The sequence below is a fragment of the Paenibacillus sp. FSL R7-0652 genome, assembly GCF_038595045.1.
Lineage (GTDB): Bacteria > Bacillota > Bacilli > Paenibacillales > Paenibacillaceae > Paenibacillus.
In genome coordinates this window covers 4,796,315-4,853,985 of record NZ_CP152001.1, presented here as the reverse complement: position 1 = coordinate 4,853,985, position 57,671 = coordinate 4,796,315, and the positions used below count along the sequence as shown (strand labels likewise).

Sequence of the window (57,671 nt, the reverse complement as noted above, 5' to 3'; positions counted from 1 at the left end):
GTTCCGTGATGGTACGGTGATTCCAAAAGAAGGTTTTGATGCGATCAGCAGCGGCAATTATGCTAAAGTCCCTGTGCTGCTCGGCAGCCTGGAAACGGAGTTCTCCGCTTTTGCTTTTGGCGATCCCAACTTTGTTCCATCCATCAATGACGGAACATTGTTCACAGATCAGACGAAAGCGGCTCAATATGCGGCTGCAATTAAATATGGCAGCGAGGCGTACGCAGGCTTTAATGCGGAGCGTGTAGCAGAGAAATTAACCAGTGCGGCAGGTCAGCCGCCAGTATATGCGTATCGTTTTGCATGGGGAACCCAGCCTGGCGTCATCTCGGAACGACTGTACACCCTGTTGGGTGCTCCGCATGGTGCCGATATGGACTTCTACACAGGAAAAGCAGCAGGTATTGCAGCGTACTTCCCTGAAGGTTACTTTAGCGATGCTAACAAGCCGGGGCGTGAACAGCTGTCTGCTGCGATGGCAGCCTACCTAAAGCAGTTCCTGTACACGGGGAGTCCTGGTACGGGGGGAACGGCCGCTCTTGCTGCATGGACACCATGGACGAAGAATGCCAAGGCTCCGATTATGCGTCTGGATGCCAATAACACAACCGCCGAGATCGGCATGTCATCCCAATATAATCAGGGCAAAGATGCTGTGATGGCCAAGATGAAGAAAGAGCTGCCTGAAGAGACATACCAGCTGTTGAACGAAAAAGTGCTTGCAGGCCGTTTCTTCTGGGATTGATGAAAAAGTATAGAAATTAACTTAAAATGAGAATGAAGGACAGGGGATCGCTGCTCTGTCCTTTTTGGTTATCCTAAACAAATACATAGTAAAGATGATAAATAATCGGATGAAAAGGGATTGACTTTCCCCTGCACGGGAGACTGTATACTCACGTTAAGTTAATGGATTGGAGATGATACATTGTTCAAAATCAGTACATTTGCCAAGCTCAGCAAGCTTTCTTTAAAAACACTGCGCTATTACGACCAGATCGGTATCCTCAAGCCGCGAAGGGTAGACCACGACACGGGTTACCGATATTATTCCGCAGATCAGCTGCTTGAACTGAACCGAATTCTGCTCTATAAGGAATTAGGTTTTACACTGCCTCAGATCGCGCAGCTGCTTCAGGAAGACATCTCTCATGAGCAGATTCAGGGTATGTTCAGACTGAAGAGAAGTGAAATCCAGCATATGATTGATACGGAGCAGGCCAAGCTTACCCGTATTGAAGAGCGGATCCAGCTTATGGAGAAAGACGGGCAGTGGGAGAATGGCCAGGAGATCCGAATTAAGGCGGAGGCTGGCCAGACCTTCATGTTCTACAGCGCAGGCGGGAGAGAAGAGCATATTCCCGCGCTTCTTCTTCATCTGGATTCACTGCTGACCAAAGAGCTGCGTCAACGGATTCAAGGACCACAGGTTGTTTTGTGGCGAGAGATGGACGGAAAAGAGGACGAGTTCGAATTCGAAGTCGGTTATTACGTAACCGATGAACCGGCTGCTGTCCCTGAGCCGTTCCAGCTGCGAAATCTGCCACCAGAGCCCAGCATCGCTTCCATGGCGTTCCATTCACATTCGAATTTCGATGTGGCAGCCTGTGTGTATTTAGCCAGATGGATAGAGAAAAATAATTATCAGATTAAAGAGAACGAACCGGGTAGAGAGTTATATTTGCCCTTATCCCCCGAACAGGATGCACAATATATTGAAATCCAGATTCCTATCACCTGCTGGTAACGGGGATCGATTAAAAACGTATAGAAGATGGAGTGAACACGATTGAAAAATAAAGGAACCATATATATTCTGGCACTGGCCGTATTTTTGATTGGTACAATTGAATACATTATTACCGGAATTATCGAGATGATTGCTGGGGACCTTGGTGTGTCCACTGCCGAAGCCGGATTGCTTGTGACGGTATTTGCCCTTGCGGCAGCCATTCTTGCTCCGATTCTGATTGCCGTGACAATCAATGTAGATCGCAGGAAGCTGATGCTGCTGACCTTCGGTGTATTTATTGCCAGCAATGGCATCATGATGTTTGATCTTTCGTATGAAGCGATGCTCGGCATACGCATTATTCAGGGAGCAAGCGGAGGTATGACAACTGTTGTTGCCATGGCCGCAGCGACAAGGCTGGTGGAGAATGAGAAGAGAGGCAATGCGATCGGAATCATTCTGATGGGACTCAGCAGCTCGCTGGTGCTTGGCGTCCCGATCGGTACATTTTTCAGTGAGATGTTTGGCTGGAAGGTTCTATTTATTGTCATTGGTATCCTGAGTATTATTCCATTTCTGATCATCCATCGTAAGGTTCCGGCAATCAAAGAGGAAGAGCAGGTGACGATGGGCATGCAGCTCTCGATGCTGAAAAATAAAGCAGTTCTGGTCGCGCTGATGATGACACTGCTGTACGTGGGCGGTTACGCAGCGTTGTTCACGTACATTACGCCATTTTTGCAAACGACCTCGTCTCTGTCCATGACCGAAATCAGTCTGATTTTGTTCCTGGCGGGTGTCTGCAGCTTTATCGGTTCCAAACTGGGTGGACAATTGGCTGATGCCAAAGGGCCCAAATTCACCATTTTCCTCGGGCTGGTCCTGCAGGGGCTAACGCTTCTTTTATTTGCTGTGACCGGATCACATCTGATTCTGCTGATTCTGGTACTGATGGTGTTTATGCTAGCTACGTGGAGTATTTCCCCTGCTCAGCAGCTGTATCTGGTTACACTGGCACCTCGCAGCCCGGACATCGCGCTGAGTATAAACACATCATTTATTCAATTTGGCTTTGCCATGGGCTCCGGATTGGGCGGGCTTGTCATCAGCCGGGCTTCGGTCCTCGCTTTGAACTGGGCAGGTTTTGCCGCGATCTGTATCGCTCTCTTATTCGCCATATTACAGTTTAGGGGAACAGGCAGCAGGAGAGCCGCAGCCTCTGGCGAGAAGGTCAATGCGCAGTAAGATGCGTCGAAGCAGCGAATATTGGTCAGATAAAGTCAGAAGGTCAAAAATAGTCAAAACAAAAGAAAAAACGATCTATTTTTATTTATTGAGCCAAGACAGGGGATTATCGCTTTATATCGATTTTCATCGGCTTTGAACCTTGGCGGTATCCTGACTACAATAATAGATGTAAGCAGTATTAAATCCAACCACATTTAAGGAGATGGTGTTTATGTTTGATCTGATTCCATTTCGCAGAAGAAATGAAGAGCCGTTCGGACAGATGCTGAAATCCTTCCATGACATGGTTGATACCTCATTTTTCTCGTCATTCGGAACCGGTATGCAGCCATTTCGCACGGATATTCGGGAGGAAAACGGCAAATATCTGGTCGAGGCGGAGCTTCCGGGCATTGCGAAAGAAGACATCGACATTCAGGTCGAAGGCAATGAGCTTGTGATTCGCGCGAAACGCAATGAACTGGTTGAGCAGAAGGATGACGATAATCGGATCATTCGGCAGGAGCGCCGCGCCGGAGAATTTGTCCGCCGTTTCTACGTGGATCATATCGATGAGGAAAATATTAAGGCACGGCTTGAAAATGGGGTGCTGAAGCTGGATATTCCGAAACGTCCAGGCGATGAGCATCCGCGGAAACGCATTCAGATCGACTAAGTGAACCGCTTAGATGAGAAGTACAGATGGCGCATATAGATTGAATATGTATACAAATGATACGTAAAAGAATGATAAGTAAAAGGCGTTAACATTCTGCAATGGATGTTAACGCCTTTTTTTGAACTGCATTTTTACATAGAGAACGAAACTCAGATACAAGCAGTGTTCTTAGAAAGAGGCGGGAGTGTGGCTCATTTTTCTGCAGCAGCCTGCATAAGTGCATAGATTTTACGTGTGGTATTGACGTTTCGGACGGTCATATACGAATAAACTTTGGATCCGACCAGCTTGTTCATGCCGCTTTTTGATGCTTCCTCCCTGCTGACCGAATACAGAAGGGCTCCAGGGACATAGATCAACGTTCCGATTCCCGGTTTGAGGGGAAGTTTCTCGATCACATCGGCATTGTTTATTTCATCCCACAAAAAAAGAACATCACTTTTGGCCTGATCATCATTGGACCAGTCTGGAGGCAGTGCCTGCATGACCCTATGCATCTCATTCATATCACGCACGAGCACTTTGATCTGCAAACCGAAATCGGCCGCAATGGCCTGTTCCAGAAGTTCGGATAACTCCATATGGGCATCCGTCCGCTTCTCGTGATCTGCAAAGATGATGTTACCGGAATTGATGTAAGTCACCACCTCCTGCATACCAGCCCGTTCAAACGTTTCCTTCAGCTGCTTCATCCCGATTTTGTTATTGCCGCCTACATTAATGCCCCGCAGCAGAGCTGCATAGATCATAGATCCACCCCCCGTTTTCGATTTCTTGATATGGTGTGCACAAGATGCCGTGCAGATTAGATGGACAGATATTCAAGAAGGTGCGCTGTCCATTTTTCGCCAAGCAGAGCCTGTAGTTTCGGCTGTACTTGAGAGAGATATTCAGGCTTTGTCTCGTAGGTTTCTTCGTCCTTCACTTCTCCGGCCATAGAACGTGCTTCTTCAATCAGAAGGGCAAGAGCGCTGAAAAAGTCGGCAAGAGAATCGGCGATACGTTTCGGTTCCCCACCCTCAAATGCAGCATAGACAGGAGAATGGGGAGCTTGTGTGTCAACGATAACAGGATCATCATTCACATTGGCGATCACAACATGATGCGGCGGCCAGGAATCAGATTCTTCGTAAGGTTCCTGAACCCCAATCCAGCGAAATCCCAGCTGCTGACGATGCAGATGCTCTGGAGAGGCGAAAAACAGCAGGGCGGCATCGCCGATTTCGACAGCTGCATTCTTCATTTTCAGTGTTCCTTCGGCTTGAGCGTCTACCATCTCATAGTGACTATAGAGGTATTGGAGTTCAGGCGAAAGAAAAATACGCTTGTCCACTTCCGGCTGAACGGGAAGCACCCGAGGCCGCAGATCGTGATTTTGAAAAAGTCCGTAGGCTTCATTATATAAGTCTTGTTGTTCCACAAAACGGGTTAAGGCTGCATTCAGTGATTGCATAGTTGTGCGTCCCTCCTAATCAGTTTTTGTTGTCACTGGTGTAAAGGTTACGAGGGGGCGGCTGACCTTAGCTTTGGATCCCTGACCAGAACACATTCCAAGTAATAGCCATAGCTTGTTCGTACGACTGTCTTGTCTCGTATACGAGCTGTATATCAAGGCCGTCCATCAGTGTGACAAAAGCTAGTGTTGCTTCTTCCGGGCTCAGCCGAATCCCTTCGTAACTTGCAAACAAAGCGGTTACTTCTTTTTTTAGGGTGCCAAGATATGTCCGGTATTGAGCCAATATAAAATCATGTACTTCCAGCGGTGTCATAAAGGACAAAATATACATAAAGGCGACATTTGGCTGTGTAAGGAATCGGTTTTTATGTTCCAGTAAAAAGGCGTATAATTTCTGCTCCAGCGTATCTCCCGCAGTGGAACAGCCTAAAAAATCTTGTACAAACTGCTGCTCCTCCTGCACAACTTCCTCGTATACCTCCAGCAGCAAAGCTTTCTTGGAAGAATAATGATAAGCCAGCGATTGTTTACGGATACCGGCTTCTTCGGCAATCTGTGCCATTTTTGTTCCCTCGTAACCGAAACGATTAAAATGCTGAATCGCAATCTCTTTAATTCGTTTTTTACTCAATGTGTACCCCCAGTGAACGATCTTCGTACTGCTTCTGCTTTAGAGCGTATATCAAATATAACAAGATGTATATCACCAAAACAGCGATAGAGATAGTATACACCACCGTATAGGAGAATGCAGATGCCAGCATGCCCAGAACCAGTGAGCCGCCGCCGATCCCGAGATCAAAAAAATTAAAGAATGAAGCCATCGCATTCTCATGCTCATGTTCTTCCACGAGATTGACACACCATGTTTGGATGGCAGGAAAAATGGCGCCGAATCCAAAACCGTACAGCGCGCCGGCAATCAGAAAATGGATCTGATTCTGTGCAATGATCAGAACGAGAAGCCCTGCCATAGCGAAAACTGCCGAGGGAAGCAGTACAGATCCCGGACCCAGACGATCAAACATGGTTCCTGAGAATAGTCTGACCACAAAACTAGCAATCGCCACAATAAAGAAAAACCAGGCGATATTATTGAAACCTTTCTCCGCAGCAAACAAAGCGACAAAAGACATAATTGAACCAGCTGCGATACCAACAAGCAGGATGAGCAATGAAGGAAAAAGTACCTTTTTCTCAATAAGTTTTACCGAGGTTGAAAGATTATCTGAAGAGGCTGCTTCCCATTTTGTCCGAGGCGTTCTGGATACGAAAACGGTCATCAGAAGTGCCAATAACAAGATGCACAATCCGCCTAAAAACAGGCTTTGATAATTATATTGAAGGAGCAGGCTGGTTCCGATTAATGGACCGATGGATATGGCGACGGTTTCCCCGACCCCGAAATACCCCATGCCTTCTCCGCGCCTGTTTTTCGGAATATTTTCCGCAGCTATCGTTGCGAAATAAGTCGTTGCCAAACCAAAACCAAATCCGTGGATTACACGTAAGACAAGAATAGTTCCTATACCTGACGAAAGGTAGTATGAACCCGTTGTTAATGCACAGATGGCGATGCCGATAATCAGGAGATACTTTTTGTTCAGTTTCGCTGCCAGAACGGAAGTGAAAGGTCGAACTAATATGGCTGAGAACATAAAAATGCCGGTTACAAGTCCGATCTGTGAGGCATCGCCTCCCAGACTGGACACGAATAACGGTAAGGTAGGAAGAAGCATTTCAAAGGCCATGAACAGGAGTGCATTGGCCAGCATGATAAAAATAAATGATTTTCCCCACAGTTTTTGTGGTAATGAGTCTGATGTCAGGGTATTCATGAGATTCCTCCAAATAAGTTCTGTAGTCGCGCGACATAATGGATTGATTCTATCTGACGGTGGTCAGGTTGTAAAGATCGTTTTTTTAATTCAGATAATTAATTCATTTTTGATAGAGTGCAATAAATTAATATTTTTAACCCTAATCCCAACATTTTCCGATATAATATTCTGATGAAAATAAATAACGAACTCTCGGAGAGGTGAGTGAGATGACCGTTGACGTCCTCGTACGCAACAATGTAAACATATTGGGAACCGGCAGTCAGACCATCGTGTTTGCACACGGCTTCGGATGCGATCAAGATATGTGGAGGTACATTGTTCCTGCTTTTCTTGAACAGTACCGTATTGTCCTCTTTGATTATGTAGGTTCCGGACAATCCCAAATTAACTATTACGATGCACTTAAATATAATGATCTTCACGGTTATGCCCAGGACGTGCTGGAGATTATGGAGGCGCTGGAACTTCGGGATGTGACCTTTGTCGGTCATTCCGTCAGCAGTATGATCGGCATGCTTGCCTCCATTCAGGCACCGCATTTTTTCAAAAATATCGTCATGCTGGGGCCTTCTCCGCGTTATCTGAATGACCTGCCCCATTATTATGGCGGATTCGAACGGCGAGATATTGATGAGCTGCTGGAGATGATGCAGTTGAACTTTATTGGCTGGGCAAGTTATATGGCACCCATTGCGATGCAGAACCCGGACCGTAAGGATTTGACTCAGGAACTGGAAAAAAGCTTTTGTTCACGGGATCCCCACATTGCTAGGCAGTTTGCCGAAGTGACGTTCCTGTCCGATTGCCGCATTGAACTGGGATTGGTGTCTGTGCCTACGTTGATTCTACAGTGTGCGGATGACAGCATTGCTCCTGTGGAAGTGGGGGATTACCTGCATTCACATCTCAAAAACAGCAGGCTGCAGCAGATGAATGCGAAAGGGCATTATCCCCATCTGAGTCAGCCGGACGAGACGATTCGGTTGATTAAAGATTATTTGGCTAGTGCATAAAATGCAGAAGAAAGAAAGGCTGTTTTTTCATGGATAATCAATTAGATACGGCACCTTGCGGATATTTCTCGATATCGGACTCGGGCTCGATTCTGTCGGTGAACCAAACTTTACTGAACATGATTGGACGGGAACGGGAAGAACTTATAGGCAAACATATTGAATCCACGATGTCGGTTACGAATAAAGTTTTTTTTCATACGTATTTCTATCCGTATATTCAGCTGTACGGTCATGTAGACGAGATGTATTTTTCTTTCCGCAATCGCGACCAGGAGGATGTTCCGGTCCTGCTGAACGGGGTGCGTCAAATGAGGGACGGGCAGCACGTGGTAGATTGTGTTGTCGTTATTATGCGCAAACGGATCGAACACGAAAAGGATATTTTGAACACAAAAACCAGGCTGCAGGAGTTATATCAAGCAACACATGATGCCAACAAGGAACTGGAACGTCTGCATGAGGAGTATAAAATCAAAGAGCAGGCGCTGATCAAAGTGAATGAACAGCTGGAAACGATGGCTTCCACGGATTTGCTGACGGGTTTGAAAAACCGGAGGTTTTTTGAGGAGAAAATGGCTCATCATCTGTCTCTCTACCATGAGAAACAGCGCGAATTCTCGCTTCTTGTATTAGATATTGACCACTTCAAGAGCATTAATGATACCTACGGACACCCCATCGGAGATATGGTGCTCGGTAATCTGGCAGGGATGCTGCAGGCCATATCGCGGGATACGGATGTAGTGGCACGTTACGGTGGTGAGGAGTTCGTGATTATTCTGGCGAATTGTGGGGAGGAACTGGCCATCAGCATCGCTGAACGATATCGTGCACAAGTGGCTTCGGCGGATTGGGGGGAATATCAGGTTACGGTGAGCATTGGCGCAGCAACAGTCTCGGCAGCAGATACAGAGCAATCCTTGTTTCAACAGGCAGATGATGCGCTCTATGCATCCAAGAAGGGCGGACGCAATCGGGTAACACACGCCTATACCAGATTTGAATGACAGCATTATGCCATGTTATGCTTTGAGGAGTCATGGATATGGATACGGAAGGAGCCGGTACCAAGATGAATAGATTAGCTGCTGAAGAATTAATCGACCGGGAGAATCATGCCTGGGGAGAGCTCAAGGAGCTTCTCGATCAGGGGAAAAATACATATACCTATGCTCCGGCACAGCCAGAGATTGGGGAGGATGCGCTGTACCAGCTTCAAGTGAGTACCCGCTCCTATCTGGGAGCGGTGGCTTATGAGACGCAGGGCATCGTGGTGGACCATGGATGGATCACGCTGCTGGGTGCGGGGGGTGACAGTGTGTATGGCAGTTTGACCCGGTGGAACGGCCTGAGTACGGATCCTTGTGTACAGGCACTGCAGGGCATGATGGTTGCTGCGTACGATGCAGCGGGTGGTTTTTTTGCGCTGGATACTGGCAAGTTCGGCGGGACAGGCCAGATTTATTATTTCGCACCCGATGCTTTGGAGTGGGAAGCAACAGAGCTTTCGTATTCAGAGTTTATGACCTGGTTGGCTGAGGGAGATATTGAGTTATTTTACGAAACATTTCGCTGGAAAGGCTGGCAGGAGGATATGGCACAGCTGGACAAAGGTCAGGTGTTTGCCTATTATCCTCCGCTGTGGACCAAAGAAGGCGGCGGAGAGAAAAGCCGCAAAGCGCCGGTTCCTATTGCCGAAGCTTGGAGGACAGTGCTCGAAGGGAAATGACGTGCAGGCGGAGTTCGTTTACAATGGACCAAGCTCAGAGGAAGGCGGATCGGTGTGAGAGAGCAGAATAGTGATGTGAATGTAATGCGTATTCAGTCTCATTATGGTATTGTTTTCCCACAAGATTATCTGGACTTTATACGGCAGCATACCGATGCTTCTTTTGATCTGATACAGGATACAGAGGCGGAGGATTGGGACATTCGTTTTCATGTACTGGATGATCGGTTTATCCCGAATAATGCTGCGCTGGTGGATGAAGTCAATCCTGATCCGCAGCGGATTATTCCGATCGCATGGAGTGTAAGCAGCGGTAACAACTACCTGCTCGATTATCGTGAGAACAAGAGTATACCCTCTGTGCTGGTCATGGAGCATGAGCTGGCGATGGTGCGTGAGGACGCCGAGAGTGAAGCGGAGACGAGTGAAGAAGCACAGCAGTTGATGGAGGAGAACGTGAAGTCGATCGCGGCCGATTTTCTTTCATTTGCCGCCCTTCTCCAGGCACGGCCAGTGCTGTAATAAAGCTGAATCATGTTTGGTAAAAAGGCTCGCATACCGATGCGAGCCTTTTTATGTACATTCCATGTCGTGATTAGCGTCCTGATGATACAGATTTTACATCCCGATTTGGAAGTGAGCCAGCTTTGCTGTGCCATAGAGTAAGGCAAAGTGAAACTGCGCATACAAACAGCAGGCATCCATATACCACGTGGTAGGCTTCTTCTACCGATACCCCGGGTATGGCATGCAGCAGGAGTCCACACACCGCTACAGAAACCGAACCGCCGAAAAACTGAATCAGCTGCAGCAGACCCATGCCTGAGCCGATCTGGTTTTTGGGCAGTACGCGTGACGCTTCGTTGTTCAGGGAGGCCATGGAAGCAGACAGCGCTGGTGAGAAAAACACATAACCTCCGGTGATGATCAGCGCCGACTGGTCCAGCCCAAGCATGAACAGCACAAGTACGGCGGCGAGCATGCTTTGTCCGATTAGCATAAATCGCATATTGCCGTAACGATCAATCCATCGCCCGACATAACGGGTACAGAAGGCTGATATGATCGCTCCGGGAGCGATGAACAAACCAATAGCAAGTGGAGAACGATGATACAGATCCGCAAGCACCAGCGGCATGAGAAACAGATTCCCGAGATTAACGACCAGCACGCAGAAGCCAATCATAATGAGCCTAGTGAATCCTGGTACCTTGAACACATGTGGATTTACAAAAGGAAGTGCGGCTTTACGGATATAGAGAATATGTGCAGCTAAAGAGAGTGCACCGATCACTAACCATATCCATGACCGCTGTGTTATGGCTACCAGTAGGGTTGTTGCATTAATGACGGTGAGTAATGCACCGGTAAAATCAAAAGGCTGCTCACTGTTCACCGTTTCTCGCGGTAAAAAATAGAGCAGTACAGGCAGAGCCAGCAGTACCAGCACCGTAATAGCAAACAGGCCGTTCCAGCCCATGTACTCACTGATCAATCCGCCGACAATGGGGCCGAGACCAAAAGCCATTGCGCTGCCTGATGAGATGAGCGCCAGAGCTGCGCCGCGTCGTTCCACCGGAATGTAACGGCTCGCAATGACCAGACCGAGTCCAGCCATAACTCCGGCCCCTGCCGATTGCAGAATACGTGTCGTGAGCAGCAGGGCAAAGTTATGTGCGAACAAACCGAGCAGGGACGAGCAGCCGAGAATCAGCAGCCCAACCGTGACCAGCTTACGTACCGGAATTCGGTCGGACAAGCGGCTGTAAATCACGGTAGACAGGGCATATCCGATGGAGTAGCTGGAGATAACCCAGGAGCCGAGGTCAGAAGTGATCTGAAGATCACGGATAATGACAGGCAGCGAAACATTAAACATGGTGGTGTTCATCACTACGATGAAGAGGCAGCACGTCCAGAGCGGCATCACAATTTTTTCTTTCACGTAACCATTCCTGTCTTATATAGAATTGGAGTATAATCTGGGCGGGACTTTGCAGCATCCATTTGGAGGCAAAACAATATTCTATTTTACGCCTCCTATTTTGATATGGCAATAGTGTCATATTTTTTGGCGTTTATACATAACAGGCCTGCTGGTGTGAACAAAGATACTACAGCAGCATGTGCAGCACCCTGTACAAAAGCAGTACCCCACCATTTGATCTAAGGAGACTTGTTCTATGAATTCAGTTTTATTGCAGTCCCACAGTGTGTTTCCAACCCTTGATATGCGGAGAACGGCTGCATTCTATGAAGAAAAATTAAAATTCCGGGTAGTTGAATATTTGGATGCCGCGGAGCCTCATGTCTGCCTGTACCGTGATTCTACCGAGATTATTTTAACCCAAAGTAATGGACAGAAGGTGATCCCGAATAGAGAACTGTATGGCTATGGATATGATGCCTATTTCATTACGAAACAGCAAGAAGAGCTTGAACAGGAGTTTATCGACGCGGGTGTAACGATTGTTCGTTCCTTCCATCATTCTGATTATAATAATAAAGAATTTGTGATTGAGGATATTGATGGACGATGGATTGCCTTTGGCATCAAGCAGTAAAATGAGGAGCAAGGTGCAGGAATAGAAACAAGAAACAAGAAACAAGAAACATGGGACAGCCCAGTCTTATGTATAGGTGAAAATAGACCCGGATAAACAAACAGGCTCCCTTCCAAAAGGGGCCTGTTTGTTTATCCAATCTATGATGCACATGGCGATGTCCGTCGGTACATCTTGTGTCAACTAAGCCGCCGCGGTTTGTTTGCCGCGATTACGAATCCATTTGATAACATCCATCAAAATAACGGCACCAAGTGCAAGGCCGCCAGCGATCAGAAACTCATCCCAGCCGAATGTGTCAGGGATGGCAAAGATGCCGCGAATACCCGGAATCAGTGTAATGCCGTAGAGGCAGAGACACACCACGATCGAACCAAGCACAAATTTGTTGGTCAGGAAGCCAACCTGGAAGATGGTCTGAGTGTTGGAGCGGGCCGCAAAGGTTTGCAAACTGCGTGCCAGTATTAGTGTAGTGAACGCCATCGCGACACTAATCTCTTCCGAGATGCCGAGTCCGATATACTGCGATATAATCACGGCAGCGCCGATCAGCACCCCGCGTGTAATCACGGCCTGCAGCGTCCCTCCAGCAAAAATGCCCTCATTGATGTCCCGCGGCTTGCGCCGCATCACATCGGGTTCAGCCTTCTCCGTGCCAAGCGCAATAGCTGGCAGCGAGTCGTTAACTAGATTGATAAACAGCAGCTGCAGCGCTGTGAATGGATTGACCCAGCCGACAACCAGTGCGAAGAGGATGGCGATAATGGCGCCGAGGTTCCCGGCGAACAGATAGGCAATGGCCTTTTTAATATTATCAAATACCATTCGTCCAACACTGACTGCATTCACGATGGATACAAAATTATCATCGGTCAGAATCATCGCTGCCGCATCTTTGGCGACATCTGTTCCACTGCCCATGGCTACGCCGATATCGGCCTGTTTCAGTGCAGGTGCGTCGTTGACACCATCTCCGGTCATGGCTGCAATTTTGCCTTTACGCTGCCATGCACGTACGATCCGGATTTTGTTTTCGGGGGACACCCGTGCATAAACAGAGATGTGCTCCAGCTGCCCATCCAGCTCTTCATCGGTCATCTTATCCAGCTCGGCGCCGGTGATTGCGAGGTCGCCTTTGTCAGCCAACCCAATGTCAATACCGATGGCCTGGGCCGTTGTTTTGTGGTCGCCTGTGATCATGATGGTGCGAATACCCGCTTTTTTCGATTCCTCAATCGAGCCGTATACCGCTTCACGCGGTGGATCAATCATGGCGGTCAAACCCACTAATGTCAGATCGGATTCATCTTCTGGAGTGATTTCTTTTTTATCATCAAAACGTTTGTATGCATAAGCAAGCACCCGAAAGGCACGTTTGGAGAAGGCTTCATTCTTCTCTTCAAACTGGGTGCGAATCTCCGGGGTCAGGGGCCGCACTTCGCCGTGGATAAATACATGGCTGCAGCGGCTGAACAGTACATCCGGTCCGCCTTTGGTCAGCAGTGCAGTCTGTCCCTCAAAGGTGTGTACGGTGCTCATCAGCTTGCGATCCGAGTCAAAAGGAAGCTCGGCTTCCCGCGGAAACTGATCACGGATTTCGTTGTAATCCTTGTTCACACGGTTGCTGAAAGCGATGAGTGCAACCTCGGTGGGGTCGCCAAGTGCCTTGCCTTCCTGGTTGATGTTCGAATCGTTGCAGAGCACGGCAATATGCAGGAGCCGACGTTCCTCTTCCGACCATTCGGCGGGATCATCAGGGAATTCGTCTTTGGTGCCGTGAGGGATGTAATAATCCACAACGGTCATTTTATTTTGAGTAAGTGTACCCGTTTTGTCCGTGCAGATAATACTTGCCGATCCCAGTGCTTCCACTGCAGGCAATCTGCGAATAATGGCATGCTGCTTGGCCATCCTGCTCGTACCGAGGGACAATACGATGGTTACAATGGAGGAGAGTGCTTCTGGGATGGCGGCTACAGCAACGGCTACAGCAAACATTAATGCATTAACAAGCGATGGGCCGATATTTTCGGTGCCCTCCGTCAGCCACACCCGTCCCGCTTCAATGGCAAAAATAAGAATCGACAGGCCGAGAATAAAGAAACCCAACTTTTTGCTGAACGATTCCAGCTTGCGCTGCAGCGGTGTTTCCTTGGCTTCTGCATTTTCGATCAATTCGGCAATTTTACCGATTTCGGTTTTCAGTGCCGTACCTGTAATAACGATTGTGCCGCGACCGTACACAACTAGCGACCCGCTGAATGCCATGTTGCACCGATCTCCAATTCCGGCTTCTTCATGAATGATATCGGCATGTTTCTCTGCTGCTTCGGATTCCCCGGTCAGCATGCCTTCATTAATTTTCAGACTGCCCGATTCCAGAATGCGTCCGTCCGCCGGTACATAATCTCCCGCATCTAACAATACGATATCGCCCGGAACGAGTTCACGTGCAGGAAGGGTTTGTTTCTGTCCATCTCGAATCACCTTGGCCTCCGGGGCAGACATCTGCCGAAGGGCATCCAGGGAGCTCTCCGCCTTCTTGGTCTGTACAACGCTGATGACAGCGTTAAGCAGAATAACGAGAAAGATGATCAGGGATTCGATCAGATGTCCAAGCACAATCTGTACAGCCGCTGCGATCAGAAGCACGATGACCATCGGGTCTTTAAAATTTTCCAGGAACAATTTCCAGATCGGCGCTGCGTCTTTTCCCTTTAGCTCGTTATATCCTGCCGATTCTAATCTTTTTGCTGCTTCGGACGTAGAAAGTCCTTGTTCGGAACTCTGAACGTCCTGCAGTACTTCCACTGAACTATGCCTGTAGTGTTGCAATCGACCAGCTCCTCGACATGTGATTTATATGTGTATTACCCGTACGAACAAAAGCTAGAACCGCCAAATGATGTTGTTTTTCAACATTTCATATGTAGTTTGACGATAGGCCTGGGCAGCATCAGCTGTCTATGTCATTATTCATAATTCCAGTGATACTTATGCGCAGCACCACTGGAATGAAAGGTTTGATTTTTGATACAGAAGAGACTCTTAGCTTGGCTTAAATCAAGCGAAAGCCGGGAGGCAGTTGACCTGTCCGCTGGATTCTTCGAATCTGTGCTGCAGTTAAGCGCCGGTTGGACGAAATCAAGGATGCAGCGTCGCTTCTTCTAAAGAAATCATCCAGATCGCGGATGCTGCGATTTCCCCGGAGGATCACAAAGTTACCCCGAAAACGAGATCGATCAAATAAAACAAGGGTAGCGTTTGGATTGGTAGAGAAGAAACGCAGACTTTCGATTCCGGTCAATACAGCATCCAAATCCGAAATCCCCAGATTGCCGCGATAGACTCTTCGTAAACCTCTGAAATTCTCCTGGCTGTAAACAGCGAGCCGAGGATACCTCTGCAGGATCGGTAATGGTCGAAGCATGACATATTCCCCCTTTGCTTGTAAAGCATCTGCCCGTAGGGTCAGAATACTCTGCTCTCAAAGTATGCTGCGGAACTGGTAATTGGTTGGATGATAGTCTTAGATAAATTAAAAAAGGGAGAATATGGTTGTTAGTTTACAAAACTGTGTGTAATATCACAATTGTCTTCCCTCAGCTCTGTTACGCTGTTTCATAACGAAGAGAGTTAATATGGTTTGGAGGGAATTTATATGTTTTGTTATCAATGTGAACAGACGCCAAGCGGTGGATGTAAAGTGATTGGGGTCTGTGGTAAAAATGAAACGATTGCCAGTTTGCAGGATACGATGATCTTTGCCCTGAAAGGGATCGCTGCTTACGCAACACACGCTCGTCAGCTGGGGTATACCGATCCGGAAGTGGATCGGCTTACACACGAAGCTTTATATATGACACTTACGAACTCGAACTTTAATCAGCAGGAACATCTGGACATGGCGATGAAAGTCGGAAATGCTGCAATTCGGATCATGGATGTGCTGGATCGTGCACATACCGATCGATTTGGTATTCCGCAGCCGATCACAGTGAGTCAGAACCAGATTGAAGGTCAATGTATCGTTGTAACAGGTCACAATTTATATGCGCTGGAGGAACTGCTGCGCCAGACAGAAGGCAAGGGCATCAACATTTACACGCACTCGGAAATGCTTCCCGCACACGGATATCCAGCGTTGAAGAAGTACGCACACCTCAAAGGGAATATCGGTAAAGCCTGGTACGATCAGCGCAGACTGTTTGAGGAATTCCCGGGTGCCATTTTGGCAACAACGAACTGTGTCATGCCCATCAAAGGTACATATGCGGATCGTTTCTTCTCGTACGAAGTGGCAGGACTTGAAGGTGTAACGAAGATTACGGGAGAGGATTTCTCGCCACTTATCGAACGTGCGCTGTCACTGCCGGCGGCGAATGTACAATCCGAACAGGTGTTAACGACAGGTTACCACCATGAGACGGTGATTGGACTTGCACCGGAGATTATCCAGGCAGTCAAAGACGGACATATCCGGCGCTTCTTCGTCATTGCAGGATGCGATGCACCGGGCAAGGGCGGCAGCTACTACCGCGAGCTTGCAACATCCCTGCCGAATGATACCGTCATTCTCACCACCTCTTGCGGCAAATTCCGGTTTAATGATGTGGATTACGGTACCGTTGGGGACACAGGTATTCCGCGGTATATCGACCTCGGACAATGCAACAACTCAGGTTCAACGGTTAAAATTGCGATGGCTTTGGCTGATGCTTTTGGCTGTACGGTGAATGAGCTTCCTGTGAGCATCGTATTGTCGTGGTTTGAGCAAAAAGCAGTAGCTATTCTTCTCGGTCTGTTCAGCCTTGGCATTCAGGATATCCGGATTGGACCGAAGCCGCCTGAATTTATTTCAGAAGGTGTACTGGATGTTCTTGTAGACCTGTTCGGCTTGAAACTGATCACGACAGCGGAAGAAGATATGAATGCGATGCTGGCTTTGTCCTAAGAGCTGAGTAAGCTGCGTAATCAGGATGAGCAGGCGGGATAAAAGCTGTGATAAAAATGCCAGAGGATACAAGAAGAACAGCAAAGCCGTGCATATTGCACGGTTTTTTTGCGCTGTTGCCATGTTTGTGCAGGATCAGCTTTACTTCAGGTAAACCACAAGACAGGCTTGCATTAGAACATTCGTTTTCCAGCAATAGGTCCATATACCTTGTACGAATAGACATGAAAATGTAAGGGGAATTAGTTTTTTTATCCTATTGAAGTTTTTTCATGGAAATGTATATATAGATAAAGGCACATCATAAAACACGGGTTTACCGTATCTTAAGGAGATTATACAGATGTATGACAATCTAATTGACGAATGGTTAAAGCTTGCGGGAGGTAGGGAAAATATCATACGGATCGAGCAGGATCTGGAAACAACCACACTCACTTTAAAAGATAGAATGCGAATGGATTTGTCATATACTACCTCAATTGGGGTAGAAGCAGATATCCAGTTCACTGGTGGACAATGCCGATTGAGATTAAGGGATGAATCGGGTGCTATTTATGATTCCCTGCAGGAAATGGGCATCGGAAGTCAAGACAAGACAAGCCTTCAAGAAGCAATGTCTAAGATAAAAGGCAAGTTTTCAGTGATGCAGTTTGTGTCCAGCGTGTTCAGACCTTTAATGCCTGTCATTCTCGGTGCAGCTGTGATCAAAATTATAACTGCTCTGATTCTGTTTATCGATTCTTTAGGCTCTGAAGGTTCTTCGTCCTTGATGGACAACCAGACATTCACGATCTTTAGGATAATTGGAGATAGTGCTTTGTATCTGCTGCCCGTGTTGGCTGCCGTCAGCACTGCTTACAGGTTAAAGAGTAATATCTATGCTGCCGCAGTCATTGGCGGATTTATGTTTTATCCAGAGGTGGCCCCGTTATTTTCAGGTGAAAAAGAAGTATATTTTCTCGGTCAGCAGCTGGCTTCGCAGCCTACATTTTATTCGTCGATCCTTTGGGTGATGCTGACGGTCTGCGCAGCCGCTTATCTGGAGAGAGGCATCGCACGACTAAACCTGAAAGGGTTAACTGTAGACCTCGCTCCTTTTTTGACTTTGCTGATTCTTGTTCCATTCATGCTTCTGGTCTTGGGATACGCTGCTCAATGGTTGGATGAGAAGCTGCCGCCCATTGTGGAGACGAACGTCGCTGATGCTCCGATCCTGACTTTGGTCTTGTTGGGTGCATTTTTCGTGTTGATATGGATGATTGGACTTCCATCTTTACTGCTTCCTGTGATCTTGAACGAACTGTTGATGAACAGTTCATCTTTACTGCTCTCAGGCATGTTGGCCGCCGTGGTTGCACAAGCTGGAGCCTCCCTTGCCGCTGGACTGCACTCAAAAGAAGCATCATTCCGCAGCATGGCATTCTGTGCATCGGGAACAGCTCTATTCGGCATTATTGAGCCCGCACTGTATGCAGTCAATATGAGAAGGAAATCTTCGTTCTTTGCGGCCATGCTGGGCGGGGCTGCAGGCGGGCTTTATTTTGGATGGTTATCTGTTGGTGCATTTGCATTAGGGGGAAGTTCCAGCTTGCTGGAGCTGCCGCTGTATATAAAGCCGGGCAGTCTTAATCTGCTTCATGCTTCTGTGGGGGTTGTGATCTCGTTTGCAGTTTCTTGTGTGCTGACCTATATTTTTTCTGGAAAAAGAGACAAAAGCACTGTTTCTCATTGATTTGAATCAAGGCACCTATCCGTCTTTTTAGTCAAAATAGAGACATAAGGACAAAGGAAGGGATGGCGCTGCAGATGTTAAATTATACGTTTGAAGATATGAAGCAGATGAATCGGAAACAATTAGGAGACACGGTTCCGCTGGAGCTGTTTCGCACCATTCGGTTGATCGGACTTCATCAGGGGCTTCCTATGGGTGGCAAAGGAACGACACTTACCGTCGGGCGTAAAATAGGTGAGAATCTGCCTGTACAGACCGTGGAAGAACTGCTTCAGCTGTTTGAAGATCTACGGATCGGTATTCCCCGGATCGTAGAAAAAAGCGAGCATAAGATGGTTGTGGCGGTGGATGACTGTTTCTGCAAAGGACTGCCGGCGCTTGAAGAAGAAAAAATGGTCTGTGATCTGGAAGGTGCAATTCTTGAAGGAGCACTGACCAAAATGCTGCAGCGCAGAGTTTCGGTGAAAGAAACCAAATGTAATGTGAGCGGCGATGAATACTGTGAATATGAAATCAAGATGTAATTGGAGTTGTCTTGCTTTAGAATTAACGTCAAGTAAGCAGGAACCTTCGATAGACAGGGTAGGTATGAGCTGACATGTAATCTCAGCGAAGAACCAAAAATGTGAATATATAGTGAAATAGATCTGGTTATGGACCGGTAAGTCTCCTTTTCTTGTATAATCAGAAGGGATAAGAAGGGAGCTTCCAGATGAAAAAACCGTTATGGATCATGGTCAGTGCTGTCATTGTAATCGTATTGGGAACGTATATCACTGCTAATAAGGCAGGCCAAGAGAATACCGAGCAGGCTGAGATGTCCGATATTCCAAAGCTGGTTGAGGAGATCAGTACAGGCCGAACGAAACCGCAGTCTGCTTCGATTAGTGCAGCAGCCTTGATGGTAACAGAGGCGGACGGACGGAAAGTAACCTATGATCTGCCAGAAGATCAATTTTTCCTGTCGATTGCTCCGTATGTGCAGCAGACACATCCCTGTGAAATTCACAGTTTAACCGGCTGCCAGGGAGAGATGGCAGATGAGGAATTCACGGTGACGATTCAGGACTCCGAAGGCAGTACCTTGATGAAGAATGAAGTGCTGCAGTCCGGAACGAACGGATTTATGGACTTTTGGGTGCCAAGAGATCGAACGTATCTGATTCGTATTGAACAAGGCGGGAAAGCAGCTGAAACGCAGTTGTCTACATACCAAACGGACCAGACCTGCATCACCACAATGCAGCTAATCTAACGGGAGTTCTACACGAGCGCGAGTTAAACTGACCTTAAGCTGAATATGATCTCATGAGAAACAAGGACAGAATAGATCAGGAAAGGACGGCCTCAGGGTCCGTTCTTTCCTTTTTTTAATGCGGTGAAAAATGTGAAAATTATGAGACAACGTTGACAAAAAAGAATTCCATAGGTGATAATGATAATTGTTATCATATAAATACATACAGACAGAGGAGACAAGAAAGATGAAAAAAGGGTTACATGCACTACTAGTCATGATGGCATTTGTTTTGGTGCTGGCAGGATGCGGTAAGAACGCTGCAGCTCCAGAACCAAGTAAAGATACAGTTTCGGGCGGTGCTCCTGCTGAAGAGTCTGCTGGCCCGGTTACCGTGCAGCATAAACGTGGGGAACTGAAACTGGACAAGCCTGCTAAACGTGTTGTCACACTGGAATGGACGTACACAGAGGATGTTGTTGCTTTAGGAGTTCAGCCTGTAGGGAACGCAGACAATGCCAACTATAAAGTGTATGTAACGAATGAAGCGGCTCTGGATGATAGCGTTACAGATATCGGAACACGCAGTGAGCCGAATATGGAGGCAATTGCAGCACTTAAGCCGGATCTGATCATTGCTAACGCAGACAACAATTCAAACGTGTATGAACAATTGAAAGCTATTGCTCCAACACTGGAGTTTGATCCATACGAAGGCGACGGTTACAACTATGAGAAGATGACGACCATTTTTAATACCATTGCAACCGCTCTGGGTAAAGAAGATAAGGCCAAAGAAGTGTTGAACAATCTGGATCAGCATTATGCCGAAGCAAAAGAAAAGCTGGCTGCAGCCGGAAAAGATAACTTCCATTTTGCACTGACACAGGCCTTCACTTATCAAAATGCAGCTTCCCTGCGTATGTTCACCGACAATTCGGTCGTGGTGGGCACCTTGAACAAGATTGGCATGGTGAATGATTGGCAGCCGGACAAACTTGAAAACTATGGTTTCACCACAGTGGGTATCGAAGCATTATCCAAAGTGCAGGACAGTAATTTTATCTATATTACGCAGCCAGATGATGACGTATTTGGCACAGCGATGAAAAATAACTCGGTATGGAACGGTCTGAACTTTGTGAAAGAAAAGCGCACATACCAACTGGGCAGTACAACGTGGACATTTGGCGGACCGATTTCTTCCAAGGTGCTGGTTGACGGTGTGGTCGAGGCGATTACCAAATGAGTTCGATTCAACGAACAAAGCCAGCTGTGAACTGGCGCATGATAAGCATTTATGGGGGCGGTCTAACCGCCCTTATCGTGCTTTTTTTTGTAAGCTTGTGTTATGGCGAGGCCGCTATTTCTTTGCATGACGTTTGGAGTGCACTTACAAACAGACAAGATACACTTGAACACAACATGGTATGGGATTTGCGTATGCCGCGTACCGTTATCGGCATCCTTGCGGGGGGTGCACTGGCTGCTGCCGGTGCGCTGCTGCAGACTATTACACGCAACCCGCTTGCAGCCTCGGATACACTCGGGATTAATGCGGGGGCGTATTTTATCGTAGTGCTGGGTGCGATTCTTTTTCCGGGGGTACTCAGCAAGTCACCGTTTCTTTTTGCCGCCATGGGCGGTTTGCTTGCTGCGTTCGCGGCTTATTTTATGGGTGGCGGGCGTACATCAACTCCGGTCCGGCTGGCGTTATCCGGTATGATTGTGTCCATGGTGCTTGGTTCATTTACGAGCGCCCTTCATATTTTCTTCTCCATGGAAACGCAGGGGTTATTTCTGTGGGGTTCAGGAACACTCGTCCAGAATGACTGGACAGGTGTGAGCTATGCTTGGCCTTGGGTTGCGGGAGTAACGCTGCTGGCTCTGATTTTGTCCAAACAGTGGGATATGCTGGAACTGGACGAATCCACCGCTTCCTCCCTGGGCCAGAGAGTCGGACTTGCCCGAACAGCTGGACTAATTATTGCCGTTATTTTGGCTGCGGTTATCGTTAGTGTTATTGGACCTATCGGCTTTGTGGGTCTGGTTGCGCCACATCTGGTTCGCCTGAGCGGTGTTCGTTCCAGTCGTCTCTTGATTCCGGGTGTATTCGTGTGGGGGGCAGCGCTGCTGGTGGGCGCGGATGTGCTTGCCAAAATGATCCACAACTCCAGCATGGAACTGCCTACAGGTGCTGTAATGGCGATTATTGGTGCACCTTGGCTGATCTGGCTGGTGCTTACCCGGATGAAAACCGGGAATGGCGCCGGGATGACGTCATCGATGAGTACAGGTGGACGTGTTCGTCGTTTTGCTTTTATGCCCGTCGCCATATTATTCTCAGCAATAACGCTAATATTGGTGCTGCTTAGTACAATGTTCGGTGGAATGCGTATTCCTCTGGCCGATCTGCTGCCAAGTTTGTTTCAGTCAGATGGGTTGTTTTCCGGATTAATTCAGCTTCGTATCCCGCGTACCTTGGTGGCTGCAGGAGCAGGGGCCGCTCTCGCCATCAGCGGGGTACTGATCCAGATGGCAGTGCGGAATCCACTGGCGGATGCCTCAATCGTAGGCGTTTCTTCTGGAGCAGGACTTGGTGCCATGATGGTGTTCATTTTATGGCCTGGACTCCCCATGTATATCCTGCCTATCGCTGCCATTGCAGGTGCGGCTGCGGCTGCCGCCGTTGTATTCTCGCTTTCCTGGAAAAAAGGCCTCAATCCATCAGCCGTTGTACTGCTTGGTATTGCGATGTCGGCCATTGCCGGAGCAGGCATTCAAATTCTGATCGTACGCGGAGCCGTGTACGGCAGCAGCGGTTATATCTGGCTGACGGGCAGCACATATGCTCGGACATGGGATCAAGTCAAAGTGATTGGCCTCTTCCTGCTCATTCTGGTTCCAGTGGCCTGGTGGCTTGCTCGCAGGTTTGAACTGCTCGTATTTGATGACAACAGCGCTTCAGGGCTTGGCATGAATGTACGCCGCACTCGTCTGCTGGCGATGACAGTAGGAGTGCTGCTTGCGGCTGGAGCCGTAGCCGTTGTAGGAACTGTCGGATTTATTGGTCTGATTGCTCCGCATATGGTCCGTTTGCTGACGGGACATAAACTGAGACAGTCGATGTTTCTGTCCGCATTGGCAGGAGCAGTCATGCTCGTGCTCGCTGATACGATTGGCAGAACCGTGATGGCTCCGACGGAGATTCCATCCGGTATTCTGATTGCGATCATTGGTACACCGTATTTCCTATACTTGATGTACCGTTCAAACTGGCGCAAAGCAGTGAAATGAAAATGAAAGTACAAAAGCACCAAACCCCGACGCATAGGGTTTGGTGCTTTTTATTTTGTCACAGCTGCTGCTCAACCGCAGATTGTTTGTCAGATTGTTTTGCAGGTGTGAGTATGCCGCTGGCTTCTACATATTGAAGGGCTTGGCGCAGCTGCTCCAGGTCCTGTACCAGAGCAAGTCTCACATAGCCTTCACCTGAAGGTCCAAAAGCGCTGCCTGGTGTGACAATGACACCCGTTCTGGTAACGAGATCGGCAGCAAACTGTTCGGATGTGTCGTAATGTGCGGGAATCCGTGTCCAGATGAACATCGTGGCTTCGGGTTTACTGATGTGCCAGCCCAGTTTGGCGAAGCCCTCACATAACATATCCCGCCGTTCTTCATAGATTGCCCTTACCCGCCCCACATCGCTTTGATCACCCGTAATCGCGGCAATGGCTGCCTGTTGAATCGGGATAAACATGCCGTAATCCATGTTGGATTTCAGCTTTTTCAGCATAGAGACCACCTCCCGGTTCCCCACACAAAAACCGATTCGTGCTCCAGCCAGTCCGTACGTTTTGGATAGAGAGTTGAATTCGATCCCCACATCGATTGCACCGGGATAGGCCAGGAAACTGCCGCATGTTTTATGATCAAAGACAAGCTCGCTATATGCGTTATCATGCAGCACGATAATATCGTATTTGTTGGCAAAAGCGATCAGTTCTTCGTAAAATGAGTCCGGAGCCATCGCTGTTGTCGGATTGTTCGGATACGATACAAGCATGAATTTGGCTCGTTCTGCCACAGATTCCGGGATGTCACACAGCTGAATAACATAGTTGTGTTCCTCTTTTTGCGGCATGTAATACAGCTCTGCTCCGGCCAGAAGCGGCCCATCAGCAAATACTGGATAACAGGGATCGGGGACCAGAACGAGATCACCTTCATCGACAATCGAGAGGGAGATATGCGCAAGTCCTTCCTGCGATCCGAGCAAAGAGCAGATTTCTGTTTTGGGGTCCAACTCTACTTGGTACCGCTGTCTGTACCAGTCACCTGCTGCCTGCAGCAGTTCGCTCTGATCGTTCACAGCATAGATGTAATTGGCTGGATCAGCAGAGGCTTCACAGAGTACCTTCATAATATGCGGAGCCGGCGGAATGTTTGGTGTCCCGACGCTTAGGTCGATAACGGGCTGCCCACTCTCCAGACGGCGGCGCTTGATCTCCAGAAGCTTGGTGAAGATACCTTCACTAAAGTGATCCATTCGTTTTGCAAATTTCATGATATGTCCATCAGCCTCCAATGCTCTTCGTACGCCTATAATTCAATAATAAATGGATAGCGAACAAAAGAGAAGAGCAGGGGAGGGCGCAGCTTACTCCACCTTGAAGTGACCCAGTTCTTCCTGCAGCTTGGCAGACAGCTGATTCAACTGATTCGATAGATCGGCCACCTGCTGAATACTTTCCAGTTGTTCCTGCGTACTCGCGCTGACTTCTTCCGTTGATGCAGAGTTCTCCTCCGTCGTCGAGGAGATCACTTCCAGTGCCTGGAATATTTCATCTTTGTGTTGATGTACGGCTGCAGTGCCGTTTGTAATCTGCAGCATGCGAAGCTGCAGCTCTTTCAAATCCTGGTTGATGCTGTAGAATACCTGTTTGGTATTGTCTACTGCCCTCGTGTTCTCTTCGGCAATCTTCATACCACGCATAGTGTGTTCTACGGATAATGATGTTTTCTCTTCAATGACATTGACCTTTTTATTGATTTCTTCTGTAGCCAGGGCGGTCTGCTCAGCCAGCTTGCGAACTTCTTCTGCAACGACGGCAAATCCTCTGCCATGTTCCCCGGCACGAGCAGCCTCGATGGAAGCATTAAGTGCGAGCAGATTCGTTTGGGAGGCAATTTGTTTCACCGTGTCCACAAAACTGGATATTTCATTCCGGCTCTGATCAATCTCTTGAATTATAGAAGACACAGCTTGAGTAGAAGTGTGGTTCTCCTCGGACCATTTCGACAATTGCTCGACTACAGTCAGTCCTTGGCTGCTTTGATCCGCAGAGATCTGTACCATAGCACCCATCTCCTGTGCATCTGCAGCCATTTCATCCACTTGACTGGATAACGAGCCTGTTTTGCGCAAAATATTTTCCGTTTCAATGGACTGATAATTGGTTGCATTCGCGATCTCATTGATCGCTGTCGATGTATCATTCATAGTCACAGCGGTTCTTGAAGAGATGGACTGCAGATCATGGGAGGATTGATTCAGCACTTGAGCCGAATTTCCTACGATTTGCATCATGCTTTGGATCTTCTGCACCATCGAATTCAGACCCGCGGCAATCTGTCCGATCTCATTATTCGATTGGATATCCAGTTTAACGGTCAAGTCACCCTGCTCAATCTGTTTAATTTTACGCAGCAGCTGCGGTATGGTGCGCAGCAGGCGGCGAAGGGTAACGTAACAGATCACGACAAGCAGCAGGGCAGCAGCCGTGAATCCGCCAAGTGTATACCACGTGAACGTACTGAGTTCTGCCAGCACTTCTTTCTCCGAAATCGTCAGACCTACGGACCAGCCAGTGTCCTTGCTGGTTGCATACCCGATGTATCGGCGTTCCCCATTATCATTTATCAGCTGTATACCAGATTCACCGGCCGTCATTTTTTTGCCGACTTCGCCCATGTCTCCGGTACTGTTCAGAATATTTTCCTTCAGCACTTTACGCTCGTCCGGATGGTACAGAATTTCCCCGCTCTTGGATAGCAAAATGGAATACCCTGTGTTTCCCAGAGAATAACTTTTCATAATATTCGGAATATCTTCAAAGGCAATGTCCGCTGCGGCAAAGCCAATCATGTTATCGTTCTCGTCTTTGATCGGATAAAAAATACCCATGAGCACTTGGCCTGCAGCAATATCGATGTACGGATCAGAATAGTAAAGTCCATCGCCATCCTTCAGGGCTTGGTAATATGGACGTGCCTGGATATCAAAATCCGGGGCAGACACGACGCCGTCATTTTGCATCCAGAAGCCTTTGCCCTCCAGGCCAGCGATCCAAGCATCGTGGAACGAAGGCTCTTCCTTCACAATAGCAGCAAGGGTATCCCTTGTTTCAATCGCATAAGCAGAAGTGGCTGCTTCTGCCGCGGATTTCGTTGTTTCTATGTACTGCCTGAACAATTTGTTCGTGGACATTTGTTTGACCAATGCGCCTTTTTCTTTGAACAGTGCGTCAAACTCACTGACAATGGCTTGTGTTTTGGTCTGCAGCATGGACTCTTGTTGTTTAACCAAAATATTTCTTGTACTTGTGAACATAAACGTTCCTAACACGGCGAACACGACAACAATGATGGCGAGCAGTACAATGGACAAGGTGTTGGCCATACTGGATGTCCGTGTCCCTGTGTTCCCCCGCTTTTTGAATGTATTTAGCATGTTCCATCTCCCCAGATGATTGATAAGAAGTTCTCAACTTCTGAGTTATATGTCGGCATACAATATAGATTTATGTATATTTTTGTCGAATGAAAAAAAATTAATTTAAATGTCAGACTTCATACTTCAGGCGGATAGTTCCTTCAAGACGAGTTGTTTATAATGGAATGATATGGAATTCTATGGACTTGATCTGAACCAAACAGGATAGGGGGAATGGAAAATGACTGCGTTTTGGCATGCTTCTATACAGGGAATGCCTTGGAATGAGGAAAAAATGCATCAGGCGGTCCAGCATCTGCGCCGCAGGGCAGTGGTGCATTTTCGCGTTGGTGTGGATACTTATGAGGATTTGTCCAAACTGGATGCAGACGTTTTCTCGGTCAGGCCGGATCTGATTCTCCACATATCCAACGCGGATCCGAAATCGAAGCTTCCCTCCAGTTTTCTCGGGCGTTTAGCACAGTTAAAACATGTGTCTGCCTTACAGCTGGATTGTTCGCAGGTGCAGGATTTGACGATTCTGGGTGCGATGGAGCAGCTGCTCTTTCTAAGGTTAAATTCACCCGCGAGAGCAGCCGACTTGAGTTTCATCAAACACTATCAGCAGTTAACGTATCTTGAACTGCATGGCAAATTTAAAAGCATGAACTCGGCAGCACAATGCCAGCATCTGGAGACCATCATCCTGAACTGTCCGGTGGATGGTCTTGACGTATTATCAGAACTGCCGAGGCTCCAGTATCTGTCTCTGGATCATTGTGAGTTAGAGAGTGAGCTGGATGTACTGACACAGTCGACAATTCGTATGTTAAAACTCAGCTCGGTACGGAAACTGATGAGTATCAAAGGACTGGAGCAGATGCACCGACTTGAATTTCTGCATCTTTCCTTGTCCAAGCTGGAACAATGTTGTGATTTTTCGCAAATGCCCCGGCTCAGGCAGCTTGAACTGGTTTACATGAAATCTCTTCAAAATACCGATGATTTATGGACGGCCAGCTCACTGGAAGTTCTGGAACTGAAAGAGATCAACACGGCTCTTAAAGCAGCGTCCTTCGCCCGGTTGGCAGAACTTGAGCAGCTGCGTCAGGTGGATTTTCGTTTTATTGATTTTAATAAAGGACGCATTCATGCAATGCGTGAACAACTCAGCCAGCAAGGGAAGGAACACATCATATACGAGCATATTCCTGAACAAAAACGAGTGCAGTCCATGGAGATCGAGCATATATCCCAATACTTAATGTAACAGACGCTTATCAAACGAGACAGCATACGTCCCATTGAGGAGACGAGTACTGCAGCATAGACGAGGTCAACTGAAAATGATCCGATTGAATTCGTGTTAAGCAGATGTGTGATCCTTTTCCTACGTATTAAGGTCCGTAAGCGCAGGTACATTAATTTCTTTGACACAGGCTGCTGTGGACAAGCTGACGACGCACCGGACGATGGATACCATATCCTGAAGCGGAATGCGTGTTCCTTCATACTCCGACAATGCACGTTCCATTCCATCTTCGTACGGAATTTCTGCTGCCAGTTCTCCCGGGTTGATGCAGGTTACTGCAATGCGATCCTGCCGGGTGTGCTCTCTTAAAGCTTCTGTAATTCCACGTATCGCAAACTTGGAGGCGACAAAAGAAACTTGGGTGCTGCCCGCATTGCTTAACCCGGCTGTAGAGCCGATGAGAATGATCTTTCCTGCTGCTGACTTACGAAGCTGAGGCAGTAAAGCCTGAATACATACAATGGTTGAAGTCACGTTCACATGGATCAGCTGTTGAATATCCGATGGCTCATCCTGATCAAAGGTGTAGTGATCTTCAAAGCCTTCTTTTTCCCAGATTCCAACGTTATAAATAAGTACATCCAGCGTTTCGCTGCGCAGCTGCTCCGCAATCTGTCTGGAAGCCTGGAGTTCCGAGAGATCCGCCTGAATCCAGACTCGCTGTACACCATCCTCCAGTTTCAAGCTCCCCGGCTTGCTGCGCGATACAACCCAGACCTTATCTCCTGCCTGCGGCACACCTCGGACAAAGGCATCGCCCAATCCTTTGCTGGCACCGAATACAATATAATTCGTCATTTGTAAAAAAACCTCCTTAACGACATGGACCAGATGAATTTAAACATCTTCTAAAACTTCACTCATGAAGTCATAGAAACAATCCAATCAACGTCTTTATTAATTAGAATAAGTATATTTTACTATAAAGGCCGGATATGGAATGTGAAGGTTGAATGAGGGAAGCTTCATTCATCGGATATCGTTGTTCATAAAGAAGAGCGATGTGCAGCCTGTAATGTTTAATCGTGATTTTGGTCTGAGTCTGATAATAAAACAACCTCTTCCCCGCGCTGCTGCCTAAGCGTAATATTATCTCTTCCCCAAGCACACATCACATCCACAATCGTATTCGCTGTGACGCCATATTCGGTAAGGCTGTACTCCACTTTAGGAGGCATTTGCTGATAAATATGTCTTCTGACAAGGCCGTCGCGTTCCAATTCGCGCAATTGCTGAATCAGTACTTTTTGTGAAATGCCGGGTATGCCGCGCTCCAATTCTCCTGTTCTTTTGACACCCGACATTAATAAACAGATGATGATCGCTTTCCACTTGCCGCCAATGATTTCGAGTGCAGCTTCAATGCCCAAACGATACTGCTTCATATATATCACCTCGTTTTATATTTACGTGTTCACAGCGATAACTATTTATTTTCTCATAACCGTAAAGCAGAAGTCCATACACACCTTGAGGTAAGCATCTTACTTCATTGTGTGTATTTTCTTTTGGTCTGACGTGGCGGATAATGATCCATATTCATATTCAAGAAAAGAAATCAGCATGTGATGAGAAAGGAATGTATGAGATGAAAACACTGGTTATTCTGGCGCATCCCGATATAACAAATTCAAGAGTGAATCGTCGCTGGAAAGAGGAGCTGCATCGGCATGCAGAGGATGTACACATTCACGAATTATATGAGGCCTATCCTGACTGGAATATTGATGTGGTTCGTGAGCAGAAGCTGCTGGAGGCCTATGATCATATTATTTTACAGTTTCCGCTGTATTGGTACAGTTATCCGCCGCTGCTCAAAAAGTGGCTGGACGATGTGTTCACGCATGGTTGGGCTTATGGTTCAAAGGGCAAGCGATTGCATGGTAAGCGGATGGGGCTGGCGATAACGATCGGGGATAAGCAGGAGAATTATGCGAAGGGAGCACCCATCGGGTACAGTGTTGAGGAGCTGATGGCACCATTCAAGGCGAGCATGAATCATGTCGGCGTTACTGCACTGCCGCACTATGCTGTCTATGGTGCCTCATTTCAGGCAAGTGATCAAGAGATTGATCAAAGTTCTATGAATTATATCCAATACATCCAAACGTCTAAATCAGATCTTATCCGCAAAATGGAATGAAAAGGGCCTGGCTCCGACAAAGCGGAGTTCCAGGCCAGAGTATGACTTACGATTGCGGCACTGCTGCAAAAGATCACCAGCACCCTAATCCATGTTACTCAACACGGAAAAAGTCAAAATCAGCATATCCTCCCGCAGATTTGGTCGCATAATTGAACAGTGCAAAACGATAGCCCATAAAGTGCGGCAGGGTATACGACATCTGCAGTGTGCTGCCAATTGTTGTCCAATTGGTTCCATTCAGACTATAGGCGAAGTAAGCTTTATCCGTCTGATTGGTGAAATCACAGATCACTCGCAAATAGATTCTGTTCTGATTCAAGGGCACACTGGCGACTTCAGTCATCGTTCCTGAACTGGCATGGGTCATTACGATAGACTTCGTACTGCCCGTCACCTTGACGCCAACAAAGCCGTATTTCGCCTGAAAAGCAGCCAGACCCGAATAATCGCCATCCTTCATCCCTGCCGTTTCCAAGGCAGTCATGCCTGTACTTTTTGGCCCAAACGTACGCTGTGTCAAAGTATTGCGTGCTTCCAGTATGTTTTTGCTGAGCTTGCCTGTGGTCAACCGCATGAAACCGGGACGCTGGCTCAAGGACCATTTTGAAGGATCAGGATTATGATTCCACTGCCAAAATTTAGAGAGAGCTGCTGAGCCTGATGCTGCATTAAACTCATCAGAACCGAAAATTTTGGCGGGTGCCTGTCCTTCAACCGGCATGTTCATCGTCAATGGAACTTTGCCGTTGACCCCGAATACGGGCCAGTTATCCGACCAGGTTACGGGTACAAGATAGGGGATGCGTCCAACGGCACCTCGATCACGGAACAGCATACCGTACCATGAGCCTGAGGCGGTATCCACAATCCCGCCCTGTGCGATGCCCGAATCTCTTAACACGACTTTACCGGTATAGGGCCCGGTTAACGTATTCGCACGATAGGCTAGCTGGATGCGTCCATCCCCGGAAGGCCAGGCGATCAGGAAGATGTAATACAGGCCATTGATCTTCTGAATGTGCGCACCTTCCGCCTTTACAATCATGTTAGAGCCGGCAATACTGCTCGCATTATGAATTAATACCTGGTTCAAACCGCCGGATTTCACGGCTTTGGCATCAGGTGTCAGCTCCACAATGCTGATGTTATCACTGCCATGTACAAGAAATGTACGGTTCCCGTCGAAGAGAAGGGAAGGGTCATGATAATAGCTGTTCAAAGTGTATGGCGTCCACGGTCCGTTCTCGATATTGCTGGTCTGATAAATGTACGTCTTTCCGGTGGATAACGAACCGAAAGCGACATAATAGATACCGTTATTGTAGCGAAGACTGCTGGCCCAAGAGCCGCGTCCATATTCATTCTGGCCGTTGTTTAAATTCTGTACATCACTGTTACCAAGTGTGTCATACACATAGTTTACAATGCTCCAGTTCACCAGATCGGTTGACTTCATGACAGGCACGCCCGGGTTCATATGCATGGTGGTACTGGTCATATAAAAGGCATTGCCTACACGAATGACGTCACTGTCCGGTACGTCTGCATAAAGCACCGGATTGTTAAAAGTCGCCGCAGAGACGGGCTGATGAGTTAGAGGCAATGTTGTCAGCAGCAAGGGAATGGTGAGCAGAAGCGCTCCGATTTTTTTCCACATAACGATGCCTCCCTGAATGTCATGATCTCAAATTATAGAGAGTATTCCAGATAATCAATGTAAGCATCCCAGGTTCCGTTATCTGTGGTTACAACGAGCTTTACTTCCTGATTCCCCGTAGCATGTGTGATGTTTGAGAGCGTCTGCACCGTTGGTTGTGTTCCGGTAAAATAAAATGAACCTGCCGTTACACCGCCGATCACCAGATCGACACGGGCTGTACTGTTATTGTTGGAAGCGCCTCTTAGAGAGAACTGATGGGTTGGGAAAGCAAAGTATTGATTGTAAGACGCAGAATCATTGTTCGCATAGAGCGCCACGCCGTTAAAAGGAGAACTAATCAGCCCGGCATATTGACCGGCAAGGGTCATGCTCTCTGCTTCAACCCGAGTAACATCGGGATTGGGGTTCGGATTTGGATTGGGGTTACCTCCAGAACCGGAGGTGAACTGCCAGTAATCCAGATTGAACAGGTTTCCGTTACCTGAACCTGTAAACACCAAATACAGATGATGCCGTCCTGTCGTATTGGTAATATTGGTTTCGAGTTCACGCCAGTTCTGTACGCCACCCGTTGAAGTGACGTTAAGCGTGCCGATCAGTGTGCCTGTCGGGCTGCCAAGCCGGAGTTCAATGTTACCATTTCCGGTAGAGGCCACGTTTGCTTTGAATTTGGATGCACCTGTTGAACCAAAATCCACATTACTTACAGCGATCCAGTCCCCATTATTGATATTCGTCACATTTTGGTTGGCTGTTGGTCCACCGCTTGCTTGAGTCGGTTGTGTATTGATGCCAGCCTGCCAAGCAATCGTCTCGGCTTCCACTCTGTTATACGGATTTAGGTTAGCTGTTTGAGGCACACCGGTCATGTTACCCTGTACTTCCTGAATCGATCCGTCCGCGTTGTGCGTCAGCCTGTTGATATGGGTAGAACGGTATCCTTTGCCATCACCGAGGAAAGCTTTACTCACCGTCTGCGCATGATACGCGACATACCATTGGTTATTGAACTGGAACACGGCATGGTGGTTGTTGCCACCTACACCGAAGAATGTACCCGGATTTTTGAGGAAATGTCCTTTGTATGTGAAAGGTCCCATCGGGCTGTCACTTACCATATATCCGATTTCACCCTTTGGGTAAGCTGCCGGATGGTTGCCGGCAAAGTTGATGCAGTACGAATAATAATACTTGCCGTTGTACTTATGAATGCCTGAATCTTCAAACATATACGGTGCATCAATCGTTGTGGCGCTGCCAACCACACTGGTCATATCGGCACCGAGACGAATAACACGTGCTGTTCTTGGATTCGCAATGGATGCTGCATTGTTCTCGTTCGGAATACCGCCGCCTGCATACAGATAAGCAGAGCCATCGTCATCGACAAGTACAGCTGGATCAAAAAGCCAGGTTACTCCTGACATGCCAGGTGTTCCGTGAGTGACAAGCGCACGTCCGATTGGATCAGACCAAGGGCCGATCGGGGAATCTGCTGTCAGAACACCGATTCCTGCACCTGAGTTGGCGAAATACAGGAAAAATTTATCTTTGCCTGCGATCGTTTTCTTCGCCATGGCTGGCGCCCAGGATTGGCTTGCCCATCTGGCAATGCCTTGTCCGTTGTTGGCATTATTCGCACCGGCTACCGGAATGTAGCCATGGTCAGTCCAGTTCACCATGTCAGCTGAGGAGATCACACTGATTCTCCCGATGGTGCCGTAGTTATTTTCCCGGACAGAGCCGTCGTTGTTGTAGAGGAATGTATCTCCTGTCATATAGACATAGACACGATTGTTGTGGACGAGCACATAAGGGTCTGCTCCCAATTTATGATCGACAAGTGGGTTGGCATTCACAGGCGTTTTGGCAACAGCATTATTAGCTGCATGGCTGGACTCTGCGGGCAGCATGGCAAAAACAAGGATTAACGACATCAGCAGTGCTAGTGGTTTACGAATCATACGTTCGCCTCCATTGGATTAATGTGTAATCGTCATCTTAAATGCGCACAATGAACTCTAGAACAGGGGTGATGAGAGTCTGACGAGATGGATAAGGAGAAGAAAGTTCTTCATTACACCTCCTTTCGGATGATCAGCTGAGAATGTTATCCAAGCATATTTTTATATGGCTCAAGCCAGACGACATGCACACCGTGTGTCGGACCACTGAGGCAGACTGCTGGCTATAACCCGGAACAAGGGGAAGCGATGTAAGAGAGGGCACAGGATGCGTAATTAGGGCGAATGAGAAAATAGTACTGTAATATGTCCGGTTGTTTTGTGTAATCGCTTACAATAAACTGGGTTTGAAGATTCAGAGAGGAAAGATAGAAGAGAATTAATGTAATTATTTTTCATATTTTCTTTTAAATGTTTATTTATTTGACGATATCATACCACAACTGGATAAGAATACAATCATTTTTTATCAAAATTTGTAAGGGAATCTTTCTGTAATCTAAGGTCTGTCGTACCCTTTTTATGTGATATGCTTATACAGATCCAATTTTTCAATAAAGCTGGCAGTTTAGAATACATACAAGCAGGTGAGATGAATGAATACATATGTGGTAATTTACGACGGGTATGTAAGTTTTGAGGTTATGCTGGCCATGTACCTCATGAAAACGAAAGGAGAGATCATCACGCTTGGCATGACATCTGATGCGGTGAAGTCTTATGAGGGTTTGATCGTCACCCCCCATCAGTCCATACATGAAATAGATCACCGGGACATTGAAGTGTTGATCATACCAGGAGGGGATATCAGCGAACTGCAGCATAATACACAGCTGATTACACTGCTGCAGAAGCTGGAAGCGGATCGCAAATATGTCGGCGCGATATGTTCCGGAGTAGACCTGCTGCATGAGGCAGGAATTTTGGAAGGAAAACAATACACAAGTAATGATGCAAGACGGTCCGAAACGTATAAGGTACATGACAACATCATTACAGCGAAAGCGAACGGATACGTCGATTTTGCCATAGGGCTGGGACAGATGACAGGCATTTATGCTGATGCAGCAGATTATGAAGAGACCGTCCGGTTTTTTAAATACTTTGAGAATGCTTAAAAGGAATAGAAAGATAATAACGAGCGATCCAGCTCAATTTACGTGACAAAGCCCGGCGATTTAAGCCGGGCTTTCTGATTAATTTTTTATGGCATCCAGTTACAGCATCTCTACTGCATGTTTGGCATGATAGGCAGCGAGGTTTCTGGCGAACTGCTGATCTGGAAATTGACGATGGAGCAGCTTTAAACCTCCGGCCATCAAGGATAGATGATGACAAAATCGATAAAATGACAATCGGGCGGGATCAAGGTCCTTTTGCTCAAAATAACGATAATATTCGCCGAAGCGCAGCGCGAGAAAGCTGTGTTCGTGTTCAAGGTCGAAAAATCCTGCACCTTCTATATCAATAAGACACGGCTGCAGCTGATGATCTACTAAAATATGATTGGGTCCAAGCTCATCATGAATGAAATGATAACGGCTTCGCGGTGGAATTTGTGCCTCCAATTCGTATAATTTCTCCAATAGCTGATTGTAATTTTCTTTTACATGCTGCAGGTGCCTCGAGGCATACAAAAGGGATTTTACAGCATCGTTCTGTTTCAATCTGGAGCACGCAGTTTCCTTCACATGGATATTGTCGACTTTTCCGTAAACGTTTCGTTCCATGCTGTGCATGACAGATATCATCTCTCCGATCCGTTGAAATAACCGATCCTTGGATATCGAATCTGTATGTTGAAAGTAATCTTCAGCTGTCTGCCCGTCAATGTATTCAACCAGGGCAAAGTCAAAATGATGCTGTTTCCCTTCATTGTTGAGATCATATAAGGCAGGTGTACGAATTCCATGTGCTTGAAGGTAATTCGTATTCATAGAGAAAAGTGAACTTCCGTATGAGGAGCGAAAGGTGGGCTCGTGCAGCAGTTCCTCTTGAAAATAGTTGGAAGAAATATCCCAAACGTACAGCATACAAGCAAAACCGTTTGTGCATCTAACTTTGTAGATGGCTTTTTGCGCACCGCCTTGCGATTTTGTTTGTTCGATCAGATGATAACTACTGCCAAAAACATGCTGTACATATTCCTGTAATTCGATATTCGTAAGATGACGATTCATTTCCATTGCTTGACGCTCCCTTTTTCCATTGGATTCGCCGGCCAGCATCATAAATATAGAGGAATCCCGCCTGAAAATATAGACTGTTTCTTTGCTTTCTGCTATAGTGTTGCTTAAGGTCTGTACATTTTATAGTAACAATAACAAATATACATAGGCAGGGGCTGGAAACTCACCATAGAGTGAGTTCCCAGCCTCTTATTTTTTATTAAAGTGATGTCTTAATCCTGAAGGATATATAGTTGAAACGTATTTGTACATGCTGGAGTCCGTACTAACGGGCTTTTTTTGTTGTTTTTTGTATATGTAATTTTTTTTGGGGTCTTATATAACCTTTTGCTGCACTTGTCCATCTAATGTTATAGAGGGCCCTCAGAAGGAGATGAAATTCGTGCATCAAACTATGGAACAAGAAGTCAAGCGAGCACAGCAGGGGGATCGTGAAGCATTCATTCAGCTGTTCCGGAAGCTGGAGCCCGAGCTGTATCGTTTGGCCAAGTCCATTGTGGGACGGGATGAGGATTGCGCGGATGCTCTTCAGGAAACGACACTGAAAGCATATAAAGGTATAACCGGCTTACGGAAGACAGCTTTTTTCAAAACGTGGCTTATCCGTATTCTGATCAATGAATGTAATCAGGTGCTGCGTATGCGCAAACGAACCATCGTCATGGCGGAACTGCCCGAGCAGATCAGGACGGGCAGCAAGGAAGAGGATGTTGTGAACAGCCGGCAGCTTGATTTAAGGGAAGCTGTGGAGAATCTGGACGAATCGTTACGTTTGGTTGTTCATCTGTTCTATTATCAGGATTTATCGATCAAACATATTGCAAGTGTCCTTGATCTGTCAGAAGGAGCTGTTAGAGCCCGGTTACACAGAGCTCGAGGAGTGCTGGCAAAGCAAATCAGCGAAATTGGAAAGGGGAGAGTGGCGTATGAATAACCGAGATCTTGAACAGCAGCTGCGGGAGTTGGGAAGTAAGGATGCAGGCAAGGTCCCCGATATTATTCGTTGCCGTCAAGAAGAGGTGTATGCCGCTCTGGAAACTTTCCCGATGCAGGAACGCAGTCACCGTAAAAAGGCTGATCGTGCTGTGTCCCGGGTTCGCCGTATTCTTTTGACCGCTGCAGCGGTATTGATTGTTATGATAGGTGGCCTGCTGGGCGGTGCTGCTGTATCACCGACCATCGCAGCATCACTGCAAAGTGTTCCACTCATCGGCAGTCTGTTTAAGCTGGCCGCCGACGACTTAGGCCTGCAAACCTTGGAGGAGCGCGGTCTTGTAGATGTCGTGGAAGCCAGCGCTACCCATGATGGAATCACTCTCCGTATTCCAGAGCTTATCTACGATGGCACAAGGCTATCGATGGTAGTTACTCGTGATGGAGAAAAACGAAGTGGCGGTATTCTGGACCAAATTTCTACGGGCAACGGAACAAAGCCTAAATACCCTAAAGGAGCCATTCATACCTTTGAGGCGCAGATCGACGGACTTCCCATTGATCGGCAGGATAATGGATGGAACATGGGGCTTGCAGCAAAACCCACATCCGATCCAAATACAGCTATTTACGAACTTACGACACGCTCCGTAACAAAGCAGTTTACATCAGAACTTCCGGATGCGTTCACGCTGACAATTCAGGTCGGTCTGGAGGGTGTGGAAGAACAATTTAAGTTGGAACTTCCTGTACGCAAACAGCAGGCCAAAGTGATATCCACCATTCAGAAGTCAAGAGAATGGAAAGGCCACAAGCTGATTTTAAGCGAAATCCAGTTCACACCGATTACAACCCAAGTGCTTCTAAGTGTTGTTTCGGATGATCAGAAATGGCAGCGTCGGCTGTGGTTTGAACTGTGGGATGACAGGGACAATGTGCTGGGTCTCATTGGCGGATATGGGGCGTATGAAACTGACCGCGCAGGAGAGCTTCGTCATAATGTGCTGTTTGAACGTTTGGCCAAGGCTCCTTCGTCAATTAAACTGAAATCTTTTATACCTGAAATGGAGGATTCTTCTTCCTCTTCAGGCAGCTTTAAGCTAAACGAGCGCGGGGAAGTCATTAAAAATTATATCAACGAGTTGGAGATCACCGTTCCGGTTGATCAAGCAGAAATACAGAAACTATACGAGATTTCATTCGAAACAAGAGGAGACGATAAATCATGAAAAACACATCTAAAATTATGGCGGTAACAGCTTTGACAGCAGGATTGTTAGTTGGAGGCGGGGCTTGGGGATATCAAGCAGCAACGGTCGATGCTGCGGCATCTCAAACTGCTGGAGAAAAAGGAAAGACCGCGACGGCGAGTAAAGCGAAAACCATTCGAGTAACTCAGAGCGGCATTACCCTTGAGGTGGCAAAAGCACAATTTGATGGAAATTTCATTGATATTTCACTCAACCGAAGCGGCAAGGAACTAAAGAGCAGCTTTGTGCACAAGGGCACAAAAGATGAAGGAAGTGCTCAAATTGAACATGGAAGTATCGAGTCCATCGATGGGTTTATTAATGGAAAATCTATTTTAGAGCTTGGCGGAGGAGGGTTGGGCCAAAGACCGGGTCTGAAGTGGGGGCCTGTAGCGGCGCCGGAAAGTGCTCGTGTTCTTCTTACGGATGCTTCCTGGTTAGGCGGCAAAGGCTACACTTTTCCAGAGAAGTTTCAGCTTAAACTAAAGGTGAAACTTACAGGGGTGGATAAACCTTACATTGTAGAACTTCCGATGCAAAGGACAGCAGACAAACCAGTGGTGCTAACAGACAGCTTGACCAAACAGGCTGGGAACCTGACTCTCGAGCTTGGTAAAATAAGTCTTACATCAACTTCAACTCGTATTCAACTGATTGGGAAGGGAGGTACAACAGAGCAGCTTTTTGGTATGATGTATGAGGTTGTGGATGACAGCGGCCGTCAGCTGGATTGGCTAACAGCGTTTGGTACGGATGTAAACAATAAAGAAAAAGCACTATATCAGGACATCGTGTTACCTCCGATTCATGGTGATGCTAAATCGATAACAATCAAACCGTTCTATCCCGAGATGGAAGTACCTGGTGAAGCAAGTGGCGCGTATAAGCTGGATGCCGATGGGGAGATCGTAAAAAATTACATTGAAGAGCTGGAAATGAAGGTTCCGCTAAAATAAAAGTTAACGATGTGATAATGATAATGCGACTCTGATCAGCGGTAACTTGAAAGCCTCCTCAACGGAGGCTTTTTTGTTTTGGCGGCTTATTCCGGCAGTGATTCCTTGCTCTCTTCAACCTCATTTTTTTACATTATCTTTACAAAAACTCTTGCTTTCGCATTTTTTTTATTTTATGATTACTGAAAAATAAATCTAAAATTTTACATGTGTGGAATGTTATGTTTCAATCTGAGTGACATGGAGGTAAGCACATGGAGGAAATGGCTTGGTTGAAAAGAATCATGAGGTCAGTCGTACACAAGGAAACCATGGCACCTGACAGTAATGAACACTTCAAAGCCATGTTAAGCACAATAAGCAGACATAAGCTTGAACCCTATGTAAAAGAAGTACAGTGTAACGATATACCAGAAATTGAACATCGTCTAACAAGGGTTAAAGAACAATATCAGCATCATATTACGTTTCTTAAGAAGCTTAGAAATTCGCTGGACAAGCCTATTGTTGTTGTAAAGGGATTCAGTAATTACCATGCTGCTGAGGGACGGGTGCTTCTAAGAGAAACTTCCGATTTAGACATTTTAACATATGACCCTGTGAAGTTGAGAGACGATCTATTAACCGCAGGGTTTGTCGAAAAAAAAACAGAGACGGATCATGAGCTCTCCGAGCTTGAAAAGGATGGGATTTTAGTTGATATCCATAAATTTGTACCTGTTGCGAGCTATCCGGCAGGCATAGAGGAGATATCTGTAGACAACCATTGGACGACAGCCGAAGGAATGTTTTTCTCAGGAGAAATTATCTACAGTGATATCGCAGCGCACTCTATTGAGATCATGGATAAAGTACTCGTTCCCAATGTCAATATGTCTCTCCTTATTTCATGTGCTTCGATGTTTAGAGATTATATTACGTCTCTTGAGGATGTGCCTCATTTCAAATTGATTAATCTGTTGGAAATATATCTCCTGATGCAGGAACCGACGTTTGATAGAGCAGCGTTTATGCAGTTGGTTCGTAAGTATCAGGCAGAGCAAAGTATCGAATTCACTAACAAGCTTTTGCTGGAGGTTTATGACGAACAGCTTGTTCACTTGGAAGAAAATTTAAAGCGCTTTCCACAAATTCTTTTTTGGAGTGAAAAGTGGATTGTTCCTCAACATCTTTTACAATCTGTTTGTAATACCCATTTCGAAAACGTTCTCGAAATGCTGGGAGCAGAACAGAAACAGCTCGATGAGCTTCATCCACTAAAGATCACAGCCGCATCTCGGAACCCCAAATACCCTACGTTTAATGATGACTTTGATAAACAAATCACGGTGGAAGTCGAATGGACAGACTGCCTTCATATTTCCCTGGAAATGACACCTTTCGATCAGCTGCATGATCATGATATTTTTCGGTTCAACTTCGGCAGTTCGCGAAATAAAATCTTTCTTTTTGGCTCGGAGGAAAGAGGAGCCCGTTTGTTTGGAGAGACATTCAACGATTATGCCAAATTTGTCTCTGTTGAAGAAAAGCTAAAGATAGATATTTTAATACCTTCTGAAGATATGGATACGTATCTGCTGGATCAGCATAGGGTTGGAGTAAATATCTATGTGGAAAAGCATGAACATAATAAGCAGTTCAGCATGTATATCCCTTTGCTGCTGTCTAAAATATCAGCTGAGCTAAAATCCAACATTTAATAGAAAGGAAGAGTGAATTGAACTCGACTACAGTAAGCACAGCTGCTGAGAAGATATTATCTATCCTGCAGGCGAATGGATACAATCATTTTACGGGTGTTCCGTGTTCTCTTTTGAAAGGCATTTTCGCTTTATTAGAGCAAAGCGATACTGCTGCCGTGCGTTATATACCTGCAGTTCGAGAGGACGCGGCAATCGGAGTCGCTTCAGGGTTTGCTATTGCTGGACACAAGAGTGTTGTTTTAATGCAAAATTCGGGACTTGGTTACTGTTTAAACGTACTTACGTCCTTCAATATGATTTATGAGCTGCCGATCTTGCTTGTAATCAGCTGGAGAGGGGCATACGGCGATGATGCAGTCGAGCATGACATCATTGGGGACAGATTAACTCATCTTTTAGAGGCAGTCGAAATTCCATATGTAGAACTTGGAAAGCAGGATATGGAACAAACGATTGCCAAAGCGATTGAACAGCTTGAGCTTACCCAAAAGCCAGCAGCGATCCTCATTAAAGATGAAGTGTAAGGAGGGAAATGATGAGAAAAGATGAGGCAATCCAGCTGATGCTGGACCAATTTCCGGATGCATATATAGTCAGCACCTGCGGACACATCACTAGAGACTTATACAATCTATGTGATCGAAAAGAACATTTTTATATGGTGGGCTCCATGGGAATGGCTGCTCCTGTGGCGCTTGGGCTTGCACTTGCGAATGAGCAGCGGCAGATCCTTATTTTGGACGGTGATGGCTCATTTTTAATGAATCTAGGCGCTGCTGCAATGATTGGAGAACAACAACCTCATAATCTGGTACACGCAGTATTGGATAATGGAATGCACGAAAGTACTGGTGGACAGCGCACCGTCGGTATGGAACACATGACCACCGCAGTACTCTCAATGGGCTATAGAGCAGGCTTGAAAATGCAGCATCATGAAGATTGGCAGCAGGTGCAGAACGTTGAAGGCCCGATTTTAATTCATATTAAGGTTGATCCTCGAACAGAAAAGATTGGAAAGCGGGTAGAATGGACACCTCAACAGATTCTCTCTCGTTTTTCGGAAGCGATAAGGGGTGAAGCGAGTGAGTATTCAACTTATTGATTGTACGCTGCGTGACGGAGGCAATTTGAATCAATGGCAGTTCAGTGATATGTCCATTCGGCAAATCATAGAGGGTCTTGATCGGGCAAGAACAGATTATATTGAATTGGGATATTTAGGGGGTTCCGGGAGCAACCCCTCCAAACAGGCCGGTAAAACGTTTGACTGTACTCCTGAGTTTCTGGATGAACTGCCTCAGACTTCTCATGCTAAAAAAGCAATCATGGTTGTCCCTTCGGTGTGCAGTCTGGAACAGCTTCTGAAGCTTAATCCGAATACAGTTTCGTTGGTTCGTGTTGCTTCCTATCCCCAAGACATAGCATACGCGATGCCCTATATAGAAGCATTGAAAAAACGAGGGTTTCAAGCTGCCATGAATCTAATGGCTGCAAGTTATACGGAGCCGGTTCAAGCTGCGCAGATTGCAGTGGAAGCAGCACGGCACGGTGCAGATGTGTTCTATATTGCGGATTCATTTGGCAGCATGACACCTGGAAGTGTACGTGAATATATTTCGGTTTTGAAGCAATCTACGGATTGTGACGTTGGATTTCACGGGCATAACAATCTCGGTCTTGCTTTCGCCAATGCTTTAGAGGCTGTACGAGCAGGTGCGGTTTTTGTTGATACCTCTCTTTGTGGAATGGCGAGAGGTGCCGGGAATCTGCCGACGGAACAATGGATAAGTGCTATGACTCATTGGGGGGAATTTTCCACAGATTTTGATGTGCTGTCGATCATTGAAACGGCCGAGTATGTACTTCATAACGTACTGGAAAAACCGATGAGAATTGCAGCCCCCGAAATGATTTGCGGACTCCATAATATTCACTATTACTACTACGATAAAATAATGGATTCTCGTTCAGAAATGCAGCTGAAGTCAGCATGGAAAATCGCACAATCCCTTGGAAAGATGCGTCCACCCAAAGTAGATGCTGCCTATTTAAATAAAGCCATGGAGCTGACAGGAGGAATGAATAATGAAAGCTAAAGAACTGAGAGAGCTTCTGAATTCCAAAAAATTAATACGTGTTATGGGTGCACATAACGGGCTCAGCGCAAAACTTGCTGAACAGGCCGGCTTTGATGCGATCTGGGCAAGTGGTCTTGAAATCTCGGCTGCTCACTCTGTTCCGGATGCAAATATTTTGACCATGACGGAGAACCTGCAGGCAGCCATTTCAATGAACGAGGCGACTTCCATTCCTATTATATGTGATTGTGATTCAGGCTACGGAAACGTTAATAACGTCATTCGAATGGTGAGGGAGTATGAAAGAAACGGCATGGCCGGCATATGCATTGAAGATAAACAGTTTCCGAAACTGAACAGCTTTATTGATGGGCCTCAAAAGTTGACACCGATCGATGAGTTTGCGGGAAAAATACGCGCAGCAAAAGATACACAATCCGATCCTGATTTTGTAGTTATTGCTAGAGTTGAAGCTTTAATTGCAGGACAAGGTCTGCAGGAAGCGTTGAATCGAGCTTACGCCTACGAAGAGGCAGGCGCTGATGCGATTCTGATTCATTCCAAACAAAAGCAGCCGCATGAAATTGTCTCGTTTGTGGAGTTGTATAAAGGTACTGCTCCGATCGTCATTGTTCCAACGACTTATCCAACACTGGATGTTGAGCAAATTCGGGATTTCGGAATTCAGATGGTAATCTATGCAAACCATGGTTTGCGCAGTTCGATTAAAGCGATGAAAGAAACGTTTGATCGCATTCTCAGGGAAGGCAATACGGCTGGTGTTGAACTTGATATTTCGACCATGCAGGAGGTTTTCGAACTTCAAGGTATGTTTGAGATGCGACAGCGGGAAGACAGATACAGCAGTACAGGCTCTGTAATTCTTAATAACTAGCTGTAGGGAGAGATATGAATGAAGCTTCATTGTAATGATTGTGATCAGAGATATGCACTAAGCGAGTTCAGGTATGCGTGCAGTTGTGGTGGACTTTTAGAAATCGAGCAGGATTTCAGCCATATCGATTCAGATGAATTGAAGCGAAATTTTCAGCATCGTTTATCTGAAAGAATAAGTCCTTATGCAAGTGGGGTATGGCGCTATAAAGAACTGATTTTTCCTGAGCTGGAAGAGAGGCATATGGTCACAAAATATGAGGGGAATACCGGTCTTTATCAAGCAGAAAAGGTGAACCAATACACAGGTCTGCGGCAAATCTGGTTAAAATGCCAGAGCGAAAACCCGAGCGGTTCATTTAAGGATAATGGGATGGTTGCTGCCGTCTCTCATGGCAGGTCACTCGGACTTGATAAATTTACATGTACATCTACAGGTAATACCTCTTCCTCCCTGGCGATGTACAGCTCACTCATAGATCGGCAGGCTTATGTTTTTGTGCCGGATCAGAACATTTCGCTTAACAAGGTATTACAAACCGTTTCGTACGGGGCTAAAGTGATCGCTTTTGACGGGACCTACGATCAAGGGATTGAGTTTTTGGAGAAGTACCATCAGGAACTGGGCATGTATATTTGCAATTCCATTAATCCATTTCGCATAGAAGGGCAAAAGAGCATTATTTATGAGATTGCCCAGTACCTTCAGTGGGAATTGCCGGATTGGGTTGTTGTTCCCGGGGGCGCACTAAGCAATGTCTCGGCACTCGGAAAAGGGCTGGCTGATCTGTATGCACTGGGATTCATTCGTAAGCTGCCCCGTGTAGCACTTGTTCAAGCTGAAGGAGCAAGTCCTTTTCACCGGATGATAAGCAACAAAGAGGATACACTCCAGCCGGAACCTCATCCAAGCACAATTGCTTCTGCACTTAACATTGGCCATCCTCCAAGTTGGAAAAAGGCAAGGCGTACACTGCAAATGACCAATGGATTGACTGTGTCCGTAACAGATGAGGAGATTCTTAATGCTAAAGCCATGATCGATCAAAGCGGGATCGGATGTGAACCTGCATCTGCGTCTACCATCGCTGGTCTTAAAAAGCTGCATGCTTCCGGTGAAATTCATGCTGATGAGACAGCAGTATGTATTCTCACTGGAAATCTCTTGAAAGATACCGAAGTGTTGAAGAAATACCACCTGGAGGACGACGCAGGTGCTTTGTTTGCGAATCCTATACGTCAATCCGCACTGGATATAGATCGGATTATGACTATATAAAAGGGGTGTACATGGTGGCAGAAACAAAAGCGAATCAATATACGATGTCTTTTCTTCACTCCGAACTTAACTTTAATCTGGAAGGATCGATATCCCTGGGCTCCATCTTTGACTTTTTTGGTACACATTTTGTTATCAAAGAGGGAACTTCCCATAATGCTCTAGCCCATATCACTGTTGCGAAAAATGATGATTCCTTCAATGGGATTGATTTTGCCAAGGGAGAAGAGGTCTATCTTCGAAAAAGTGCTTCTGATTTTTTCACCATCCCTGCGAAACAAGTACGTCTGGGGGAGACAGTCTATCTGCAATGCTCCAAGACCGACACGTACATTGCGATGAACGCCAATAAACGTACAATTGTCATCTCCACTCCATGGGAAGATGTGAAAAGAGAAGAGCTGGTTCTGATCGAGCTTATTCGTGATCTTGTGCTCAAAAATGAAGAAAATCATGGAGTTGTCGTGCTGCATGCGACCTGTTCATATGACGAAGGCAGAGCAAATTTGATTATCGGGCCAAAAGGAGCAGGAAAATCAACAACGCTGTTGGAGTTGGTAAGCAAGCTTGGGCATCAATTTATGAGTGGTGACAAAACCTTTTTATGGGTGAAGGAAGGACAATTACATGCATCAGGCTGGCCTGATTATCCTCATTTGGGACTAGGTACGTTATCCAAATATCCTGACTTTGTCGGAAAGTTCGGGTTGTCGGAGGAGATCGATGCAGCCCAAGAAACGTTGTGGTCTACCGATCACAAAAGGGCAATTCCACCTGATGTGTTCAAGTCGATGATTCCTCATGTGCCTGCTGGTTTTACTGCGCCTGTAGGTGCGTTTATTTATCCTAAACTTGAGCCTTCTGCTAATAGCGAGATTAGGCAGCTGCAGAACCATGTCGCGTTCATGGTTCCTCACATTGAAAGAATGTTTGACGAAGAGGGTCTGGCAAAACAATGGAATGAGTTTGTGAAACCGGGGCGACTGGATGAAATAGATACGATGATTGAACAATGTAAAGCCGCTGCATATGTACTGCCCGCATTTGAGATTACCGGTTCCGGCATCTTAACAAGCCACAACTTTTTAGATGGGGGTGTAATATCTTATGAGTAAGAAGGGGCAGTACGAGGATTTATTCATTGTGGATGCTGATGTGCATATCAATGAAACGCCTGAGGACCTGATTCCCTACTGTGATTTGCCTTGGAGAAAAGCGCTTGAATCCATTGTCGATGTTCCTCGCCGTTATTTAAACATTCCGGGCTTTGCACCTCAATTTTCAGGTAATCGTCCTTTTTGGCCGGGTGGATTTGACAAAAAAACGGTGAATACGCCGGATCAGCTTCGTCAAGAGCTTACGGAACTTGGCATCGATATCGCTATCATTTTCCCGGACAATCTGTTATTAATAGCCACATTTCCTCAACGGGAGTATGCCGCGGCATTAGCGAGGGCTTACAACGCTTACCTTGTGGACCAATGGGCTGATCAGCGTGAAGGGCTGAAAGGTTTGATTTTGGCGGTACCACAAGATCCTCATGACGCTGCCAGAGAAATTCACAAGTATAAAGATGAAGAGGGGATTGTTGGTGTATATCTGCCTTGCGGCGGACTGCATACTTTGTGGGGACACGAGATGTACAATCCTATATTTCAAGCGGCGGAGGAAGCAGGTTTGCCGGTTATCTTCCATTCTGTCCTCACATTAAATACGGCATTTCCATTCAACGGGCTCGAACAGTTCGAGACAGAGTTTGCACGGCATGCACTGGCACACTCGATGTCATTGATGTTTAATATGCTGCGTCTGATTGAAACAGGAGTTCCTGTTCGATACCCTGACTTAAACATGTGTTTTATTGAGGGTGGGGTCTCATGGGTTCCGTACATGTCCATGAGACTGGATAAAGAATATATGGAACGGCGCAGGTATGTTCAGCATCTTGAGAAACCGCCCAGTCATTACATTAAAAACTTTTATTATGGAACTCAGCCTATTGAGGAGCCGGAGAACCCAAGTGACCTCGCTAAAATTATCGAGCTGTATGGAGGCGAAAATACAACGATGTTTGCATCAGATTGGCCTCATCATGATTTCGACCATCCTCGGGCGATCTTAAATTCTGGATTATCCAAAGAGGTCAAACGAAAAATCTTGGGTGAAAATGCGCTTGCATTCTTTGATATAGACAGGCAGGGAAAGCGTCTGCGTTCAAAAGCACAAAAGGGGATACTGCGCTGATGGGACGAATTTTTGACGCTGCTGCTGTGGACGAAATTCCTGTGGGAAGCCATAAAGTGGTGACCGTTAAAGGGCGCACGATCGGCATTTTTAATATTGATGGTACGTTTCACGCCCTGCCCAATATCTGTCCTCATCAGATCGGGCCGCTGTGCGAAGGCAAAGTATCAGGGACGCTGTACAGGGATAAAAAAACATGGGAACTGCACTGGACAGAAGAGGGGCAAATTGTAACCTGTCCTTGGCACGGTTTGGAATTCCGGGTACAGACAGGCGAATGTTTGGCTTATAAGCAGGTGAAGCTGCGAACCTATAAGGTTACCCCAGTGGATGGCAGGCTCCTGGTGGAGCTGTAAGTGAGCGTGATGCGGTGATGGAGAACAACGAAAAGCTGCAGCTTGTAATGATCGAAGAGGAGACGGAATATCTGGTTTCCTTTTCAATCGATCGTGAGGACTGGATCGCACGTTTCGATAAATCTTTGAGTAAATCACGTGAATGGGCATTGAACATGATTGCATTATATAACAACGAGATAATGATCAATTCGGATAACAAGAAGGGAGGAAGGAACGAAATTGATGTATCGTTCGGAGAGTGAAGCATGGTCGACATTGTCTAACGAACAGCAGTTGATGATTTTATGTTCCCGCATTCATCTGGACGAGGAGCAAGAGCAGAACATTCATTCCATTTTACAGCGCGGCATTGCCATCGATTATTTTATGGCACTTTGTATCAAACACAAAGTACTGCCTCTCGTAACTCCTCACCTGATCAGGCTTGACCATTACAAAGCCATCAAGCTGGAATATAAAAAGATCATGAATCATGCATACCAGGGCAATCGGATGAAAAACGAGCTTATGGCAGAGGAATTAAAGCTGATTTTAAAACAAGCTCGAGAGAAGGATTTGGAGCTGATTCCGTTAAAAGGAGCATGGCTTATTCCTCATGTGTACAAGGACCCCGGGCTGCGCATATCGAATGACTTGGATTTCTTGGTGTCATTAGAGCAGGGACAGGCTATTTCGGAAATGCTGCAGCATATGGGGTATAAACCGGGTCATTATGATTGGGCTTCAGATCGTGTGTCTGAAGTGAGCGAGGAAGAGGTGATCCAGTGGAGCACTCGTTCAGGGAATTTACACCCTCATATGAAACGAGTGGATAACGGATTTGCCAAATATGTTGGCGTTGACTTCTCTTACGATGTGGATCTGACCCGGACATTTATCGCATCGGGAGGGCTGCAGCAAGGGGCGTGTATCAAAGAATTATATGGTATCCCTGCAAGGTGTCTGGAAACCGTTGATTTTCTCATCCATCTGACCATCCATCTCTATAAGGAAGCCAGCCATGAAAAATGGGTTCGAATTGATCAGGATATCAATCTAATTAAATTTTGTGATGTTCGCGAATATATATTAGCACATCTGCGGGAGCTGGAATGGCATATAGTCGCTGCCCGGGCTAAGGAGCTGGCTTCCGAAGAAGCGATGTACTACGCTCTATATTATTTAAAAATAATATTTAATGATCCTTTTATAGATATGGTGCAGGGCTATTTATCCATCAAGGGAGAGGATATATTGAAGCGTTATGTTGCTTTGGAAGGTGGACAAACATCGACATGGCAGAAATCATTCTTTGATCGCTTCTTTAGTTTAAGCCATTCAGCTGATCAGGACAGCAGCGAATTGACACCAGCAGAACAAGGCGGAAGATCGCGATGAAACTGGCGATTATCTCGGATATTCACGGCAATGCCGCAGCGCTGGAGCAGGTTTTGGAGGATATTTTCAATAGAAATATTAGTGACGTTATTGTATTAGGGGATTTAGTTTTTCGTGGTCCTGAGCCGCAAAAAGTGCTAAACATGCTCCGGGGTACATCGGCCCTCGTCGTGAAAGGCAATACGGATGAATGGGTTATACGAGGTATTAAGAAAGACGAGGTTCCGGAAACGGATTACGAGATCATGAACCTCGAAAGGTTGTGGACATTGGATCAGATCACAGAGGAGGATATCGAATATCTGGATTCTCTGCCAACTGAACTGTCCCTAAATATATCTGAAACGCTGTCGCTGCATGGTTTCCATGCAACACCGAAAGACCTGTTCGAAGTTGTTTTGCCTTCCGAGTCAACCGATGTATTTCGAGCGAAAATTATGACGAATCCGCAGGCATCCATCTATGCTTACGCGCATACGCATCATCCCCTGCTGCGGTATATTGATGGTAAATGTATCATTAATCCAGGTGGAGTCGGATACACATTCGACGGGTTTACTCAGTCCTCCTATGCCATTGCTGAAGAAGAGAATGGACAGCTGCGAGTTAGCATAGAGCGAGTCAAATATGATGTAGACCGAGTCGTCAATATGTATGAGGAATTAGGTTATCCGAACGCTGCGCTTATGAAACATGTGCTGCTTCATGGAATTCATCCATATGAAGTTAAACTGAAATATAAAGGAACGATAAGCCATGTTGTATGAAATTAAAGTATCATCCGCCGGATACAACGCTCACTATGACATCACGGATCAAGCAGCAGCGCTGCTTCCCAGGCTGGGCACTGCCGAGGGGATGGCCAAAATATTTGCTGCTGGAAGTACAATTGGTCTGGTCAGCATGCGTTATGAGCCTGGAGCGGTAGAAGATCTGTTAGATGCTTTGGAGAGCATATCACCCAAAGGACGCTCGTATGCTCACTTTCGGACAACCCAGGACAGCAATGGCTTTGCACATATCTGGTCATCCATCATCGGCAGCAGTCTGCTGGTTCCATACCGAGATAACAGGCTCGCTGTTTCAGATACGCATCGAATTGTATTGTTTGATTTTGATTTACAACCTTCTACCCGGACCATTTTTGTCAGTAACTAACCGAAGGGGCTGATGTTTTTTATGAAAAAATTGCGAATGGCGACTCCGGGACCAACGTATGTTCCGCAGGACATTCTGCTTGCCGGCGCTCAGGAATTGGTTCACCATCGCTCCTCTCACATGGAAGAGGTTATGAGTCAAATCAACGGTTCTCTTCCGCTTCTTTTTGGGACAGAACAGAAGGTGTTCACCCTGCTATCTTCCGGAACGGGAGCGATGGAAGCAGCAGTGGCCAATTGCTTTCAAGAGCAGGACAAAGTGCTGGTCGTGTCAAACGGTTATTTTGGCGAGCGGTTTGCAGACATATCCAGGGTTTACGGAGTGACGCCAATCGAAATTGCTTCCCTTTGGGGAACCTCTGTAGATATGGAGCAGGTGGAAAAAGCTTATCATGAACATCCTGACGTGCGGGGCATTCTTGTGGTGTACAGCGAGACTTCCACCGGAGTTACTAATGATATTCAACGCATCGCCGCATTTTTTCGAGACAAGAATGTCCTTGTCATCGTAGACGCCATCAGCGGATTGCTTTCACATGAACTGCACATGGATGAGTGGGGGCTGGATGTGGTTTTGGCTGCGTCTCACAAAGGATTTATGATGCCGCCAGGTCTTGCTTTTGTATCCATTTCGGAGAAAGCATGGCAGCGGTTGGAGCAGATCGAGCCCAAAACGTATTATTTCTCATTCAAGAGATTTAAGAAATTTTATCCGATGTCTCCATCGAGTCCAGGTGTATCACTTATTTTTGCTTTGCAGGCGTCTATTGAGATGTTAATGAAAGAGGGGCTGCAGGAATGCTGCCAGCGCCATCATTGGAATGCTCAGGCTGCTCAGGCAGGGCTTGCCGCCTTGGGTTTTGAACTATTTGTTGCTGATCCCCAGCGACGAAGTCACACCGTTACCACTGCGATTGCACCGCAGGGGCTGGATACTTCGAAATTACTGCAGATTCTAAGTTCCAAATACGGGATGACTATTACGGGAGGACAGGGAGAATTTAAGGGGAAAATGATTCGTGTTGGTCATATTGGTTCCGTTGATATATTGGATCTGTTTACTGTATTCGGAGCTATTGAGCTGGCTCTTACCGAAATGGGAGCATCCTTTACCAAAGGAGCAAGCATCGCAGCGATCCAAGAGATTCAGGAAAGGAGTGTATACCATGCTGATTTTGTATCAACGTGAAACCTGCCCTTACTGTAAGCCTGTTCGCGAACGTCTAACCGAGCTTCAGGTCACTTATATCAATGTAAACCTTCCCAAAGAACGTGCTGAGCGTAAAGCCTTGATTGAAAAAATGGGGGGACCCTTCATACCGGCCATTGAAGATGATGGAGTGCTGATTCCGGGGAAACTCGAAGACAATGCTCATATTCTTTCTTACATTAATGAACATTATGCCAAGCGGGAGGAGGTAAAGAAAGTATAGTCGGTCCGGTAATAGGTAAGCATCACCTGAAAGCCTCCTTAACGGAGGCTTTTTTATCGGCTCGGCCCGGCAGTGTGTTGAATGATAAGGGATTCAGCATCAATCGTCACAGTAAGATCGAAAAAACGATCGCTGTATCCTTCTCTCCAGTCCTCAGGTCCATCTTCGGAGTGAAACCAGAAGCGAAGCTGCCGCTTCCCGGGGATCAGCATATACTCATCAGCGCAGTCGATGGAGCACTTGGACAGATCAAGGGTGAGCGGCGGTGACCAGTGCTGTGCTGCTTCAGTCCACTCTACCGCGAGCTGCTGTGCAGCTGCTGCGGCAAGGAGCAGATGAAGGGCATAATCTGGACCGACCAGTTGTTCAGCGAGTATCTCCTGCTGTTTGACGTCCAGTGCAGACAATAGTGCAGCAGTATACTTGCGGTCAATATTAAAAATGCTGTTTGGGAACTGCAGATTGGAACGGATGTCATAGGATGACTCTGGCATAATAGTCCACCTCTTCTAATGCATCATTTATTTCATATTCTTCATTATAACTGAGTTGTGTACCTGATGTATGGGGGATTGCATCCGCTATGATTGTGGGTCTAGAGCAGATAATGCTGTCTCTAATATGAAGTAAAGCACGACGGCCGTGCGTCGCAGTATATTTTACATGTTATGCAGGCTTCATGCTTGCTTTGCCGCGTTTTATAAATAACAAAACAAGAGCGATCGTTATTATTCCAATGGCAGCTGTGAGTTTAATAAAGAAGCGTTCGTCCATAACCCATGAGGCTGAAAAAGCATTGATCATGCTGTGAAACAAAATACATAACCAAATACTTTTGCTCAATCGATAGATGACTGCCAGGGCAAACGACATTCCAATAACAAGAAGGGTGAACAGTCCGAAATTCCAGTTATATTGGCTGGTTCCTTGAATAAAAAATAGCGGGAGATGCCACACAGCCCAGATCAAAGCCGTAACAAGGACTGCCTTAACAAATCCAATTTTCTTCTCAAGCATCGGTTGCAGAATATAACGCCATCCCAATTCTTCCAGCCCACCTCCGATGATCATAATCGGAATGAACAATACGGCCGTATATACAGGGAGATTGGGAGTGATCCCCCCTAGAAGTGCGGGAATACCAAAATACGCAGCGGTGAATATAAACACAATGATATAAGCAATAGGCGGCTGTTTCACTGCAAAAGCTTCTTTGATGAAAGGTTTGAATCCTGTTATTTTGCCGTGATGTCTCAACATAAAATACGCGGCAATGGGCGGCCCGCTCCCGCCGATGGTCAGCAGCAGCATACCCAAGGGCGTTCTTAGTTCTAACAGTCCCATCTGGCTGGCTAACCATAAAATTCCCCACGAACAATACGTGATGAGGAAAGTCCAGATGATATACTGAAACATTAATTTGTTGCTGCTTTTTCTCAAATTAATCCCTCCTGTTTACTGTAGGCTGTAGAGGATGTAGGCTTTTTATTACTCTTCTCATTTCTATAAGTATCCTCCACATTGTGCTGCGCGATTGTTCTCCTGGTAATGAGTATAGAACGTGGAGCAATCTCTTGAATCAAGCCCCGGAAGGAATCAAACTAAGTCTATAGACTGAATTCTGTTTGCATGAAGTGAAAATGAGAAAGTTACTGTCTTCCAGTCGCAGACAGACGTCGATTATTTCAAGACGACCACAGGAGCGAGAGCTGTATCCGATGATTTTAAAATGAATTGGAACGAACTGCATCGATCTTGTTCACATTCGCTTCGTTTCTTGTATATCTGCAAGCTGATCATTCTGCTTAAGGGATGTTTTTATCACATCTGGTTTGAGAAAGGAAAGCAGCAGTTATCCCCACTTCAGAAATTGCCGGGAACATTCAAATACATAACGGATCTTTATAAAAACACAAGAATTACTAGAAAAATGCAAGCTTTTAGCATATTGGAAATGGTATCGTATGAATTACCAAGTGTCGTAAAGGGAGTTGATCTATCTGATGAATAGTACAGCAATTAGAACTACAAATTTAACAAAACAATATGATAACCAGACTGCAGTAAATCAGGTCAATCTTGAAGTGAAACAAGGATGTATCTATGGTCTGCTTGGCAGAAATGGTGCTGGTAAGACGACGATAATGAAAATGATGATGGGTTTAGTAAAGCCGAGCTCAGGGGAAATTGAGATTTTGGGAGAAAGAATAGGGGCCTCCACCAAAGAGCGTAAGCGTTTATATTCACGAATCGGAGCAATTATTGAAACCCCCGGTTTTTATCCGAATTTAACAGGAACAGAAAATATGGATATTTTCGCTAAGCTGCGTGGTACAGTGAGCAGAAATGCTGTCAAAGAAGCACTTGATATTGTAGGACTTCCTTATAAGGATAAAAAATTGTTTGCAAATTACTCTCTGGGAATGAAGCAAAGATTGGGGATAGCTAATGCAATAATGCATGATCCCGAATTACTCATTTTAGATGAGCCTACTAATGGTCTTGATCCCATTGGAATTGCCGAAATGCGGGATTTAATAAAAAATATGAGTACATTAACAGGAAAAACTATATTTATATCAAGTCATATTTTATCCGAGATAGCGTTACTAGCAGATGATATTGGAATTATTCATAATGGCATTCTTCTAACAGAAAGCAGTTATGCAGAGTTAGAGAAGAACAACAGTAGGTATTTTTTGCTTAAGGTATCTTCTTCCGCACAAGCAGCTAGAATATTAGAGCAACAACTCGGCTTGTTTCATTATAGTGTGGATGATGACTTTACGATTCGGTTATTTGATACAAAAGCTGATATTGCTCAGGTTAATAAAGCTTTAATGCTCAGTAATATAGATGTTAATACCTCACAGCTGTGCAATGATACGCTGGAGGATTATTTTAGAAAGATCACCGGAGGTGAGGGGATTGCATAATATCGTTCTAGCTGAATTCATGAAGCTAAAGCGTAAAAAGCTGTTATTAACGGAATTTTTAATTGCATTTGTGATGCCCGCAATCGTAACTTATTATGCTGCGAATATTTCCAGAAATGCTTCATTTATGAATAGCTTTTCTGATTTTTATAAACTGAGTCTAGGTTATATGAGCATATTAATTTTACCAATTATGCTGGGTATTTTAGCCACATCGATTTTCTCGGATGAATATAAATATAACACGATGAAGGAACTGTCCAGTGTACCAGTGAGTAAAAATGAAATATTAATTTCAAAAATAATTACCTTATTTGGTATTTCTCTTAGCATTATGATGCTAACAGGCTTATTAATCTCTATAGGTGCTGTAGTTGCCGGAGGCTTTCCAGATATTAATTTCACACTTCTTATCAGATTGTTTACTTTATGTCTGTATAGTGGACTGCTTACACCACTCGCAATGCTGCCCATTGTTTTCATTATTACAATTTCTAAAAAGGGGTACGTACTCCCTATTTCGATCTGTGTTGCCTATGTATTTTTTGGTTACATTGCAGCTTCATCCTTGGTTGGAATTCATCCCGTTTCTAGCGCCATGAATGTGATTTGGTATAACAACTTTGAAGGAATAACAGTTGAGGGAAACATCCTAATATCACTCCTTAATATTTTATTCGTATCTTTGTTTTCTCTGATGGGCTCCTCAATTGTATTAAACAAACAGGAAGGGTAGGGTGAATATGCTCGTTAGTATTGAATTTAACAAGTTAAAAAGAACCCGATTACTTCTTATATCTGTCATTACTATTGTATTGGTAGCATTCATTATTGTTCTGCAAGGGCTGAGATATTTCCAAGGTGAGAGGTATATTAATACGTTGGGATGGCTATCTGAAGGCACATTATCCTTATTTACTTATTACATTTTTCCGCCTCTATTTGCATTAATAGGCAGCTTCATTATATGTAGAGAACTCCAGTATGATACATTGAAAAATCTTCAAATGATCCCCATTTCAAAAACAAAGCTTATGCTGGTAAAACTATGTACTGCCTGTTTAATTAGTCTCTTGATGTCTGTTGTGCTTTTCATGGTTGTAATATGCACAGAGTATATTTTTAACGGCAGAATGATGACAATCAATTTTGTGATTACTAATTTTAAGCAATATTTACTGCAAGGAATCGGCTGTTTTGTTGCCGTTACCCCAATTATAACCATTGCAACTGTGTTAAGCAGGGGATATTGGATTTCAGCAGCTATCGCAATTGTGTATTCATTTATTGGTGTATTTACTACAAATTCACCTATTCATAGTTTATATCCAATATCAGCAATCTTTGAGGTATCAGGGGCTCGTACGGTTGCAGCTGGCGAGTATGTTATCGCAGTAGGCAGTCTTTCTGGCGCATTGTTACTTAGTCTCATCTTTATAGGGTTACCATTTAAAAGAGAGGGTGAATAAACTGTGTTATATATAGCAGTTTGTGATGATGATCGGTTAATGAGTGCACAGTTAGAACGTATTTTTGACCAAGCTAGTTACAATTTGCTTATAGATATCAAAGTAGAAGTGTTTCTCTCAGGAATGGATCTTTGTAAATATTTAAGTAGTGGAGAAGAAATAGATTTGATTTTCTTAGATATTGAAATGAAATCAATGAATGGAATAGAGACTGCTAAGATAATTCGGGAGCAAATGAATAATAATACCACTCAAATTGTTTATATGTCTGAAAAGGCAAGCTATGCTATGCAGTTATTTGATACGAGACCACTAAATTTCTTAATCAAACCACTTCAATATAAATGTATTTTAGACGTTCTAAAAACATCTATTTCTCTGTTGAATTTAGATAAAGAGCATTTTGAATATAAGATAGCAAGCCATAAGTACAAAGTTTGCTCAGAGCAGATTATGTATTTTGAAAGTAGAGGAAAGAAAATTAATATAGTTCTTGTTAATGGCGTTCGCAGTTTTTATGGGAAGCTGTCGACAATCGAAGAAAAGTTAAATAATCGACAATTTATTTCCATTCACAAATCATACTTTGTCAATCTTAAGTATATTATAGAAACTCAGTATGATCATTTAATTATGGAAAATGATGTGGTCCTGCCAGTTAGTCGAAAAAATAGAAAAACAACTCGTGAAACATTAAATAAAATGAGCTGCATCAACGAAATGTAATAATCACAAATATAAATTACATATGGTCAAGTCAAGTGCGACAATTCATTTGTGAAAGATTCGTGAGCGGTTCTTCAACCAAAGCATTTTTGAGGCTGGTGATTCCGCAGAGCCAGTGAGTATGCAGCAGAATCTTTTAATTAAATTAGTCAAATACGATAAGATTACCTGAATAAATAACAATTTCTTCCTTTATTTGATACTAAATTTTCCAAGTTAGGGTGTTGAAGGTGAAAGATATGTACAATATGGACTATCAACATGTTTACGATTTGTACACACCCTAACTAATAAATTTCTATTTTATGAGGAGATGTTAAAAATGAGTAACAGTACTCTTAGAAACCCATTGAAAAGAAATGCGCAATTTGAAAACCCAGCCGGAAATATCATGATCGAACTAAGTGAAGCCGAGTTAAATAAAGTACATGGTGCAGCAGATAGCCCAAACACGTATAACAGCTGTTATTCTAAACAGAAATCATGTGGTAATTTCTGTACGTTTACTACAGAGTGCCCTTTCTTAAGCTTCTGCTGCTAAAAGTATAGGAATTATCTAAATTAATCGCAATCATTAGTTAGGGTGGCTACAAGTTGTAAACTAATGATGAAGTAGGAATAGATTTCAAAGTATACACTTGAATATGGAAATGTAAGTTATATGCAACTTTGAAGGGGAGTTAAATATGAATACAATTTTTATTAATTCAAGCTA

At 45.7% G+C, this 57,671-nt stretch carries 58 protein-coding genes (2 of these 58 running past the window's edge); 42 read left to right on the top strand and 16 right to left on the bottom strand.

What is annotated here, in order from left to right; all coding sequences use genetic code 11:
• From MKY97_RS21260 to MKY97_RS21245, 4 genes are all read left to right on the top strand, one after another.
• Positions 1 to 745, top strand: the end of a protein-coding gene (locus MKY97_RS21260; RefSeq protein ID WP_342552261.1) for a carboxylesterase family protein. It extends 1,499 nt beyond the left edge of the window; only the last 745 of its 2,244 coding nucleotides appear in the window; the start codon falls outside the window, past its left edge; its stop codon occupies positions 743 to 745.
• A 183-nt stretch (positions 746 to 928) separates the two neighbouring features.
• Positions 929 to 1,747 carry a MerR family transcriptional regulator gene (locus MKY97_RS21255; RefSeq protein WP_342552260.1) on the top strand — a complete coding sequence of 273 codons (819 nt, stop codon included), beginning with the start codon at positions 929 to 931 and terminating at the stop codon, positions 1,745 to 1,747.
• Between the two features lie 42 nt (positions 1,748 to 1,789).
• A complete protein-coding gene (locus MKY97_RS21250; RefSeq protein ID WP_342552259.1) occupies positions 1,790 to 2,977 on the top strand; it encodes an MFS transporter in 1,188 nt (395 codons plus the stop codon).
• 214 nt (positions 2,978 to 3,191) lie between these two features.
• Entirely contained in the window at positions 3,192 to 3,635 is a 444-nt protein-coding gene (locus tag MKY97_RS21245; RefSeq protein ID WP_342552258.1) for an Hsp20/alpha crystallin family protein, read from the top strand.
• A gap of 194 nt (positions 3,636 to 3,829) precedes the next feature.
• Here the strand turns inward: MKY97_RS21245 and MKY97_RS21240 are convergent, their stop codons facing one another.
• The 4 genes from MKY97_RS21240 to MKY97_RS21225 form a co-directional block, all read right to left on the bottom strand.
• Positions 3,830 to 4,387 (bottom strand): DUF1697 domain-containing protein, encoded by a 558-nt coding sequence (locus MKY97_RS21240; RefSeq protein ID WP_342552257.1) that lies wholly within the window; start codon positions 4,385 to 4,387, stop codon positions 3,830 to 3,832.
• Positions 4,388 to 4,443: 56 nt separating this feature from the next.
• Positions 4,444 to 5,091, bottom strand: a complete 648-nt coding sequence (locus MKY97_RS21235; protein WP_342552256.1) for a hypothetical protein — start codon at positions 5,089 to 5,091, stop codon at positions 4,444 to 4,446.
• 67 nt (positions 5,092 to 5,158) lie between these two features.
• On the bottom strand, positions 5,159 to 5,725 hold the full coding sequence (locus MKY97_RS21230; protein WP_342552255.1) for a TetR/AcrR family transcriptional regulator: 567 nt from the start codon (positions 5,723 to 5,725) through the stop codon (positions 5,159 to 5,161).
• Positions 5,718 to 6,932 (bottom strand): MFS transporter, encoded by a 1,215-nt coding sequence (locus MKY97_RS21225; RefSeq protein WP_342552254.1) that lies wholly within the window; start codon positions 6,930 to 6,932, stop codon positions 5,718 to 5,720. Before MKY97_RS21225 ends, MKY97_RS21230 begins: the two co-directional genes overlap by 8 nt.
• 212 nt (positions 6,933 to 7,144) lie before the next feature.
• On the opposite strand from MKY97_RS21225, the gene MKY97_RS21220 reads away from it, so the two are divergent.
• The 4 genes from MKY97_RS21220 (at position 7,145) to MKY97_RS21205 (ending at position 10,205) form a co-directional block, all read left to right on the top strand.
• Positions 7,145 to 7,951 carry an alpha/beta hydrolase gene (locus tag MKY97_RS21220; protein WP_342552253.1) on the top strand — a complete coding sequence of 269 codons (807 nt, stop codon included), beginning with the start codon at positions 7,145 to 7,147 and terminating at the stop codon, positions 7,949 to 7,951.
• Between the two features lie 29 nt (positions 7,952 to 7,980).
• Positions 7,981 to 8,961 (top strand): sensor domain-containing diguanylate cyclase, encoded by a 981-nt coding sequence (locus MKY97_RS21215; protein WP_342552252.1) that lies wholly within the window; start codon positions 7,981 to 7,983, stop codon positions 8,959 to 8,961.
• 65 nt (positions 8,962 to 9,026) lie between these two features.
• The gene (locus MKY97_RS21210) at positions 9,027 to 9,683 is read left to right on the top strand and encodes a DUF2625 family protein (protein WP_342556412.1); all 657 of its coding nucleotides are present in this window, start codon (positions 9,027 to 9,029) and stop codon (positions 9,681 to 9,683) included.
• A gap of 54 nt (positions 9,684 to 9,737) precedes the next feature.
• Positions 9,738 to 10,205: an SMI1/KNR4 family protein gene (locus tag MKY97_RS21205; RefSeq protein ID WP_342552251.1), complete on the top strand. Its 468-nt coding sequence runs from the start codon at positions 9,738 to 9,740 to the stop codon at positions 10,203 to 10,205.
• Positions 10,206 to 10,278: 73 nt separating this feature from the next.
• Here MKY97_RS21205 and MKY97_RS21200 read toward each other — a convergent pair whose 3' ends face one another.
• Entirely contained in the window at positions 10,279 to 11,628 is a 1,350-nt protein-coding gene (locus tag MKY97_RS21200; protein ID WP_342552250.1) for an MFS transporter, read from the bottom strand.
• A gap of 238 nt (positions 11,629 to 11,866) precedes the next feature.
• Between MKY97_RS21200 and MKY97_RS21195 the strand changes: the two genes are divergently transcribed.
• Positions 11,867 to 12,247, top strand: coding sequence for a VOC family protein (locus MKY97_RS21195; RefSeq protein ID WP_342552249.1), 381 nt, complete (start codon positions 11,867 to 11,869; stop codon positions 12,245 to 12,247).
• Between the two features lie 183 nt (positions 12,248 to 12,430).
• On the opposite strand, the gene MKY97_RS21190 is transcribed toward MKY97_RS21195, so the two are convergent.
• Both MKY97_RS21190 and MKY97_RS21185 read right to left on the bottom strand, forming a co-directional pair.
• Positions 12,431 to 15,082 (bottom strand): cation-translocating P-type ATPase, encoded by a 2,652-nt coding sequence (locus tag MKY97_RS21190; protein ID WP_342552248.1) that lies wholly within the window; start codon positions 15,080 to 15,082, stop codon positions 12,431 to 12,433.
• Positions 15,083 to 15,305: 223 nt separating this feature from the next.
• The gene (locus MKY97_RS21185; protein WP_342552247.1) at positions 15,306 to 15,677 is read right to left on the bottom strand and encodes a hypothetical protein; all 372 of its coding nucleotides are present in this window, start codon (positions 15,675 to 15,677) and stop codon (positions 15,306 to 15,308) included.
• Positions 15,678 to 15,908: 231 nt separating this feature from the next.
• Here MKY97_RS21185 and hcp point away from each other — a divergent pair, with 231 nt between their 5' ends.
• The 6 genes from hcp (at position 15,909) to MKY97_RS21155 (ending at position 23,470) form a co-directional block, all read left to right on the top strand.
• Complete coding sequence (gene hcp, locus MKY97_RS21180; protein ID WP_342552246.1) at positions 15,909 to 17,201, top strand: hydroxylamine reductase; 1,293 nt, start codon at positions 15,909 to 15,911, stop codon at positions 17,199 to 17,201.
• A gap of 343 nt (positions 17,202 to 17,544) precedes the next feature.
• Positions 17,545 to 18,936, top strand: coding sequence for a PTS transporter subunit EIIC (locus tag MKY97_RS21175; protein WP_342552245.1), 1,392 nt, complete (start codon positions 17,545 to 17,547; stop codon positions 18,934 to 18,936).
• A 74-nt stretch (positions 18,937 to 19,010) separates the two neighbouring features.
• Entirely contained in the window at positions 19,011 to 19,460 is a 450-nt protein-coding gene (locus tag MKY97_RS21170; protein ID WP_342552244.1) for a V4R domain-containing protein, read from the top strand.
• Positions 19,461 to 19,648: 188 nt separating this feature from the next.
• A complete protein-coding gene (locus tag MKY97_RS21165; protein WP_342552243.1) occupies positions 19,649 to 20,191 on the top strand; it encodes a CueP family metal-binding protein in 543 nt (180 codons plus the stop codon).
• A 229-nt stretch (positions 20,192 to 20,420) separates the two neighbouring features.
• Positions 20,421 to 21,422 (top strand): iron-siderophore ABC transporter substrate-binding protein, encoded by a 1,002-nt coding sequence (locus tag MKY97_RS21160; RefSeq protein ID WP_342552242.1) that lies wholly within the window; start codon positions 20,421 to 20,423, stop codon positions 21,420 to 21,422.
• Positions 21,419 to 23,470 (top strand): iron ABC transporter permease, encoded by a 2,052-nt coding sequence (locus tag MKY97_RS21155; RefSeq protein WP_342552241.1) that lies wholly within the window; start codon positions 21,419 to 21,421, stop codon positions 23,468 to 23,470. The genes MKY97_RS21160 and MKY97_RS21155 overlap by 4 nt, the downstream gene beginning before the upstream one ends.
• 58 nt (positions 23,471 to 23,528) lie before the next feature.
• Here the strand turns inward: MKY97_RS21155 and MKY97_RS21150 are convergent, their stop codons facing one another.
• Positions 23,529 to 24,740 carry an aminotransferase class I/II-fold pyridoxal phosphate-dependent enzyme gene (locus tag MKY97_RS21150; RefSeq protein ID WP_342552240.1) on the bottom strand — a complete coding sequence of 404 codons (1,212 nt, stop codon included), beginning with the start codon at positions 24,738 to 24,740 and terminating at the stop codon, positions 23,529 to 23,531.
• A 93-nt stretch (positions 24,741 to 24,833) separates the two neighbouring features.
• A complete protein-coding gene (locus MKY97_RS21145; protein ID WP_342552239.1) occupies positions 24,834 to 26,906 on the bottom strand; it encodes a methyl-accepting chemotaxis protein in 2,073 nt (690 codons plus the stop codon).
• A 223-nt stretch (positions 26,907 to 27,129) separates the two neighbouring features.
• Here MKY97_RS21145 and MKY97_RS21140 point away from each other — a divergent pair, with 223 nt between their 5' ends.
• Complete coding sequence (locus MKY97_RS21140) at positions 27,130 to 28,158, top strand: hypothetical protein (protein ID WP_342552238.1); 1,029 nt, start codon at positions 27,130 to 27,132, stop codon at positions 28,156 to 28,158.
• Between the two features lie 120 nt (positions 28,159 to 28,278).
• Here the strand turns inward: MKY97_RS21140 and MKY97_RS21135 are convergent, their stop codons facing one another.
• Positions 28,279 to 28,998, bottom strand: coding sequence for an SDR family oxidoreductase (locus tag MKY97_RS21135; RefSeq protein WP_342552237.1), 720 nt, complete (start codon positions 28,996 to 28,998; stop codon positions 28,279 to 28,281).
• Between the two features lie 221 nt (positions 28,999 to 29,219).
• Entirely contained in the window at positions 29,220 to 29,585 is a 366-nt protein-coding gene (locus MKY97_RS21130; protein ID WP_342552236.1) for a helix-turn-helix domain-containing protein, read from the bottom strand.
• A gap of 203 nt (positions 29,586 to 29,788) precedes the next feature.
• On the opposite strand from MKY97_RS21130, the gene MKY97_RS21125 reads away from it, so the two are divergent.
• Positions 29,789 to 30,343, top strand: coding sequence for an NAD(P)H-dependent oxidoreductase (locus MKY97_RS21125; protein ID WP_342552235.1), 555 nt, complete (start codon positions 29,789 to 29,791; stop codon positions 30,341 to 30,343).
• 94 nt (positions 30,344 to 30,437) lie between these two features.
• Here the strand turns inward: MKY97_RS21125 and MKY97_RS21120 are convergent, their stop codons facing one another.
• Entirely contained in the window at positions 30,438 to 32,003 is a 1,566-nt protein-coding gene (locus MKY97_RS21120) for a glycoside hydrolase 43 family protein (protein ID WP_342552234.1), read from the bottom strand.
• Between the two features lie 32 nt (positions 32,004 to 32,035).
• The gene (locus MKY97_RS21115) at positions 32,036 to 33,970 is read right to left on the bottom strand and encodes a carbohydrate-binding protein (protein ID WP_342552233.1); all 1,935 of its coding nucleotides are present in this window, start codon (positions 33,968 to 33,970) and stop codon (positions 32,036 to 32,038) included.
• A gap of 596 nt (positions 33,971 to 34,566) precedes the next feature.
• Between MKY97_RS21115 and MKY97_RS21110 the strand changes: the two genes are divergently transcribed.
• On the top strand, positions 34,567 to 35,088 hold the full coding sequence (locus tag MKY97_RS21110; RefSeq protein WP_342552232.1) for a DJ-1/PfpI family protein: 522 nt from the start codon (positions 34,567 to 34,569) through the stop codon (positions 35,086 to 35,088).
• Positions 35,089 to 35,187: 99 nt separating this feature from the next.
• On the opposite strand, the gene MKY97_RS21105 is transcribed toward MKY97_RS21110, so the two are convergent.
• Positions 35,188 to 36,156, bottom strand: a complete 969-nt coding sequence (locus tag MKY97_RS21105) for a phosphotransferase (protein ID WP_342552231.1) — start codon at positions 36,154 to 36,156, stop codon at positions 35,188 to 35,190.
• Positions 36,157 to 36,541: 385 nt separating this feature from the next.
• Here MKY97_RS21105 and MKY97_RS21100 point away from each other — a divergent pair, with 385 nt between their 5' ends.
• From MKY97_RS21100 to MKY97_RS21015, 18 genes are all read left to right on the top strand, one after another.
• Positions 36,542 to 37,093, top strand: a complete 552-nt coding sequence (locus MKY97_RS21100) for a sigma-70 family RNA polymerase sigma factor (protein ID WP_342552230.1) — start codon at positions 36,542 to 36,544, stop codon at positions 37,091 to 37,093.
• Positions 37,086 to 38,321, top strand: coding sequence for a DUF4179 domain-containing protein (locus MKY97_RS21095; RefSeq protein ID WP_342552229.1), 1,236 nt, complete (start codon positions 37,086 to 37,088; stop codon positions 38,319 to 38,321). The genes MKY97_RS21100 and MKY97_RS21095 overlap by 8 nt, the downstream gene beginning before the upstream one ends.
• Positions 38,318 to 39,298 (top strand): DUF5643 domain-containing protein, encoded by a 981-nt coding sequence (locus MKY97_RS21090; RefSeq protein WP_342552228.1) that lies wholly within the window; start codon positions 38,318 to 38,320, stop codon positions 39,296 to 39,298. The genes MKY97_RS21095 and MKY97_RS21090 overlap by 4 nt, the downstream gene beginning before the upstream one ends.
• 254 nt (positions 39,299 to 39,552) lie before the next feature.
• Positions 39,553 to 40,998, top strand: a complete 1,446-nt coding sequence (locus tag MKY97_RS21085; RefSeq protein WP_342552227.1) for a nucleotidyltransferase family protein — start codon at positions 39,553 to 39,555, stop codon at positions 40,996 to 40,998.
• 17 nt (positions 40,999 to 41,015) lie between these two features.
• The gene (locus tag MKY97_RS21080) at positions 41,016 to 41,525 is read left to right on the top strand and encodes a thiamine pyrophosphate-binding protein (RefSeq protein WP_342552226.1); all 510 of its coding nucleotides are present in this window, start codon (positions 41,016 to 41,018) and stop codon (positions 41,523 to 41,525) included.
• 8 nt (positions 41,526 to 41,533) lie between these two features.
• Positions 41,534 to 42,106 (top strand): thiamine pyrophosphate-dependent enzyme, encoded by a 573-nt coding sequence (locus MKY97_RS21075; RefSeq protein WP_342552225.1) that lies wholly within the window; start codon positions 41,534 to 41,536, stop codon positions 42,104 to 42,106.
• Positions 42,087 to 43,100 carry an aldolase gene (locus tag MKY97_RS21070; RefSeq protein ID WP_342552224.1) on the top strand — a complete coding sequence of 338 codons (1,014 nt, stop codon included), beginning with the start codon at positions 42,087 to 42,089 and terminating at the stop codon, positions 43,098 to 43,100. The genes MKY97_RS21075 and MKY97_RS21070 overlap by 20 nt, the downstream gene beginning before the upstream one ends.
• Positions 43,090 to 43,977 (top strand): phosphoenolpyruvate mutase, encoded by an 888-nt coding sequence (gene aepX / locus MKY97_RS21065; RefSeq protein WP_342552223.1) that lies wholly within the window; start codon positions 43,090 to 43,092, stop codon positions 43,975 to 43,977. Before MKY97_RS21070 ends, aepX begins: the two co-directional genes overlap by 11 nt.
• Positions 43,978 to 43,995: 18 nt before the next feature.
• The gene (gene thrC, locus MKY97_RS21060; RefSeq protein ID WP_342552222.1) at positions 43,996 to 45,255 is read left to right on the top strand and encodes a threonine synthase; all 1,260 of its coding nucleotides are present in this window, start codon (positions 43,996 to 43,998) and stop codon (positions 45,253 to 45,255) included.
• Between the two features lie 11 nt (positions 45,256 to 45,266).
• Positions 45,267 to 46,370, top strand: a complete 1,104-nt coding sequence (locus MKY97_RS21055) for a hypothetical protein (RefSeq protein ID WP_342552221.1) — start codon at positions 45,267 to 45,269, stop codon at positions 46,368 to 46,370.
• Complete coding sequence (locus tag MKY97_RS21050; RefSeq protein ID WP_342552220.1) at positions 46,363 to 47,499, top strand: amidohydrolase family protein; 1,137 nt, start codon at positions 46,363 to 46,365, stop codon at positions 47,497 to 47,499. Before MKY97_RS21055 ends, MKY97_RS21050 begins: the two co-directional genes overlap by 8 nt.
• On the top strand, positions 47,499 to 47,855 hold the full coding sequence (locus MKY97_RS21045) for a Rieske 2Fe-2S domain-containing protein (protein ID WP_342552219.1): 357 nt from the start codon (positions 47,499 to 47,501) through the stop codon (positions 47,853 to 47,855). The genes MKY97_RS21050 and MKY97_RS21045 overlap by 1 nt, the downstream gene beginning before the upstream one ends.
• Before the next feature lie 14 nt (positions 47,856 to 47,869).
• Positions 47,870 to 48,100 (top strand): hypothetical protein, encoded by a 231-nt coding sequence (locus tag MKY97_RS21040; protein WP_342552218.1) that lies wholly within the window; start codon positions 47,870 to 47,872, stop codon positions 48,098 to 48,100.
• Entirely contained in the window at positions 48,081 to 49,235 is a 1,155-nt protein-coding gene (locus MKY97_RS21035) for a nucleotidyltransferase family protein (protein WP_342556411.1), read from the top strand. The genes MKY97_RS21040 and MKY97_RS21035 overlap by 20 nt, the downstream gene beginning before the upstream one ends.
• Entirely contained in the window at positions 49,232 to 50,002 is a 771-nt protein-coding gene (locus MKY97_RS21030) for a metallophosphoesterase family protein (RefSeq protein WP_342552217.1), read from the top strand. Before MKY97_RS21035 ends, MKY97_RS21030 begins: the two co-directional genes overlap by 4 nt.
• The gene (locus MKY97_RS21025) at positions 49,992 to 50,393 is read left to right on the top strand and encodes a YjbQ family protein (RefSeq protein WP_342552216.1); all 402 of its coding nucleotides are present in this window, start codon (positions 49,992 to 49,994) and stop codon (positions 50,391 to 50,393) included. The genes MKY97_RS21030 and MKY97_RS21025 overlap by 11 nt, the downstream gene beginning before the upstream one ends.
• 21 nt (positions 50,394 to 50,414) lie before the next feature.
• Entirely contained in the window at positions 50,415 to 51,581 is a 1,167-nt protein-coding gene (locus MKY97_RS21020; RefSeq protein ID WP_342552215.1) for an alanine--glyoxylate aminotransferase family protein, read from the top strand.
• The gene (locus MKY97_RS21015) at positions 51,559 to 51,825 is read left to right on the top strand and encodes a glutaredoxin domain-containing protein (RefSeq protein WP_342552214.1); all 267 of its coding nucleotides are present in this window, start codon (positions 51,559 to 51,561) and stop codon (positions 51,823 to 51,825) included. The genes MKY97_RS21020 and MKY97_RS21015 overlap by 23 nt, the downstream gene beginning before the upstream one ends.
• A 53-nt stretch (positions 51,826 to 51,878) precedes the next feature.
• Here the strand turns inward: MKY97_RS21015 and MKY97_RS21010 are convergent, their stop codons facing one another.
• Together MKY97_RS21010 and MKY97_RS21005 are read right to left on the bottom strand one after the other, a co-directional pair.
• Positions 51,879 to 52,319 carry a hypothetical protein gene (locus MKY97_RS21010; RefSeq protein WP_342552213.1) on the bottom strand — a complete coding sequence of 147 codons (441 nt, stop codon included), beginning with the start codon at positions 52,317 to 52,319 and terminating at the stop codon, positions 51,879 to 51,881.
• A gap of 172 nt (positions 52,320 to 52,491) precedes the next feature.
• Positions 52,492 to 53,265 carry a CPBP family intramembrane glutamic endopeptidase gene (locus MKY97_RS21005; protein ID WP_342552212.1) on the bottom strand — a complete coding sequence of 258 codons (774 nt, stop codon included), beginning with the start codon at positions 53,263 to 53,265 and terminating at the stop codon, positions 52,492 to 52,494.
• 563 nt (positions 53,266 to 53,828) lie between these two features.
• Between MKY97_RS21005 and MKY97_RS21000 the strand changes: the two genes are divergently transcribed.
• The 6 genes from MKY97_RS21000 to MKY97_RS20975 all read left to right on the top strand — a co-directional run.
• Positions 53,829 to 54,761 carry an ABC transporter ATP-binding protein gene (locus MKY97_RS21000; protein ID WP_342552211.1) on the top strand — a complete coding sequence of 311 codons (933 nt, stop codon included), beginning with the start codon at positions 53,829 to 53,831 and terminating at the stop codon, positions 54,759 to 54,761.
• The gene (locus tag MKY97_RS20995; RefSeq protein WP_342552210.1) at positions 54,754 to 55,497 is read left to right on the top strand and encodes an ABC transporter permease; all 744 of its coding nucleotides are present in this window, start codon (positions 54,754 to 54,756) and stop codon (positions 55,495 to 55,497) included. The genes MKY97_RS21000 and MKY97_RS20995 overlap by 8 nt, the downstream gene beginning before the upstream one ends.
• 7 nt (positions 55,498 to 55,504) lie before the next feature.
• Complete coding sequence (locus tag MKY97_RS20990; RefSeq protein WP_342556410.1) at positions 55,505 to 56,230, top strand: ABC transporter permease; 726 nt, start codon at positions 55,505 to 55,507, stop codon at positions 56,228 to 56,230.
• Between the two features lie 3 nt (positions 56,231 to 56,233).
• Complete coding sequence (locus tag MKY97_RS20985; protein WP_342552209.1) at positions 56,234 to 56,956, top strand: LytTR family DNA-binding domain-containing protein; 723 nt, start codon at positions 56,234 to 56,236, stop codon at positions 56,954 to 56,956.
• Positions 56,957 to 57,269: 313 nt separating this feature from the next.
• On the top strand, positions 57,270 to 57,497 hold the full coding sequence (locus MKY97_RS20980) for a plantaricin C family lantibiotic (protein ID WP_342552208.1): 228 nt from the start codon (positions 57,270 to 57,272) through the stop codon (positions 57,495 to 57,497).
• Between the two features lie 145 nt (positions 57,498 to 57,642).
• Positions 57,643 to 57,671 carry the start of a type 2 lanthipeptide synthetase LanM family protein gene (locus MKY97_RS20975; protein WP_342552207.1) on the top strand. 3,136 nt of this gene lie beyond the right edge of the window, so the window shows 29 of its 3,165 coding nt (coding positions 1-29); it begins with the start codon at positions 57,643 to 57,645; its stop codon lies off the right edge, out of view.

Excerpts from the sequence above, each read along its gene's own strand:
- MKY97_RS21245 (WP_342552258.1), top strand. The coding sequence starts at position 3,192 with ATGTTTGATCTGATTCCATTTCGCAGAAGAAATGAAGAGCCGTTCGGA.
- MKY97_RS21240 (WP_342552257.1), bottom strand. The coding sequence starts at position 4,387 with ATGATCTATGCAGCTCTGCTGCGGGGCATTAATGTAGGCGGCAATAAC.
- MKY97_RS21235 (WP_342552256.1), bottom strand. The coding sequence starts at position 5,091 with ATGCAATCACTGAATGCAGCCTTAACCCGTTTTGTGGAACAACAAGAC.
- MKY97_RS21225 (WP_342552254.1), bottom strand. The coding sequence starts at position 6,932 with ATGAATACCCTGACATCAGACTCATTACCACAAAAACTGTGGGGAAAA.
- MKY97_RS21220 (WP_342552253.1), top strand. The coding sequence starts at position 7,145 with ATGACCGTTGACGTCCTCGTACGCAACAATGTAAACATATTGGGAACC.
- MKY97_RS21215 (WP_342552252.1), top strand. The coding sequence starts at position 7,981 with ATGGATAATCAATTAGATACGGCACCTTGCGGATATTTCTCGATATCG.
- MKY97_RS21210 (WP_342556412.1), top strand. The coding sequence starts at position 9,027 with ATGAATAGATTAGCTGCTGAAGAATTAATCGACCGGGAGAATCATGCC.
- MKY97_RS21195 (WP_342552249.1), top strand. The coding sequence starts at position 11,867 with ATGAATTCAGTTTTATTGCAGTCCCACAGTGTGTTTCCAACCCTTGAT.
- MKY97_RS21185 (WP_342552247.1), bottom strand. The coding sequence starts at position 15,677 with ATGCTTCGACCATTACCGATCCTGCAGAGGTATCCTCGGCTCGCTGTT.
- hcp (WP_342552246.1), top strand. The coding sequence starts at position 15,909 with ATGTTTTGTTATCAATGTGAACAGACGCCAAGCGGTGGATGTAAAGTG.
- MKY97_RS21175 (WP_342552245.1), top strand. The coding sequence starts at position 17,545 with ATGTATGACAATCTAATTGACGAATGGTTAAAGCTTGCGGGAGGTAGG.
- MKY97_RS21170 (WP_342552244.1), top strand. The coding sequence starts at position 19,011 with ATGTTAAATTATACGTTTGAAGATATGAAGCAGATGAATCGGAAACAA.
- MKY97_RS21165 (WP_342552243.1), top strand. The coding sequence starts at position 19,649 with ATGAAAAAACCGTTATGGATCATGGTCAGTGCTGTCATTGTAATCGTA.
- MKY97_RS21160 (WP_342552242.1), top strand. The coding sequence starts at position 20,421 with ATGAAAAAAGGGTTACATGCACTACTAGTCATGATGGCATTTGTTTTG.
- MKY97_RS21155 (WP_342552241.1), top strand. The coding sequence starts at position 21,419 with ATGAGTTCGATTCAACGAACAAAGCCAGCTGTGAACTGGCGCATGATA.
- MKY97_RS21150 (WP_342552240.1), bottom strand. The coding sequence starts at position 24,740 with ATGAAATTTGCAAAACGAATGGATCACTTTAGTGAAGGTATCTTCACC.
- MKY97_RS21145 (WP_342552239.1), bottom strand. The coding sequence starts at position 26,906 with ATGCTAAATACATTCAAAAAGCGGGGGAACACAGGGACACGGACATCC.
- MKY97_RS21140 (WP_342552238.1), top strand. The coding sequence starts at position 27,130 with ATGACTGCGTTTTGGCATGCTTCTATACAGGGAATGCCTTGGAATGAG.
- MKY97_RS21135 (WP_342552237.1), bottom strand. The coding sequence starts at position 28,998 with ATGACGAATTATATTGTATTCGGTGCCAGCAAAGGATTGGGCGATGCC.
- MKY97_RS21130 (WP_342552236.1), bottom strand. The coding sequence starts at position 29,585 with ATGAAGCAGTATCGTTTGGGCATTGAAGCTGCACTCGAAATCATTGGC.
- MKY97_RS21125 (WP_342552235.1), top strand. The coding sequence starts at position 29,789 with ATGAAAACACTGGTTATTCTGGCGCATCCCGATATAACAAATTCAAGA.
- MKY97_RS21120 (WP_342552234.1), bottom strand. The coding sequence starts at position 32,003 with ATGTGGAAAAAAATCGGAGCGCTTCTGCTCACCATTCCCTTGCTGCTG.
- MKY97_RS21115 (WP_342552233.1), bottom strand. The coding sequence starts at position 33,970 with ATGATTCGTAAACCACTAGCACTGCTGATGTCGTTAATCCTTGTTTTT.
- MKY97_RS21110 (WP_342552232.1), top strand. The coding sequence starts at position 34,567 with ATGAATACATATGTGGTAATTTACGACGGGTATGTAAGTTTTGAGGTT.
- MKY97_RS21105 (WP_342552231.1), bottom strand. The coding sequence starts at position 36,156 with ATGGAAATGAATCGTCATCTTACGAATATCGAATTACAGGAATATGTA.
- MKY97_RS21095 (WP_342552229.1), top strand. The coding sequence starts at position 37,086 with ATGAATAACCGAGATCTTGAACAGCAGCTGCGGGAGTTGGGAAGTAAG.
- MKY97_RS21090 (WP_342552228.1), top strand. The coding sequence starts at position 38,318 with ATGAAAAACACATCTAAAATTATGGCGGTAACAGCTTTGACAGCAGGA.
- MKY97_RS21085 (WP_342552227.1), top strand. The coding sequence starts at position 39,553 with ATGGAGGAAATGGCTTGGTTGAAAAGAATCATGAGGTCAGTCGTACAC.
- MKY97_RS21075 (WP_342552225.1), top strand. The coding sequence starts at position 41,534 with ATGATGAGAAAAGATGAGGCAATCCAGCTGATGCTGGACCAATTTCCG.
- aepX (WP_342552223.1), top strand. The coding sequence starts at position 43,090 with ATGAAAGCTAAAGAACTGAGAGAGCTTCTGAATTCCAAAAAATTAATA.
- thrC (WP_342552222.1), top strand. The coding sequence starts at position 43,996 with ATGAAGCTTCATTGTAATGATTGTGATCAGAGATATGCACTAAGCGAG.
- MKY97_RS21055 (WP_342552221.1), top strand. The coding sequence starts at position 45,267 with ATGGTGGCAGAAACAAAAGCGAATCAATATACGATGTCTTTTCTTCAC.
- MKY97_RS21050 (WP_342552220.1), top strand. The coding sequence starts at position 46,363 with ATGAGTAAGAAGGGGCAGTACGAGGATTTATTCATTGTGGATGCTGAT.
- MKY97_RS21045 (WP_342552219.1), top strand. The coding sequence starts at position 47,499 with ATGGGACGAATTTTTGACGCTGCTGCTGTGGACGAAATTCCTGTGGGA.
- MKY97_RS21035 (WP_342556411.1), top strand. The coding sequence starts at position 48,081 with ATGTATCGTTCGGAGAGTGAAGCATGGTCGACATTGTCTAACGAACAG.
- MKY97_RS21030 (WP_342552217.1), top strand. The coding sequence starts at position 49,232 with ATGAAACTGGCGATTATCTCGGATATTCACGGCAATGCCGCAGCGCTG.
- MKY97_RS21025 (WP_342552216.1), top strand. The coding sequence starts at position 49,992 with ATGTTGTATGAAATTAAAGTATCATCCGCCGGATACAACGCTCACTAT.
- MKY97_RS21020 (WP_342552215.1), top strand. The coding sequence starts at position 50,415 with ATGAAAAAATTGCGAATGGCGACTCCGGGACCAACGTATGTTCCGCAG.
- MKY97_RS21015 (WP_342552214.1), top strand. The coding sequence starts at position 51,559 with ATGCTGATTTTGTATCAACGTGAAACCTGCCCTTACTGTAAGCCTGTT.
- MKY97_RS21010 (WP_342552213.1), bottom strand. The coding sequence starts at position 52,319 with ATGCCAGAGTCATCCTATGACATCCGTTCCAATCTGCAGTTCCCAAAC.
- MKY97_RS21000 (WP_342552211.1), top strand. The coding sequence starts at position 53,829 with ATGAATAGTACAGCAATTAGAACTACAAATTTAACAAAACAATATGAT.
- MKY97_RS20990 (WP_342556410.1), top strand. The coding sequence starts at position 55,505 with ATGCTCGTTAGTATTGAATTTAACAAGTTAAAAAGAACCCGATTACTT.
- MKY97_RS20980 (WP_342552208.1), top strand. The coding sequence starts at position 57,270 with ATGTTAAAAATGAGTAACAGTACTCTTAGAAACCCATTGAAAAGAAAT.